The sequence below is a fragment of the Cellulomonas sp. PSBB021 genome, from assembly GCF_002240455.1.
GTDB classification, from domain to species: domain Bacteria; phylum Actinomycetota; class Actinomycetes; order Actinomycetales; family Cellulomonadaceae; genus Cellulomonas; species Cellulomonas uda.
Genome location: NZ_CP021430.1, coordinates 3,265,974 through 3,323,138, shown reverse-complemented (window position 1 = coordinate 3,323,138; position 57,165 = coordinate 3,265,974). Strand labels below are relative to the sequence as shown.

The following is a 57,165-nucleotide window of genomic DNA, read 5'->3' as shown; positions in this document are numbered from 1 at the left end:
GCCACGTCGCATCGTCGGGCCGACGACCGCGCGCTCGCCGTACGTCCACGTCGGGATGAGGAGCGCGCCGTCGGGCACGCCCGCAGCGAGCAGCGCGTACGTCTGACGGGCCGCGGTGTCACCACCGGCGACGAGCACCACGTCGGCGTCGGACAGGTCCGCCCAGGTCACCTCTCCGGTCACGGCACCGAGCTCGACGACCTCCGCACCGTCGCCCGCCTCGGCCTTCGCCGCGAGCGCGACCGGGCCGGGCGTCACCAGGACACGCGCCGCGCCGTTGCGGACCAGGCCCTTCGCGGACGCGACCGCCACGGCGTCGTCGCCGAGCACCGCGACCGTCGTCGCGCGGAACCGGGCGAACCGTGCCGGGGCGTCGTCGACGTAGTGGTCGATGTACGCGATCTGCGCCGCGAAGCGCTCGGCGTCGCCCGCGTCGATCACGTCGGGACCCGCCTCGGGCGTGTCCCGCGCGAAGCCCCGCTCGTACAGCGTGCGGATCAGCTCGCCGATCATCGCCTTCTGCGCGTCCGGCAGCGAGCCGCACAGGTCGGCGACACGGTTCGTGCCGTCGAGGTAGGGGACCAGCAGGGTGGCCAGGCGGTAGCCCGACGCCGTGGTCAGCCGGAACCCGCTCGACGTGTTGTGGAACAGGACCCCGTCGGGGGTCTTCGTGAAGATGACGTCACGGCGGATCCGGGGCCGTGTGGGGGCGATCTGCTCGTACGACGTGCTCATGGCGGTGTCAGCCCTTCGAGGTGGGTGCGGTGTCACGGACGGCTCGAGCGCTGTCCCGCGCGCACAGACGCACGAGGTCGCTCAGGGTGTAGCTGCGGGGTGGGACGGGTTCGACGAGGCACGCGTCGACGAGCTCGTCGAGGTAGCGCTCCGCGGTGCGCGACGGCACGCCGAGCAGCACGGCGCAGTCGTCGAGGGACAGGACGGCGGGCCCGGCGTCCGCGAGCCGCGACAGCCCGGCCGCGAGCGGCTCCGTGAGGTGGGCCACGGCGTCGCCGAAGCGCCGCAGCACCGACATGGTCGGGTCGCCGGGCAGGGAGAGCCGCCCGAGCGGGTCCTCGGCGAGCCGGTCGTACGCGTCGGCGAGGGTCTGCGTCGGCTGGGTGAGGATGCGGGCCGCGGCGATCCGCAGCGCCAGCGGGACACGCCCGCAGAGCTCGGCGATCCGGCCCAGGTGGTGGCGGTCCGGCGACGCCGCCCGGTCCGGGCCGAGCGCCGTGGACAGCAGCGTCGACGTCTCGTCCTCCGGGAGCGGGCCGAGCCGGTGCAGCCACCCGCCCTCCCGGGCGAGGAACCCGGCGAGGCTCGTGCGGCTCGTCAGGACCACACCGTCGTCGCCCGACACCATCGAGACCGCCTCGTGCGCCTGGTCGACGTCCGCGACGTCGTCCAGCACGACGAGCCGGCGCCCGGCCGCGGACGGCCCGACCAGCAGGTCCTGCAACGCGTCGCCGCGCCGCACCGCACCGGACCGGTCCCGCATCTCGACGAACGTGGTGCCGCCCGTGTACCGCGCGGCCATCAGCTCGGCGACGTGCCGCGCGAGAGCCGTCTTCCCGATGCCGAACGGCCCGGTGAGGACGATCGGCGAGGCCGGGTACTCGGCGAGCCGCTCGCACATGAAGCGGATCGCGTCCGCCCGGCCGACGAGCGGCCACCTCTCGGCGCGCACGCGGCCGGCCTCGACGCGGTGCCGCTCGGGCCGCACCCCACCCGGCTGGTCGCCGCGCAGGATCGCGAGCTCGAGACGCTGCAGCGCCGCGCCCGGGTCGATCCCGAGCTCGTCGTCGAGGTGCCGACGGATCCGGTGGAACTCCACCAGCGCCTCGGCCTGCCGGCCCGTACGGTGCAGCGCCTCGATCAGCAGCTCCGCGACGTGCTCGTGCGCGGGGTACCGGCGGGCCGCGTCCCACAGCGCGGGGAGCGCGTCCCGCGCCATGCCCTGGGCGAGCTTGAGCTCCCACACGCGCTCCGCGACGCGCAGCCGCTCGTCGAGGAGGCCCGGCAGGAGGTCACGCTGGACCATCACCGACGGGACGTTCGCGAGCGGCGTGCCCTCCCACAGGTCGAGCGCCAGCTCGAGCTGACGCAGCTCGAGCTCCGCGCTCCCCTGGGCCGCAGCCGTCGCGACGGCGCCGCGGAACCGCGCCAGGTCGAGGCACTCCTGCGGGACCGTCATCCGGTACCCGCCGGGCACGGTCTCGACCGTCCGGCCGGGGACGTCGTGCGCCTCGAGCGTGCGGCGCAGCCGCATCATGCTCGTGTGCAGCGCCTGCTTGGCGGCCGACGGCGGCTCGTCGTCCCACAGCGCCCGCTGCAACGTGCTGCGCGAGACGGCCGCGCCGGCGTCGAGCAGCAGCATGGCGAGCAGGACGGCGGGCTTGCCCGGTGCGAGCACGGCTCCTCGTGAGCCGGACCCGACCGCGACCGGGCCGAGCACGCGGAACGCGGCGGACGTCGTCATCGTCGCCTCCTCACGCCCGCGCTGACCGGGGAAGGGTGTCGGCCTCGCGCCGGGACATCGAGAGCCACAGCCCCTTCGCCCAGGCCCGCTCGGTGCGGCCCGGGAGCGCGGGGGGCGCGGGCACGTCGTCGGCAGCGCTCGGGCGGTCGTGCTGCCCCTCGTCGGGCCGCCCCGCGACCTCGCGTGCGTCCTGGGCGTCCGCCCCGTCGTGCTCCGTCATGGCGCTCTCCTCGCTCGGTGCCGTCGCCTGGGTCGGGTCTCTCACCAGTCCCAGTGGCGGCCGGCGGTCGGGACGTTCGGGGCCGGAGGAGCGGTCGGGGTCGCCGTCGGCGTCGTCGTGCCCGCCGGCTCCTGCGTGCCGTCGTCGGCCTGCGCGGCGACGCCGGCGAGACCGACGGCACAGGCGGTCAGGAGCAGGGCGGCGACGGTGCGGCGGATGTTCGACATGACGTCTCCTGGTGAGCTCGTGGTCGGCGGTCGTGGTGCGCCCCGTCCGGGGTGCGACATGACCAGGCTCGACGGCTCTCACAGGGGTCCACAACGCCAGGTTGAGGCCATGGCCGGATGGTGCCGCGGGGTGCGTGGGCACTCCCCTGCCACCCGGGCCCCACGGGCGGAACTTCCGCATGATCACGCGGATCTACGCCCTCGACGGGCCGTTGCCGCACCCCCGACGACCGGTCGGCAGGAGGTGGCCAAGGCACGATCCTGACGCCCCGTCACCACCCGCGGACAACCCCTGCACCGCCCTCTGGACCGTCGACCGCGCACGTCGCGGACCGAGTGCTGACGTCCTGCGTGCGCGGTCGCGCACGAGCGTCAGCAGTCGGCGCTCGGGGGTGGGCCGGGCCGGGTGCGGTGGGGCCGGGGACGACGAAGGCCCCGGCGGTGATCGCCGGGGCCTTCACGATGCGCGCCCGAAGGGACTCGAACCCCCAACCTTCTGATCCGTAGTCAGATGCTCTATCCATTGAGCTACGGGCGCACTGACCCTTGCGGGCCGGGGTAGACGATACAGGCCAGCACCCGTCCCGCCCAAACCGGATCAGGGTGACGCTGCGCACGACGAGCGCGCGAGGGCGCCGTGCGGGCCTCTCGTGCGGGCCTCTCGTGCGGGTATGCGGTGGCCCGCGCGACGACGAGCGCGAGACCATGGCTCCATGAGCACCCCGACCCTCGACCGACTGACCGCCGACCTGACGACCGCCATGAAGGCCCGTGACACCGAGCGCACGAGCGTGCTGCGCCAGGTGATCGGTGCCGTCCGGGCCGAGGAGAAGGCCGGGCCCGCGGTCAAGGAGCTCACCGAGGACGACGTGCTCGCGGTGCTGAACCGCGAGGTGAAGAAGCGCCGCGAGAGCGCGCAGATCTACACCGACGCGGGCGCCGCGGACCGCGCCGCGACCGAGACGGCCGAGGCCGACGCGATCGAGACCTACCTGCCGGCGCGCCTGTCCGACGACGAGCTCGCGGCGCTGGTCGGGGCGGTCGTCGCGGACCTGGGCGCGAGCAGCATGAAGGACATGGGCGCGGTGATGAAGGAGGCCACGGCCCGCGCGGGCCTGGCCGCCGACGGCAAGAAGCTCTCGGCCCTGGTCCGCTCGGCCCTGTCCGCCTGACCCCCGGCTCCTCCCGCCCGCTCCGGGTGGACGTCGTCCGGTGCGACCGGACGGCGTCCACCCGTCGTCGGGGTCAGGAGGTCAGAAGGTCAGGAGGTCAGGAGGGCGCGGACTCGCGGGGCGACCTCGGTGCCGTACAGCTCCACCGCGCGCAGCAGGTGCTCGTGCGGCAGCGGGCCGTGCGCGTACTTCAGGTCGAACCGCTGCACGCCCAGCGTGCGCACCACGTCGGCGATGCGCCGGGCCACCGTCTGCGGCGACCCGACGAACAGCGCGCCCGAGGCGGCCTCGGCCTCGAAGTCGTCGCGGGTCATCGGCGGCCAGCCGCGCTCGGCGCCGATGCGGTCACGGTTCGCCTTGAAGTGCGGGAACAGCAGGTCCCGCGCGGCCTCGTCGGAGTCCGCCACGAACCCGGGCGAGTGCACACCCACGGGCGGCACCACGGCGTCGTCGCCGTGCAGCTGCCGCACGGCACGGCCGTACAGCTCGACGAACGGCGCGAACCGCGCGGGCGCCCCACCGATGATCGCGAGCATGAGCGGCAGCCCGTGCCGCGCCGCGCGCACCACCGACTCCGGCGTCCCGCCGACCCCGACCCACACGGGCAGCGCACCGCGCTCGGTCGTCGGCCAGGCGCGGGCGGCGTCGAGGGGTGCGCGCGTGCGGCCGGTCCACGTGACCGGGCCCTCGGACCGCAGGCGCACCAGCAGGTCGAGCTTCTCCTCGAACAGGTCGTCGTAGTCGGCCAGGTCGTAGCCGAACAGCGGGAAGGACTCGACGAACGAGCCGCGCCCGACCTGGATCTCGGCGCGGCCGCCGCAGATCCCGTCGAGCGTCGCGAACCGCTCGTACACGCGCACCGGGTCGTCCGACGAGAGCACGGTGACCGCCGAGCCGAGCGTGACGCGCTGCGTGCGCGCCGCGATCGCCGCGAGCACCACCTCGGGCGCGGACACCGCGAAGTCGTCGCGGTGGTGCTCCCCGACCGAGAAGTGGTCCACGCCGGCACGGTCGGCCGCGACCCCCTGCTCGACCACGTCACGCAGCACCTGGTGCTGCGGCACCGGCCCGCCGTCGCTCGTCGTCGTCACGTCGCCGAACGTGTCCAGCCCGAATGTCACCCGCTGCTCGTCGCTCACGCCGGTGAGAACGACGCACGACCGCGGACGATTCCGGTGCGGCCGCTGAACGGGCCGGTCAGCACGGGTGCAGCTCGACCAGCCACGACAGGTAGTGCTCGGTCACCACCCCGCCGAGGTCGCGCACCGCGAGCGCGACGGCGTCGACCTCGTCGGGCGTCCAGTCGCTGAACGTCGTGAACAGGCGCCACACCTGGTCGGCGTCGAGGTCGACGCTCCAGCGGAACGTGCGCACCGGGTCGGCGCGGAACAGCCCCGAGCGGGTGAGTGCGGCGACGCTCTGCACGGCGTCCTCCGCGTCAGGACCGGGGCGCGGCGGGCGCGTGCGCCGCGCGACGACCTCCGCGACCCGCGCCCGGAACGGCGTCGGGACGGTGCGGTCCCCGAACACGTTGCGCCACACCAGGAAGGTGCCGCCCGGGGCGAGGGCCCGGTGCACGGCGGGCAGCACCACGTCGAGGTCGAGCCAGTGCACGGACGTCGCCGCCACGGCCAGGTCGTACTGCGCCTCACCCAGGTCCACGTCCTCCGCACGCGCGACGACGACGGACGCGGCCGGGTGCGTGGCGCGCAGCCGCTCCGCGAGCCACGGACCGGGCTCGACGGCCGTGACCGCGAGCCCCGCGGCGAGCAGCGGGCCGGTCGCCTGACCGGTACCGGCCCCGAGCTCGAGCACGCGGTGCCCGGGCGTCAGGTACCCCGCACGGCGCAGCTCCTCCCAGAGCGCCGCGGGGTACGGCGGACGCGCGTCGGCGTACACCGCCGCGTACCGCTCGAAGTGCCCGGGGTCGACCACCCGCCGAGCGTACGACGCGCCTGTGACACACCGGCCGGGACGTCAGAACGCGTACGTGACCGACCAGGTGAGCTCCTCGCCGGGGGCGAGCGCGTGCTCCAGGAACGGCTCGGGCGACACGGTGTGGTGGTTGCCCCACACCGCGAACCGGCCGGGCGCGTAGCTCGTCGTCATGGTCACCGCACCCAGCAGGTCGTGGCGGTGCTCGAGGCGCACGGGACCGCCCGCCGCGTGCTCGAGCTCCGCGTACGGGCCGACGTGCCCGGGCGGCAGCGCACGGCGGCGCACGGTGTGCTCGTCGAGCACCTCGAAGCCGTCGTCCTCGGCCAGACCGAGCGCGACCGAGCTGCGGAACAGCTCGTCGGACGCCGGCTGCGGGAAGAACGGGTGCGGGAACCACACCACCGGGAGCACCGCCTCGTCCGCGGCGTTCAGCAGCGTCGTCGTGGACGTCAGGATGCGTCCGACGAGCGAAACGGTCCGCTCGAGCGCGCACGCGTGCTCCGCGAACGCGTGCGCGGTGCGGAACCCCAGCGTCGGCCCGTCGTGCGTGACGTCCCACGCGCACGGCTCGACCACCCGGCGCGCCTCGAGGTCGCACACCCCCACGCCCAGGACGAGCGCGCGCGGCTCGGGTCCGGGACCGTGCAGCGGCGCGAGCGCGAACGCGTCCGGGATCCCCTGGCCGTCGAACCAGTTGAACGAGTCCGGGTACGTGGGGCCGGACATCAGCGGCCCGCGCACCTCGTCGTGCACCTGGAAGACGTAGCCGCCCGTGCAGTACCGCACGCCCGTGCGGTCGCGGTCCGCGACGGGGTCGAGCACCTGCACCCGCAGCTCGTCCGTGAGCAGCTCGAACATCGCCTCTCCTGCCGGTCGACCCGCACGGTACCGCGGCTCGTCGGGCTCACGCCCGCGCGACCACCGCGAAGACGGGCGAGTCCGGGTCGTGGTCGGCCCCGGCCACGTCGCCGTACACCTCGACCTCGCCGAACCCCGCGGTCGCGAGCTCGCCGCGGACCTCGTCGGGCGTGAGGCACTGCATCCAGTTCCAGAACTGCCGCGTGCTCCCGTCCTTCGTGATCGTGTAGCGGTCGAGCACGAGCCGCAGCTCCGGGTAGGTCCACGTCTCGTGCACGCCGTGGTACGGCGGCTCGGCCCAGAACCCGCCGTCGAGGTCCGGGCCCTGCTCGACCCCGGGCCGCACCTGCGCGAACCGCGGCGCCGCGACGCCTCCGGACGTCCACCCATCCGCTCGACCTCCCACCCCGCTCGACGACCCAGCCGGGACCGCCTCACGACGACCGACGCACTCCCCTCGCGCCGTGGAGCTCCGGCACGCTCGCCCAGGGTCAACCGTCGTAGCGGCCGTCCAGGCGCACCAGCAGTCGCATGTGCATGCCGACGGCCGCGGGGTTCACTCGCTCGACCGTCAGCTCGTAGGGGGCCCGCATGATCTCGTGCACGTACTCGAGGAGCGGCCCCGGCACGTACCCGAGCCGTGCTCCGTCGTCGGTCACCAACAGGGCGCGAGCGTCGACAGGGTTGTCCGGTTCACGACGCAACGAGAGACGAGCACCCGGCGCGAGTCGGTCGATGGCGGCGCGTTCCGAGGGCGTCAGGTGCCGGATTCCGTGCACGAGGAACCGCAGGCTGACATCGCCGGGATGGGGCAGCGGCGTCAGCTCGTAGGTGTCTCCCGTGCGGCCGCCTCCCGATCTTGCGAGCACCTCGAAGGGACCGGCGCCGCTGGGCAGGCCCAGGTTCGCCAGTGTCTCCGTGCGCTCCGGCCGATGCGGATCGATGACGCGCTCGGCGAAGATCGGGAAGAGCGTCGCACTCTGATGGGTGCTTCCGAGCGGTAGGCCCGGAAGCGGTCGCGCGGTCCCAGGTTCGTACGTGAAGGTGTAGAGCGCGCCGTCGAAGCCCAGCGTGCCGACGCGGACGAACCGGCGTGTCGTCGGATCCTGGCGACTGACCAGGAGCTGGTCAGTCCGCAGCAGTGTGGCCATCGCTCAACCTCCTCCGGTTCTCCAGTATGACGCGAGACATGAACGTAGCCGCGACCACTGACATGCGTTCGCCCGGCGCGTCGAGTGCCGGCTCGACGCAGTCCGCGTCCAGTGACACGAGCCGGTCGAGCCAGAGGGTCGCTCCGGTCCGCGACACGGCTTCGAGCGCCAGGTCCACCAGCTTCTGCTTCGGAGGGACGAAGGGGTTCGCCTCTCCTCTGCGGGCGAAGGCCAGAGGGTCGCGCGCGCGACGATTCGCGTCCGTCATGCCGGCGCCCAGCGCGCTGCCGTGATCGAACGTCGGCGCCAGAGAGCGCTCGCCTGCCGCCGATTCGAGGAGCGCCCAGTTGCCGGGGTGTCGATCGCCGTTGCCCACGAGCGCATCGAGGACGAGATAGCCGGCGAACACCGCCGACGCCGTCATTCCCGTGACCCCGGGCGGCGGACCGACACCCTGGAGCACCTGGTCGACCGCGTCGAGCGAGTAGCCCTGATCGCGGCGCATCCTCCCGACGGGCTGGCTTTCCGGCGCATCGTCCAGCCGCGCGTAGCCCGTCACCTCCGGAAGGTACGTCCGACCCGAGAAGAGGCCGTATCCCGCCGGCGCGACGTTTCGTGAGATCAGGCCGAGCTCCCCGTCACACACGGCGAACTGGCACTCGGCGGCAGGGATGCCCAAGACCTGTGCGAGCCGGGAGACCCCGACCTCAGCGCAGTCCGTGAGCGCTCGCTGCGAACCGTCACCCGTGACCTGGCGGGACTTCCAGAGCCACTGCTCGTGGCGCGGCGTGTCCGCGTCCGGCGCGACCCAGCGCTTGTTCGGGTCACGCCCGCCGGGTTCGTCACGGATCACAGCCCATCCGGAGACGTCGACGACCACGGCCGGGCCGAGCGAGCGAGCTGCGGTCATGACCTGCTCAGCCGCGTCGCTCGGCACAGGGTTCGCACGTCACACCTGGCATACGTGCCACACCAGCGTCGAACGGACCGTTCGGGACAGGGTCGTCGATCACCGTCTCTGGCACGTCCCCATCCTGCCGCAGGCGGTGGGGGTCGAGAACAGCAACTCCCGACAGGATCACGTCCTGCCGGGAGCCGTCCGGACTACCGCGCCCTGGTTGCCCAGGACCTCATGGCGGAGACGGTGGGATTTGAACCCACGGAAGGGTTGACCCCTTCACGGCCTTAGCAGGGCCGCGCACTAGACCTGGCTATGCGACGTCTCCAAGTGCGGACAGGGTACCTGTGCTGGTCGTCGTGCGGCAAAAGCCGTCCGACGACGCGTGCGTCACCGGTCGAACGCCCAGGTCCGGTCGGTCAGCATGCGGGCGACGGCCAGACCGATCGAGAGGGACGCGACGACGAGAGCGGCCTGCACGCCGTACGCGAGCGCGGTGAGCGTGTCGCCGTCGGACAGGTGGAAGATCGCACGGTACGCGAGCACGCCCGGGACCATGATGACGACCGCGGGGACCGCGACGGTCACGCGTGGGACGTCCCGCTGCGGGGCGAGGTACGCCGCGAGCAGGCCGACGACGAGCGCCGCGAGCGCGGCCGCGGCCTGGGTCACCACGCCCGCGTCGAGCAGGAGCAGCCGGCCGACGTTCGCGAGCATCCCGACGGTCGCCGCGAGCAGCGCCATGCGCCACGGGCTGTTGAACATCAGCGCGAACCCGATCACGCCCAGGAAGCTCGCGACGAACCGCAGCCCCCACAGCACGGCGGGCGCCAGGTCGGGCGCCGGCGGCACGTCCGGCTCCAGGCCGACGACCGACGAGACCGCCCACACCGCGAGCGCCGCGGACATCAGGACCATGAGCGCGTAGGTCAGGCGTGACAGGCCCGCGGAGAAGTCGAGGCGCGCGAGGTCCAGCGCGCCTGCGACCAGCGGGAACCCCGGGATGAGGAACAGGACCGCGGAGACGTAGCCGGCCTCGTGACGCGTGGTCAGCGCACCGAGCTCGTGCAGGCCGGACACCAGGCCGAGGTACGTGAAGCAGGCCAGCGTCGCGGCGAGCATCGTCACGCCGAACGGGTTGTAGCCGCGGTGCAGCATCGCCCGGCGCAGCAGCTGCCCGAGCCCGGCGGCGATGAACACGCCCCCGACCTCGACGGGGCCACCGTTGTTGAGGAACGCGAACGCGGCACACGCGATCGCGGACCACAGGGCGTTGAGCAGCGCGGGGTAGAGCGCGGGCCGCGACTGGATGCGGCGCACCTCGTCGAGCACCTCGTCGACCGGGATCGGCACGCCCGTCTCGTCGTACCGGCGCTCGAACCGCGACACCATGCGCTCGATGAGCGCGAGCCGGTCCGCGTTGACGCCGACCGAGCGGACCTCCGCGACCTCGGTGCGGAACGAGCGCCCGCGGTGCGAGGTCGCCGTGATCTCGGTGAGCGTCACGTGCGCCTCGTGGCGCTCGACGCCCATCGCGCGGGCGATGCGGGCCATCGACGCCTTGACGCGGTACGAGCCGGTGCCGCCGGACAGGCTGAGCCGGCCGACCTGCAGCGCCGCGCCGGAACGGCGGATCAGGTCGAGCTCGTCGTCGTCCGGGAGAGCCGTGGAAGGTGTCGTCACGGGGTCAATCCTGGCGTGCGTCGCCGTCGAGGTACTGCCAGCCCTCGGGACCGCGCGCGAACCGGCTGAGCTCGCGCATCGAGCCCGGTCCGGCCGGGCCGCGGTGGAACGCCTCGAACTCGACCGAGCCGTCGGTGTCGAACACGCCGCCGCCGCTCGTCGCGAGCACGTCCAGGCGGTACCACCGGACGTCGGGGTCCAGGTCGAGCACGGCGGGCCGGGTCGACGCGTGCCAGGTGCGCAGCAGGTGCGCGGCGTCCCCGACGGCGAACGCGCTGAACCGTGAGCGCATGAGCTGCTCGGCCGTGCCTGCGGTCCGGTCCTGGCGGTGCAGCGGGCCGCAGCACTCGTCGTAGGTCAGCCCGCTGGTGCACGGGCAGCGCGTCTCGGTCACGGCTCCAGTGTGCCCGCCGGGGCGTGGCCCGCCGTCGCCCATGGTCCCAGACCCCGAACCGGAGGATCCGTCCGCTCTGGGCGAATATGCGTTGACCTGCGCGGTCGAGGCGAGGTCTGCTGGCTTCCGTGCGACGACGACGCAGGACACGTCGGGCGTCGCGCGCCCCGGCGCGGACCGCGCGTATCAGGACGTGTCAGTCCCTCTCGTCAGCGTCTGGCCCTCGAGCGGACGTCAGCCGGACGCCCTCCTCGACGGCCCCCGCACCGCTGTCTGGTGCACCTGTCCTGGACCCGTTCCTCGAGCCCGACAGCCCCACCCCACCACCACCGCGACCGTCACCGCCGACGAGGTCACCCCCGGAGCACCGGGAGCACCGCACGCAGCAGGTCCGGCCGCCCCCGACCCGCGACGCTGGCGGATCCTCGCCGTCGTCGCCGTCACGCAGTTCATGCTCGTGCTCGACGCGTCGACCATGAACATCGCGCTGCCCCGACGCGACGCGGCGTAAACCACAGGCGCGAGCGCTCGGCGTCCACCGGGCCGGACGTCGAGTCGACCCAGCCGAAGCACAGCGCCTCCTCGATCGCCTCCTCGTCGGTGACCCGGCATCAGGCCTCCTCGAACGTCACCGACCGGTTCTCGACGTCCGCCTCGACGAGCCGCACCCGCACCCGCGTGCCCGCCTCGAGCCCCGCACCGGCGACGCGTGCGTGCACCACGGGGTCGGCGAGCTGCAGCACGCCCTTGGCGCCGCCACCCGAGACGTCGACGACCATCCCCTCGAACACCTCGCCCTCCCGGCCCGCGAGCAGCGCGGCCTCCACCAGGTCCAGGCACCCGCGCTCGTACGCGGACGCGCGGCGGTCCCCGGCCGACATGAGGTCGGGCAGCCCGGGCAGGGCCTCGCGCACCCACGCGTCGGGCTCGGTGCCGGCCGCGACCGCGAGGCACACCTGCGTGGCGAACCGGTCGACGAGCCGGCGCAGCGGCGCGGTCACGTGCGCGTACGGCGCGGCGATCGCCCCGTGGCCCGGCTCGGCCGGGCGCTCGCCGTCGAACGCCGCGTACGCGGCACCGCGCAGCAGCGTGGTCGCGTCGGTCAGCACCGCGGCCTGCCGCGGGTCGGCGGCGTCGAGGCCCGCGAGGACCTCACCGGCGGGCGCGCCCTGCGGCCAGGCCACACCGAGCGCGAGCGCCGTGCGGCGCAGCCGCGCGACGTCCTCCGGCCGCGACGAGGGCAGCGTGCGCAGCACCCCGATCCCGGCGTCCAGCATGAGCTCCGCCGCACACATCCCCGTGAGCAGGGAGATCTGCGCGTTCCACTCCTCCACGGGGAGCGTGCGGCGGCTCACGAGGCGCCACGTCCCGTGCTCGTCGAGCTCGACCTCCTGCTCGGGCATCGGCAGCGTGATGCCGCCCCGCGCGCGCTCGGCGGCCTGGCGCAGCTCACCGACCTCGCGCAGCAGCGCGAGCGGGCCGTCGTCCGCCGCGAGCCCGGCGCCCGCGTCGATCGCCTCCTGCGCCTCGTCGTAGGTGAGACGGGCCGACGAGCGCACGGTCGCCCGCCGCACGACGACGCCGCGCGGCGCACCCTCGCCGTCGAGCTCGATCTCCCACAGCGCGACCGGGGCCTCCTGGCCGGGCAGCAGGCTCGCGGCGCCCTCGCTGAGCTCCGGCGGGTGCAGGGGCGTGCGACCGTCGGGCGCGTACAGCGTCGTGACGCGGCCCCGGGCCTCGTCGTCGATCGGGCCGTGCGGCTCGAGCCACGCGGCCACGTCGGCGATCGCGTACCGGACCAGGTAGCCGCCGCCCCGCCGCTCGACGTGCAGCGCCTGGTCCAGGTCCATCGACCCGGGCGGGTCGATCGTCAGGAACGGGAGGTCGCGCGCGTCCAGGCGATCGGCCGCCTGCGGGCCGGTGGTCGCGCGCAGCCGGGCCTCCTGCAGCACCGCGGACGGGAACGCGGCGGGGACGTCGAGCTCGGCGCGGAGCGCGGCGAGGCCACGGCGGACCGCGACGTCGACGTCACGGTCCCGGTCGCCCGCGGCAGGCGGGAGCGGGCGAGGGACCAGACGCACGTGACGACGGGGCACGGGCCGAGCCTAGGGCGAGCAGTCGATGGGCGAGAAGATCGCGCACCTCAAGGAGCTCGCCGCGGTGCGCGACTCCGGGGTGCTCACGCCGCAGGAACTCGAGGTCGAGAAGGCCAAGATCCTCGGCTGAGGCGGGCGTCAGGCCTGCTGCTGGTCGGCCGGCGGAGCCGGAGGCACCTCACCCGCGGCCGGTGCCGGCGGGACCGTCGCCGCGTCGACGCCGTCCCGGCGCGCGGCGCGTCGGCGCAGCAGCACCACCGTGACCACGACGACGATCGCGACCACCACGAGCCCGACGAGCACCCACACGAGCGTGAGCACCGGGAACCCGTCGCTCGTGCCGTCCGACGCGACCGCGTCGAGCTGCACGACGTCACCGGCCTGCGCCTCCCACGTCACCGTGCTGCCGTCGATCGTCCCGTTGGACGACTCCACCTCGCCGGGGAACGTGAACGCGACCCGGACCTCGCCGCCGCTCAGCCCCGTCTCGCCACCCGCCGACAGGTCGAGCTCCCCGTCGACGACGAACTTGCCGTCCTCGTGCGTGACCTTCATGTCGTCGTCGCCGAACTCCGCCAGCGGGGTGTCGGCGAAGTGGTACGTGCGGCCGACGTACGTGCCGTCCTCGTACGCCTCCGACGACGTCGCCTCACCGTCGAACGGGTCCTCCGAGCCGAACGCCTCGTCGAACGTCATGCCCGTGCTCTCGAGCAGCGAGCTGCTCACCGCGAGCACCACGGTCCCGTCGACCGTGTCGTCGGCGTGGAACGTGAGGTCCATGTCGAGCTTGAGGCAGCCGGACAGGGTCAGCAGGAGTGCCGCCATCGCGGACACGAGGGCGAGCGCGCGCGCAGGGCGTCGGGTCGTGGACATGGCACGATCCTCCCGCACCGCGGGCAGCGGCCGTGACGGACCCGCGCGTCGGTCCGGGACGCCGCCCGTTCAGCCCACCGTCCGGCCGTGCGAGAACACCCGTCCGGGCGCCACCCGCTCCCCCAGCAGCTCCGGGACCGTCACGAACCGGTACCCGTCGGCCACGAGCCCGTCGATCACGGCGGGCACCGCGTCGACCGTCGAGTCCTGCCAGTCGTGCATCAGCACCACCGACCCCGGCCGCACCTCCGCGAGCACCCGCTCGACCGTCCGTCCCGCGGGCGCCCCCGCCTCCCAGTCCGCCGGGTCCACGTCCCACAGCACCACGGCCTCGCCGTGCCGCGCGACCGCCGCGACCACGTCGTCGTCCAGGTCACCGAACGGCGGCCGGAACAGCGTCGTGACGACGCCCGTCGCGTCCCGCACCGCGTCGGCAGCGCGCGCGAGCTCGTCGTCGACCTCCGCCGCCGGCAGCTCCGGCAGGTGCGGGTGGCTCCACGTGTGGTTCGCCAGCGCGTGCCCCGCCGCGTGGACCGCGCGCACCGCGTCCGGGTCCGCCGCGACGTGCTCGCCCTGCAGGAAGAACGTCGCCCGCACACCCCGCGCCGCGAGCACGTCCAGCAGCCGCCGCGTGTTCGCGCTCGGCCCGTCGTCGAAGGTCAGCGCCACCACGCGCTCGTCGTCCCGCACGCGAGCAACCTACCCCCACCACCCCACACGACCCGCGCGCGCGGTACCGGTCGGGCTCTCGTTCAGGTTGCGCCTTGACCGGACCTTTCCGTTCTGGGATCGTCAGCGCCGCCAGGAGCGAACTGGACAGAGCGCCCAACCGCAGGTCCTGGCACACTGTGGCGCACAGCGCACACGAGGGGGCACGCATGAAGACGAGCACTCGGTCGTTGACCGTCGCTGCAGTCATCGTCCTTGGATTCGCGTTCGGGGGTGCAGCGAACGCTGCAACCCAGACGTGGGGGCCGAGAACGAAGACGTGGGACGGGGCCGTGCGGGTCGAAGCCAGTGGAAGCTTCTGGAACAACGCTGGAACCGCCAACAGCAAGGTCACGACCAAGGACCGCAAGGCCGACGGCAACGACGTTCACGGTGCGACGAACTTCTACATCAAGAAGATCGACAAGACGAACGGAACAACCTTCTGGACGTTCTTCGCCGTCAAGAGCGGGGACGACGTGTCCAACACGACGATCACGGACAGGTTCATCAAAACGTACCCCGCGTGGGCCAGCGATTACGACACCGACCAGATGCGTATCGGGGCGTTCTCGTGCGCGCAGATGGGGTGGCCGGTGCCCGACCAGTGCACCAGCGAAGCGATCCTGACCACGTCCTACTGAGCCGAAGCTTCCCTCTTGACTGGTACGCGCGTCGCAGACCTCACCGTTCAGCTCGGTCGGACCATCGCCCTCACGAACGTCACCGTCGCGTTCAGCAGCGGTGTGACCGCCGTCGTGGGCGCGAACGGGTCCGGGAAGTCCACGCTGCTGAGATGCATGGCAGGGCTGGTACGCCCGCACGCAGGGTCGGTCCATGTTGCGGGGCACTCGCTCGCGACCCCTGACGGGCGACGAGCCGCCCGAGCCGCCTTGGGGTACCTGAGTCAACGGACCGACTTCCCCGGGTCGTACACGGTCCGGGAAGCGTTGCGGTACGGCGCATGGTTGCATCGGGTGCCTCGTGCGGAACGTGAGTCGACGGTTCGGGACGCGGTCGAGCGGTTCGCTCTGACGGACCATCAGGTCGCTGAGCTGCGCACCCTGTCAGGCGGGACTCGGCAACGCGTCTACATCGCGTTGGCGTCGATCCACCGGCCCAGTGTTCTGATGCTCGACGAGCCGTCCGTCGGGTTGGACCTTGCTCAGAGGCACGCGCTTCGTGAGGTGATCCACCGGGCGTCGCAGGACAGCACGGTGGTCGTCACAACGCACGACATCGACGACCTCGTGAGCATGGCTGACAGGCTCGTCGTTCTTGCCGAAGGGGTCGTGGTGTTCAACGGCACCGTGACCGAGCTCGACGCGACCGGTGACCGCAGCAACGTGGAACGTCAGGTGCGCACACTGATGACAGGCGCACAGGTCGCATGACGGCGCTGGTCGAGCAGGCTGCTGGCGCCGGTCGTGTGAGCGCGTCGCGCAGGTCCCTGCGAACCGAGCACTGGGCTGCGATCGCCACCGTTGGGCTGCTGGCTGCGCACATCGGGTTGCGGGACGGGCAGTGGACGCACGAGTGGACCCTGAGCATCTGGCAGTACTCGTTCGCGACGATCATGCTGGCGCCCGCGTGTGCGGGATTCGGCGCCTGGAAGGCTGTCGCCGCCGCCAAGGCCTACGCGGACGGTGCGGCGGCGGCTGGACGGCAGACGGCCGTTGTGTGGCGCTCCACGCTCGTGGTGTCCGGGTGGGTTCTGGCGGCGTTCCTCGCCGGGTTCCTCGTGGTGCAGACCGTCATGCTGTTCGCAGGGCCTCCCGGAGCGCCTGCACCGAGCGACTACCTTCCGGTGCTGTCGTGCGTGGCGATGCTCGTCGCGTTCACGAGCTTTGGCTGCTGGGTCGGGTGGCGTGTGCGGTCGTACATCGCGCCGCCGTTGCTTGCGCTCGTGTGCTTCGCCGGGTGCGTGGCGTTGTACACGACGTCGTTGTCGTTCCTGTCTGACACCGGCGGGGCAACTGGAAGTCTCGTGGGTCTGCGACCGAACCCGGCGCGAGTTCTGCTGCAGCTGGTGGTGTTCGGGTTGTTGACCGTGGTGTTCACGGTCTCGGCCGGGAAGGACGCGTATCGGACGGCTCGCGCCCGGTTCGGCATGGGCGCCTTGGCAGTTGTGGCGGTCGGGGCAGTGTTGGTGGGCGCGCTTGCTGGGCCGGAGCGTCTGTTGCCCGACCCGAACGACCCGGTTCGGTGCGCTCAGGCTGACGGTGGCCCTCGGGTGTGTGTCGGCCCGGGGTACGCCGACGAGGCTGGTGAGATCTCGGCGGCGCTCGCTGCGCCCGTCGCGAAGCTGCGCAGCGCGGGTGTGGACGTCGACCTCGGGCGGTTCGACCAGCGGCCCTCAGCCCCAGGCGCACATGTGGTGAACCCGGGGATGCTGACTCGGGGGGCGTTGGCTGCACCCCAGTACGTCGCGAACACGGTGATGAGCTCGACGTGCGCGCTCGAGCCGGATGCTGCGACCGCGTTCGGTGTGCTGGCGTGGTGGCTCGCTCCGGATGGTCGTGAGCGTGACAGCCTCGTGGCGCCCGGAGAGGTGTCGTCCGCGTTGCGGTCGGCGGACCCCGCGGTCTTCGGCCCGGAGGTGCGAAGGCTCGTGAGCGTTCTGCGCGAATGCTGATGCGACTTCGAGACGCCCTGCTCGTGTGGCGCCGGCGTGGAATGGTGTTCGTGCTTGCTCACGCTGCGACGCTTGCGGGTGTTCTGCTGGTCATTCCGCGCGGGCAGCAGGAGGTCCCCGGTCGGCTCGGCATCTACACGTTCGTGTGGCCGCTGGTTCCCGCTGTCGCTGCGGTGTTCCTTCCGTTGGTGTCGATGCGAACGTCGAGCAGTCAAGATCGTGTGGCTCCCGCTTACGCGACGAGGAGAGGGCTCGATCTTGCGGTGTTCTCGACGTTCGCGGTTGCGGCTGTGGTGTGGCGGAACGATCTGGACGTCAGCGTCCTCGTGCGGAACGTCGCGCTGTTCATCGGGCTGACAGCCGTGTGCACCCGTGTGCTCGGGCCCACGGCAGCCTGGGTTGTTCCCGCTGGCGTCGTGATGATCATGTGGCTGCTCGGTACGGGCAACAGTGGGCAGCCGTACGGTTGGGCTGTCGCGCTCCATCCTGCGGGGTCGGCGCCAGCGCTCGTGGTGGCTGCGGTGGCCGCCGCTGTGGGAGTGCTCGGGTATCTGACCGAGCCAGCGCGGGACTAGTTGTACTCAGCCAGGACGTTGGTGACAGTCCGAGGCCGTTGACGTGAGGAGAACCTCCGGCTGGGGTGTGGCTTGTCGAAGGCCCACGTCCCGCCGGAGGTTCTCGTGTCTCACGGTAATGCGCGTCTGACTGTCCACGGCCGGGCCTGCTGGTCCGGCGGGTGATCGAGGACCATCGCCCGGTCGCGCACGTCGTCGGCTCCATGCGCCACTACGTACCCCCGAAGCGCAACAAGCCGGACGCCTGAGGGACCGGCTCGTTGCCGATGTCCTGCATGAGCGGAGGGCAAGGGATTCGAACCCTTGAGGACGAGAGGTCCCGCCCTAACGGTTTTCAAGACCGTCGCTTTCGGCCGCTCAGCCAGCCCTCCTCGCCGGTCGCGACCGGCGGCCACGAGTCTCCCACAGAGGCGGTCGTGACCTGCGGGCTCGGTCGCCATGAACCGCGCACGGGTCCCCTCGCACCCGGGGTTCGTCCGCGGGACGTATCTCCCGCTCCCGTGCGGACCACCTGAGGTGCACGCGGCCTCCTCCAGGGCCGCACGACAAGTCAGGGGATTGCGATGAAGAAGTCCACCTCGGCCGCGGTCGGGATCAGCACGGTCATGCTGCTCGGCCTCGGCGCAGCCGTCCTCGCGCCGTCCTACGGAGCGTCCGGCGACGACGACGCCGCGGCCACCAAGCCGCAGAGCGCCACGATCAACGCGACCACCAGCCCCAAGGTCTGTGACGGCGGCGTCCAGAAGCGCCTGCAGGCCCGCACCCAGGTCGAGCCGTTCAGCTTCGCCGGCACCGCGGGCGCCGACCGCAACGTGCCCGGCGCGGGTGTCGTCGTCTACGGCCCCGCGACGGGCTACGACACGCTGCTCATCACGTTCAGCGCGGAGACCTACTACACCGGCACCGGCTGGCTCGGGCTCGAGGTGCACGACAACAACGTGCCCATCCAGCCCTACGCCAACAACGGCAGCCCGTACGCCTTCACGTCCGAGGCCAAGTACACGGGCAACAGCGTGCAGTTCTGCACGAAGGTCAAGAAGGGCACCCATCGCATCCAGGTGAAGGTGAACACCACCGGCGACGCCACGACCGACAGCGGCTGGATCGACGACTGGACCCTGAGCGTGCTGCGGTTCGAGTGACCGCAGCACCACGCGTCGCCGGTGCATGCGGCAGTGCACCGGCGACGTGCGTGTCCGACGCACGTGTACGCGAGGGTGTCCGACGAACGTGTCCGACGAACGCGCCCGACGAGCGTCGTCCGGCGAGCGACGCGGTGTCAGTCAGCGCACCAGGAAGGGCGTCTCGTCGCGCTCCCACCAGCGGTCCGGCAGACCCGGTGACACCACGTCCAACCGGTACAGCGCGGCGACCCGCGCCAGGCGCGCGTCGTACGTCGCGACCGCCCCGACGTCCGGGTGCGTCAACGCCGCTCCCGCGTGCACCGCGACGAACGGCGGCAGCACCCCCGCGACGTCCGTCGCGCGACCGACCGCCTGGTCGGACAGCCGCACGACCTCGATCTCCAGCAGCGCACGCTGCGCCACGTCACGCGCGTCGTGGTCGAGCATCCGCGCGGTGCCGCGCAGCTCGCTGACCCCCACCTGCGTCGTCAGCAGGCGCGGACCGTTGCGCCGCGCCCACGTCAGCCAGTCGGCGCGGTGCGGCGCACCGGGCAGGTACCGCGACAGCGCCGACCCGTCCGCGTACACGCGCGCACGCTCGTCGTCGGGACTGGGCACGGTCTCATGATCCCCTCCCGGCGCCACCGGTGGCACACGGGACCCGCGCGATCCCACGAATGCCGACGGCCGGCCACCCCCGCGAGGGTGACCGGCCGCCGACGGGTCCACAGCGCTGGTCAGCGCTGGCGCAGCCGCTCCATCGCGAGCTGCACCAGGGCGATCAGGGCCTGCTTCGTGGCCGCACGCGAACGCGCGTCCGTGTACATGACCGGGACGTGCGCCGGGATGGCGAGCGCCTCGCGGACGTCCTCGAGCGCGTGCTTCGCGACACCGTCGAAGCAGTTGACACCCACGACGAACGGGATGCCACGGCTCTCGAAGTAGTCGACCGCGGGGAAGCACTGGTCGAGGCGGTCGGTGTCCACCAGCACGACGGCGCCGATCGCGCCGCGCACCAGGTCGTCCCACATGAACAGGAAGCGGTCCTGACCCGGGGTGCCGAACAGGTACAGCCACAGCTGGCCCGGCAGCGCGATGCGGCCGAAGTCCATGGCGACCGTGGTGGTGGTCTTGCGGTCCGACACGCCGCCGGCGTCGTCGACGCCGATCGAGTGCTCGGTCATCGCGGCCTCGGTGTTGAGGGGCTCGATGTCCGAGATGGAACCGATGAAGGTCGTCTTGCCGACGGCGAACCCGCCCGCGACGACGATCTTGACGGTGGTGGGCGCTACGGCGCCAGCGGTTCCGGCCGGAGCGGCCACCGCGGCGTCAGAGGGCGGAAATGCCATTGAGAACACTCTCCAGCACGCTCAGGGACAGGGCGGGGGACTCACCGGTGTTGACCTCGACCGGCTGAGAGGTGTGCACACGCACGAGCTGGTGATCGGACATGTCCGAGACCAGGATCCTGATGACACCGATGGGCAGGTGCAGCAGCGCCGACAGCTCCGCGACCGAGATGTACGTGCTCGCGGCGTGCTGGAGGATCGCACGCCTCTCGGGGGGCAGACCCTGACTCGACACTGCGTCCGGCAGCGCCTCGACCAATGCCTCGAGCGGCAGGTCGGAGCGCGCCGAGCGCACGCGCCCGCCGGTGACGGCGTAGGGCCGTACCGTCCGGGCGACGTACTCGATGTGCTCACTCATGAAGACATGCTCCTCAGACGGCGGGGGCTCGGGTAGCGCCGTCGACGGGGAGCTGGCCGCGCATCTCGGAGATGAGCTGCGGGGTCAGCGTCGCCTCGGTGCGGGACACGAGCATGGCCATCTCGTATCCGATGAGGCCGACGTCGCAGCTCGAGTCGGCGACCACGGCGAGGACGGAGCCGTTCGAGACGGTCATGAGGAAGAGGAACAGAGAGTCCATCTCGATGATCGCCTGACGCACCTCCCCCGCACGCAGCTGCCGCGACGCGCCGCGGGTCAGGCTCGACATGCCGGAGACGATGGCCGCCAGCTGGTCGCCGCTGGTGCGGTCCAGCTGTTCCGACATCGCCATGAGAAGACCGTCGGCCGACACCACGAGCGTGTGGCGAGTGCCGGGCACGGTCCGGACGAAATTGTCCAGGAGCCAGCCGAAGTTGGCTGCCTCGGTGCTGAGCGCGGTCACACTTCCTCCTTGCTGGTGCAGTCGACGACTGCGGGATCGAACGTCCCCACGACGGGGGCGATGGTAGGAACGACGGCCGGGGTCACGACGTGCTCCTCGGCGACTCGCCGGAGCCGGCGGCCTGGCGGCCGCGCGACGTCCCGGACTGGAAGCTCGACAGCCGGCTGCGCAGCTCGTTCGCGTCGCGCTGGACCGGGGCGGTCGACTCGGAGGTCTCGGGAGCCGTGGCCGGGACGGCCGTCGGCACACGCTTGGTGAGCTGCTCGCCCGAGCGGGCGACGCTCGGACGGTACGCCGAGAGCTGGCTCAGCTCGGACAGCGCCTGCTCCTGGATGTCGGAGCGCAGCGCGAGCATCGCGGCCACGTTGTCGTCGAGCGTCCCGATGCGCGGGGCGACCGACGGCGGCACGACCGGGTGCGGCACGTCCACCGCGGGCGCTGCCGACGCGGCGGGCCGGCTGGTGGCGGCCCACTCCGGCGGAGCCCACGAGCCCGACGACGCGGGCACGGCGGCCGGCACCGCGGCGGCCGGGGCCGGCGGCTCGGGCGCGGACCAGGCCGCGGGCTCGACCCGGGCCGGGACCTCGGGCTGGACCGACGCGGGCGCCGACCAGTCGACGGACGGAGCGGCGACCGGGGACGGCGCGGCGGCCGACGCGACCTCGGTCGGGCCCGTGTCGCCCTTGCGGCGGCCGAACAGGCCCCAGCGCTTGCGCGAGCCCTTCTCCTCCGCGGGCTGGTGCTCGGCCTCGCCGATCCCCTGGACGCCGAACCCGGCGGGGGCACCCCACGCCGGCGCGGCAGGCTGCTCCGCGACGGGCTGCGGGACGGCCGGGGCGACCGGCTCCACGGGCGCGGGCTGCTGCGCGTACGGCTGCTCCGCCGGGGCGGGGGCGTACGCCGGCGCGACCTCGGCCGGGGCGTCCGACTCCGCGAGCGACGGCCAGGCGGGTGCACCCCACGCGGGCGTCGTCTCGGCCCAGACCTGCTCGCCCTCGGGGGCGGCCTGCGTCTCGGCGGGCTCGTCCGCGACCAGCGACGGCACCTCGAACGACGAGGCCTCGACGGCCGGCTCGGGCTCGAGCGCCGGCACGGCCTGCGCCGCGGGCTCCTCGACGACCGGGACGGCGCCGGTGACGGACTCCCACGACGGCGCCTGCCAGGCAGGCTGCCACGCGGGCTCCTCCGCGACCGGCTCGACGGCCTCGGCCTCGGCCTCGGCGTGCGTCTGCTCCGCCTCGTACGACTCGGGCTCGGCCTGCGCGACGACGGGCTCGTACGCCTGCTCGGCGGCGGGCTCGTACGCCTGCTCGGCGACCGGCGCGTACGGCTGCTCCGCCTCGGGCGCGGCCTCGGCGACGACAGGCTGCGCGCCCGTGTGCCAGGCGCGGGCCTCGTCGAGCGTGCGCTCGAAGTCGAACGGCTCGGCAGCGGCCGCACGGCGGCGCGCGCCGGACCAGCCGGCGTAGCCGCTGTACGACGTGAACGACACGCGCGGTGCCGGTGCCGGCTCCTCAGGCGCGGACTGCGCCGCCGGGGTGTCGGACCAGGGCTCGGCCTGCGGCTGCGCGTGCGCGGCGGGAGCGGACTCCTGCTCGCCCCGCGACGCGAGCGTGTGCGACGCGCCGTCGTACGAGGCGGGCTGGTACGCGGCCGGCTCGTACGAGGGCTCCTCGTGCGACGGCTGCTCGTACGAGGGCTGCTCGTAGGACGGCTGCTCGTAGGCCGGCTGCTCGTAGGACGGCTCGAACGACGGCGCGTCGGTGGCGGCCTCGTAGCTCGTCGGCTCGTACGCCGCAGGCTCCGAGACCTGCTCGGCGACCTGCTCGTCGGCCTCGACGGGCTGCTCGTAGGAGAGCGGCTCGTTCGCGGCGGGCTCGAACGACGGGGGCTCGTACGCGGCGGGCTCGAACGACGCGGGCTCGAACGACGCCGGCTCGAAGGACGCCGGGGCGGCGACCTCGGGCTCGTCGGCGGCCTCGGGCTCGTCGGCGGCCTCGGCGGGCGCCGCGTCGAACGACGCGGGCTCGTACGCGGCCGGCTCGTCAGCGGTCGGCTCGAACGACGCGGGCTCGTACGCGGCGGGCTCGTACGCGGCAGGCTCGGGCGAGCTCGGCTCCGCCGGGCTCTCGAAGGACGACTCGTACGGCGCCGACTCGTGCGACGCCGACTCGAACGACGCCGACTCGTACGCGACCGGCTCGAACGACGGCGCAGGCTCGAACGACGGCGCAGGCTCGAACGACGCAGGCTCGAACGACGGTGCCGGCTCGAACGACGCGGGCGCGTACGCCGCGGCCTCGGGCTCGGACGGCCGGTCCTCGTCGGACGCGAACGTCGGGGCCCACGGCTGCTCGACGTCCGCGGGCGCGGCCGCCTCGGCGTGCGCGGGCTCGGGCTCGTCGTCGGGGACCAGGCCGGGCACCTCGGTGACGGGCTGCGCGGCGTCGGGCGTCCACGGCTCGTCGTCGTCCTCGACGAGCGCGGGGACCTCGGGCGCGGCGGGCTGCTGCAGGCCGTGCGCGCCGAGCGACATCCACGGCGCGCGGACCTGGTCGCTCACGCCGCCGTCGCCACCCTCGACGATCGCGTTGCGCGTGCGGAACCCGGAGAACAGGCCGGCACGGGCTGCGGGCGAGGGGATGCTCGGCGTTTCCTCGCGCGGCGCGACGGGCTCGGCGGCCGGCGCGGGTGTCGGGGCCGCGGCGGGGGCGGAGGACCGCGCGGCACGGCTGGGCAGACCCGAGCCGGACGTGGCCTGCTGGACCGCGGGCGCCCAGTCGGGGGCCGCGGCGGACAGGTCGGGCGACAGGGCCGGGACGGCGGTCTCGGGCAGGACGATCGCGTTCTCGTCGAACGTCTTGCGCGGGCGTGCGGGCAGCTCACCGCCGCCGCGGGTCGGGAGGCCGGAGCCGCCGAGCTGCGGGACGGGGATGGGCGCGGAGTCGGCCGTCGGCTCGCTGCCGTCGCCGCGGCGGCGACGCGGCAGGCCGAGCGAGGTCTCGCCGTCGGTGAGCGCGGCGAGGTCGACGGGGGCGACCTCGGGCGCCGCGGCGGCGTCGTGCTGGACCGTCTCCGCGACGGAGCCGGGCGCACCGTAGGAGGACATCTCGGTCGTCGCGAACAGCGATGCGGGCAGCAGCACGGTCGTGTCGGTACCCGTGCCGCCCTCGGCCTTCGACAGGCGGACCGCGGCACCGAGCTTCTGGGCGATGCGGCCCACCACGAACAGGCCCAGGCGCTGGGCGCCGAGCGCGTCACCGGCGCCGGACGAGATGATCTTGGCGTTCGCGGCCTCGATCTCCTCCTCGGTCATGCCGAGGCCGTGGTCGCGGATGCGGACGGCGACGAACTGCCCGGACACGCCGGTGGTGACCGTGACGGGCGTCTCCGGCTCGGAGAACACGGTCGCGTTCTCGAGGAGCTCGGCGAGCATGTGCGCGGCGGGCAGCGCGTTGAAGCCGAGCATGTGCGGGTCGACCTGCAGGTCGAGCTCGATGCGGTCGTACTGCTCGATCTCGGAGGACGCGGTGCGGATCACGTCGGACAGCGGCATGGCGTCGCGCAGGCGACGGCCCGAGTCGATGCCCGCGAGCACGAGGAGGGACTCCGCGTTACGACGCATCCGGGTCGCGAGGTGGTCGAGGCGGAACAGGTTCGCGAGGGTGTTCGGGTCTTCCTCACTGCGCTCCAGCGAGTCGATGAACGACAGCTGGCGGTTGAGGAGGACCTGGTCGCGGCGGGCGACGTTGACGAACATCTCGGCGATGGAGCCACGCAGGGCGGCCTGCTCCTGCGCGACGCGCACGGTGGTCGCGTTCATCGAGTTGAACGCCTGGGCCAGCCGGCCGACCTCGTCGCGCGAGTTCACGGGGATCGGGTCGAGCTGCACGTCCGGCTGCTCGCCGGGGGTGGCCACCTGCTCGACGATCCGTGGGAGGCGCTCACGGACGTCGGACGCGGCCGAGGTCAGTCGCCGCAGCGGGTTGACGATCGACCGGGACACGATGAGGGCGAGCAGGAAGGACAGGACGGCGGCGAGCAGGGTCGCGGCGATGGTGACGTAGAACCGCTGCAGTGCGGCGTCCACGTCGGCGTTCGCGAGCGAGCGCGCGTGGTCGATGGCCGTGCCGGCGAGCTCGACGAGCTGCGTCGTCTGCGTCTCGACCTCGCCCGCGTACGCGGCGGGGTCGACCTGGGCGACGGCGTCCTGGTCACCCGAGGCGAGCAGCGCACGCTGGGCGATGAACGCCGACGAGGGCTGGCCGGTGGGCAGCGTCAGGTCCACGCCGGACATGCGGTTGAGCGCGACGGCGGCCTGGGTACGGCTGGACTCGACCTGGTCGACCTTCTCCTGGTAGACCGCGCCGAGGGCGGGGCTGATGACGCCGCCGAGGAGCGACGACCCCTGGATCAGCTCGCCGACGAGGTCGGTCGACGTCTGCGACAGCTGCCGGTACGCGGTGACCGACGCGGCGACGTCACGGTTGGGGAATACCTCACCGAGCTGGGCGACCAGCTCGAGCTGGCCGTTCTCGATCGTCTGGAAGTTCGCCCGGACCACGGAGGACACACCACCGCGCTCGACCGCGAGCCGCGCGGCGGGCAGCGTGGTCTCGTAGTCCGCCTGGACGGACTGGAACTGCTGGACGAGCGCGTCGGGGAACCGCTCGAGCGGCAGGTCCTTCGTGATCTCCCGCACCTCGGCGAGCGCCTGGTCGGTCGCGGCCTGCGCCGCGGCGATCGCCTCGGCGTCGCCGGACGTCATCGACACGATGTACTCGTTGTCGATGGCCTGGCCGAGGGGCTGGTACGCGCGGAGCGTGTTGGTGACGCTCTGCGTGGCGCGCGCTTCCTCGAGGTCGTCGAACGCGCTCGCGGTGATGTAGACGCCGAGCAGGACGAGCACGAGCATGGGGACGGCAAGTACGGCCAGCACCTTGGCTCTGATGCCAAGTCGTCGCAGCATCTCGTTCCCTTCCTAGCCCGACGCGGGGGACCCGTCGGCGTGGGCACGCCGCCGGATGACCCGTGCCCGATTATCGGCCGTTGGACGATCGACCATTAGCCCGCGGCAGAGTTTGCCATGGACCTCACCCGGAGGGATACGACGAACCCGGACGAGGTGCCACCGGCCGGGGACGCAATGTGGTATCGAACGGACGCCCCGCGTCCGGACCCGACGTGTCGGCGACCCCCGTTAGGGTGCCCGGGTGCGCGCCGTCGTCATCACCGAGCCCGGCGGACCCGAGGTCCTGCGGGTCCGTGACGTGCCCGAGCCGGACCCCGGTCCCGACGAGGTGACGCGGCTGCTCGTCGACGTCGAGGCCGCCGGGGTGAACCGGGCCGACCTCCTGCAGCGCCAGGGCGTGTACCCGCCGCCCGCGGGTGCACCGCCGTGGCCGGGGCTGGAGGCCGCCGGCGTGGTGCGCGCGGTCCTCGCGGCACGCGCGGGCGCGGCCCTGGGTCCCGACGAGCCCACGCCCGCCGTGGGCGACCGCGTCGCGGTGCTGCTCGCCGGCGGGGGGTACGCGGAGCGCGTCGTCGTGCCCGCGGCGCTCGCGCTCCCGGTGCCGCGGGACCTGACGTCGGTGGCCGCGGCGGCGCTGCCGGAGGCGCTCGCGACCGTGTGGTCGAACCTGCGCGAGGCCAACGCGGCTCCGGGCGAGACGCTGCTGGTGCGCGGTGGCTCGGGTGGGGTCGGGTCGGTCGCGGTGCGGCTCGGCCGGCTCCTGGGGCTGCGGGTGCTCGCGACCGCGGGCGGCCCGGCGCGCGTCGCGCGCGTCGCGGAGCTGGGGGCGGACGTCGCGCTCGACCACCGCGCCGACGACCTGGCGGACCAGGTGCTCGCGGCGACCGACGGCCGCGGCGTGGACGTCGTGCTCGACGTCGTCGGCGCCGCGGCGCTCGAGGACAACGTGCGGGTGCTGGCCCACGGCGGCCGGCTCGTCGTGATCGGGTTGCAGAAGGGTCGGCGCGGGACGCTGGACCTGGGTGCGCTCATGGAGCGGCGGGCCCGGGTGATCGGGACGACGCTGCGCTCGCGCGACGCGCGCGACAAGGCGCGGATCATGGCCGAGGTCCGCGAGCACGTGTGGCCGTTCGTCGTCGACGGGCGCCTGCGTCCCGTGGTCCATGCGACGCTCGGTCTGGACGAGGCGGGGCGCGCGCACGAGCTGCTCGCGAGCGGCGAGGTGTTCGGCAAGCTCGTCCTGACCGTCGACGAGCCCGCGCCGACCGGTGGCGCGTGAGGCCGGCCGCGCCTGGCCCGCGGCCGGTCCTTCGGTGAGAATGCTCCGGTGACCGACGAGCCCCGCCCCGCTGCCCGCGACCCGCGCGTCGTCGTCGTCCCGTTGCCCGAAGCGGGCGGGGACGAGACCGTACCCGACCGCCCGGACGAGGCGGCGGACGCGGACGAGGCCGACGACGAGGACGTGCGCGGCATGGTCGCGCAGCCCGCGAAGGTCATGCGGATCGGCACGATGGTCAAGCAGCTGCTCGACGAGGTCCGTAGCGCCCCGCTCGACGATGCGGCGCGGGCGCGCCTCGCGGAGGTGCACGAGCGCTCGTTGCACGAGCTCGAGGAGGGCCTGTCCCCCGAGCTGATCGAGGAGCTGCACCGCATCACGCTGCCGTTCTCGCAGGACGAGACGCCGTCGGACGCGGAGCTGCGCATCGCGCAGGCGCAGCTCGTCGGGTGGCTCGAGGGCCTGTTCCACGGGATCCAGACGGCGCTGGTCGCGCAGCAGATGGCGACGCAGGCGCAGCTGCAGCAGATGCGCCGCGCCCTGCCGCCGGGTGCGGTCCCCGCGCCGGGCGCGCGTGGGGCGATGGGCCCCGACGAGCACGGCACGGGCCAGTACCTGTAGTCGTCGTGCCGCCTACGCGGGCGGCGGCGCCTCCTCGGCGGCGTCGCTCTCGCGCGCGGTGAGGGCGATCGCGCCGGACACGAGCACGAGGCCGAGCAGCTCGAGGCCGTGGGGCACCTGCCCGAGCATGACGGCGCCGACGACGGCCGCGGTCGCGGGGAGCAGCGCGAGCAGCACCGCGAACGTCGCGGCGCTCACGCGCCGCAGGACGACCTGCTCGATGCCGTACGGGACGACCGAGGAGAACACGGCGACGACGAGCACGAGCGCGGCGAGGCGCAGGTCGGTCAGGACGGGTCCTGCCCCGGGTGCGAGCAGGGGTGCGAGCGCCAGCCCGCCGGCGGCCATCGCGACGCCGAGCCCGGTGAGCCCTCCGGTTGGCGCGGCGGCGACCCGCCGCCCGAGCAGGATGTACAGGGCCCAGCAGGTGGCGGCGACGCCGATCGCGACGAGCCCACGCACGGCGTCGTCGCCGAGGTGCAGGCTGACGCCGGCGAGCAGGACGACTCCCGCGGCGGCGACGACCATCGCGGTGCGTTCGCGCCAGCCGCGCCCGGTCACGGCGGCGACGGCGACAGGCCCGGCGAACTCGAGCGCGACCGCGGTCCCGAGCGGCAGGGTGTCGATCGCGACGTAGAACGCGGCGTTCATGACGGCGAGGACGACGCCGAACAGCGCGGCGGTACGCAGCGCGGGCCACGTCCACAGCGGCCGGGTGCGCCACGGTCGCGTCCAGGCGAGCAGCACGAGCGCGGCGACGCCGACGCGCAGCCACGCGACGGACGCGGGCGGCATGCGGCCGAACAGCTCGACCGCGACCGCTGCCCCGACGTACTGCGCGATGGCCGAGGCCACGAACAGCAACGGGGCGGGCACGCCGTCAGGCTAGCCCGCCCCGTCGCCGGGACCGTCGTGCGCGCCGGGTGCCCTCAGCCCTTCACGGACCCGGCCAGCAGGCCGCGCACGAAGTACCGCTGCAGGGACAGGAACACGATCGCGGGGATGATGATCGACACGAACGCCCCGGCCGAGAGCAGGAACCACTGCGACCCGCGCGTCCCGGTGAGGTTGAGCAGGGCGACGGTCATGGGTGCGAGGTCGCGCGACGACCCCGTGAACGTGAGCGCGACGAGCAGGTCGTTCCACACCCACAGGAACTGGTAGATGCCGAGGGCCGCGATCGCGGGCTTGAGCATCGGCAGCATGAGGCGGAAGAAGATCGTCACGTGCCCGGCCCCGTCGACGCGCGCGGCCTCGATGAGCTCGCCCGGGATCTCCTGCATGAAGTTGTGCAGCAGGAAGACCGCGAGCGGCAGCCCGAACATGGTGTGCGACAGCCACACGGCCCAGAACGTGCCGGAGACGCCGATGTCCACGTACAGGCTCAGCAGGGGGATGAGCGTGACCTGGATCGGCACGACCTGCAGCGCGAACACCGCGATGAACAGGACGTTGCGCCCGCGGAAGCTCATCCACGCGAACGCGTACGCCGCGAGCGTCGCGAGGAACACCGGCAGCACGACCGCGGGGATCGTGATGACGATCGAGTTCATGATCGACGGCGCGAGGGACTGCGCGCTGTCGGTGGACAGCACCGTCCGGTAGTTCTCGAGCGTGTAGCTCGGGTCGAAGAACGAGGTCCACCACCCGGACTTGTTGATGTCGGCCGCGGGTCGGAACGACGTGACGAGCAGACCGAACGTCGGGATGGTCCACAGCACGGCGAGCACGACCGCGAACAGCGACGCCCACGGGCGCGACAGGCGCCGGCGCGCGGCCGCCGCGGTGGACTCCCTCGGCCGGCCTCCGGTCGGCGGGCCGACGGTCGCGGTGTCGGTCTGGACGGCGCTCATCGGTGGTCCGCCTTCCGCAGCTGGCGCACGTTGTAGGCGATGATCGGGACGACGAGGACGAACAGCAGGACCGCCAGCGCGGCGCCGAGCCCCTGGTTCCCGGCGCTGAAGCTCTGCGTGTAGAACTCGTTGGCGACCACGCTGGTGCCGAACCGCCCGGCGGTCATGGTCCGGACGATGTCGAAGACCTTGAGACACCCGATGGCGATGGTGGTCAGGACGACGATCAGCGTGGGCCGGATGCTCGGCACGGTCACGAACCGGAACATCTCGAACGAGGAGACGCCGTCGAGCCGCGCGGCCTCGGTGATCTCGGTGGGGATCGCCTTGATCGCGGCGGACAGGATCGTCATGGCGAAGCCCGCCTGGATCCAGATCATCACGACGATGAGGAACAGGTTGTTCCACGGGCTGTTGAGCAGGAAGTTCTGCGGTGAGCCGCCCAACCAGACGATGACCTGGTTGATGAGGCCGATCTGGTTCGGGTTGTTCTCGACCGACGGGTCGTAGAACCGGTACTCGTACATGAACCGCCAGATGATCGACGCGCCGACGAACGAGATCGCCATCGGCAGGAAGATCAGCGCCTTGGCGGCGGCCTCGCCGCGCGCGCCGTCGACGAGGATCGCGTAGATCAGCCCGACGACGGTCGCGACGAACGGGGTGACGAGCACCCAGAGCACGGTGTTGCGCAGCACGACGAGCTGCTCGCCCGACGTGAAGATGTCGGTGTAGTTCCCGAGCCCGATGAAGCTCGTGCCCGCGGCGTCGTAGAACGAGCGCCACAGCGTGCGCAGCGCCGGGTACACGAGCCCGACGGCGATGAGCAGGACGGTCGGCCCGACGAACCACCAGGCGACGTGCCGGGCGCCGCGACGTTCGAGCAGGTGGACGACGAGCAGGATGAGGCCGATGACGGCGGCGAACGCGACGAGCGCGAGCACCATCGTCACCAGCTTGTCGGTGACTTCCATGGCACCTCCCGGGGCAGCGGACGAGGGGGACGCGTGCGCGTGCGCGTCGGTGCCCCGGGGGCGGTCCACCCCCGGGGCACCGACGTCACGTCAGGAGGCCGGCCAGGCCGCCTCGATCTTGTCCAGCGTGTCCTTGGTCGACTGCCCGGTGATCCAGCTGGTCGCCTCCTTCCAGAACGCGTTCGACCCGACGGCGGCGGGCATCATGTCCGAGCCGTCGAAGCGGAACACCGCGTTCTCGTCGAGGAGGATGTCGGCCGAGAGCTTGTCGATCGGGTTGGTGAGGATCGACGGGTCGAGGCCCTTGTTCGCGGTGATCCAGCCACCGTTGGTCAGGTCGACGCTCGCCTGCGCCTTGAGGTTCGCCCAGGTGTCGGAGCTCCAGAACTCCTGGAGCGCCTGGACCTCGGGACGGTCCGAGAACGCGGTGACGAACTCACCGGCGCCGAGCACCGGCTTGTCCTCTGCGGTCTTGCCCGGCAGGTAGAACGCGAAGATCTGGCCGTTCTCCGAGATGTCGGTGCCCTGGGGGAAGTTCGCGGCGTAGAAGCTCGCCATGCGGTGCAACGAGCACTGGCCCTCGAGGATCGGCAGGCCGCCGTCCTGGAACGCGGTCGTCGCGATCGAGGAGACGTCGCCGAAGCCGCCGTTCACGTAGTCGGGGTTCTTGAGGTACTCGCCGACCGCGTCGAGCGCCTTCGTCGGGACCTCGGAGTTGAACGCGATCTCGTGGCTGACCCACTGGTCGTAGACGTCGGCGCCACCCTCGCGCAGGACGAAGTCCTCCATCCAGTCCGTCACGGGCCAGCCGGTCGCGGCGTCGGACGCGATGCCCGCGCACCACGGCTTGTGGCCGGAGTCGGCGGCGATCGTGTCGGAGAGGGTCTTGAGCTCGTCGAGCGTGGTGGGGACCTCCCAGCCGTTGGCCTCGAACTCCTGCGGGGAGTACCAGACGAGCGACTTCACGCTCGCACCCGACGGCGCGGCGTAGAACGTGCCGTCGACGGTGCCGAGGGCCTTCCAGTCCTCGCCCCAGAACTCGTCGACGTTCGCGGCGACGCCCTCGGGCGCCTCGACGACCGTGCCCGTCGCGACGAGCTGGGCGAGCAGACCGGGCTGCGGGATGATCGCGATGTCCGGCGGGTTGCCCGCCTGCGCGCGGACCAGGATCTGCTGCTCGAACTGCTTGTCGGCCTGGTAGTCGACCTTCGCGCCCGTGCAGTCCTCGAACGGCTTGAACGAGTCGACGTAGGGCTGGTCCTCGGGCGTGACGATGCCCGCGTAGATCGTGATCGTCTTGCCGCTCAGGTCGCCGTACTGCTCGAAGTCGGCACAGTCGGCCGTGGGCGCCCCCGTGCCGTCCGTGCCGCCGTCACCTCCGTCGTCCGACGAGCATGCCGTCAGGACGAGGGCGAGGGCCGCGGCTGACGCCGCGATCGTGGTGTACCGACGCTTGCGCATCCCGTTCATGAGACCTCCGTGTCGTCATGGCGCACGACGCGGCCGCTCGCGACCGCGTGTGCCATCCCTCGATGCAAGTCGTTGCTGAAACGACCCGCAACCCAAAAGACGCACAAACCGGTCACGATCGAGTCACGATCCGTTGCGGGCACGAGTCACCGACCGGTCACGCACCCCCGGGCCCGGTTCCGGGCCAGACGCGCAGGTCAGCCGCGCAGACGTCAGACGAGCAGCGAGCGCAGGACCGGCAGCGCACCGTCGTCCTCGATGGCGCCGGTCACCTCGTCGGCCGCCGCCAGCACCGCGGGACGCGCGTGCCCCATCGCGACGCCCCGCGCCGCCCACTGCAGCATCGTGACGTCGTTGCCGCCGTCGCCGATCGCGAGCGTCGCGAACGGCTCGACGCCGAGCCGCCGCCGCACCGACTCGAGCGCGCTCGCCTTCGACACGCCCCCGGGCGTCAGGTCCAGCCACGCGCTCCAGCCGACCGCGTACTCCACCTCGTGCAGGCCCACGCGCTCGACGATCTCGTGGAACTCCTCGGGGCTCGCGCCGACCGCGCGGATCACGACGCGCGTCGCCGGGGTCGCGACGAGCTCGTCGAACGTCACGACCTCCATCTCGCCGCTCAGCTCGCCCTCGGGGAACGGCCCCGAGACCCGGAAGCCGACGCCCAGGTTCTCGACCGCGTACAGCGCGTCCGGCAGCTCCATGGCGATCGCGCGCACCGCCGGGCCGGGGTCGAACGTCACGGTGTCGACGATCGCGAACCCGCCGGGCTCGTCGCCGTCCAGCCGTGCCGTGACCGCGCCGTTGGAGCACACGAGCCAGCCCTCCGAGAGGCCGAGCTCGCGCGCCACGGGGGCGGCCGAGTGCACACCGCGCCCCGTCGCGAGCACCACGTGCAGGCCGGCCCCCGCGAGCTCGCCGACCGCGTCACGCACCTGCGGCGAGATCACGCCGTCGTAGGACATGAGCGTGCCGTCGACGTCGAGGGCGACCAGCCGGGTGCGTGTCATCGTGGCTCCAGGACCTCGAGGCCGCCCAGGTACGGCCGCAGACCGGCCGGCACGTGCACCGAGCCGTCGGCCTGCTGGTGGTTCTCCAGGATTGCGACGATCCAGCGCGTCGTGGCGAGCGTGCCGTTGAGCGTCGCCACGGGCCGGACCTGGCCGTCCGCGGTGCGCTCGCGCACGCCCAGGCGGCGCGCCTGGAACGTGGTGCAGTTCGACGTCGAGGTGAGCTCGAGGTAGCGCTGCTGGCTCGGGAGCCACGCCTCGCAGTCGAACTTGCGGGCCGCGCTCGACCCGAGGTCGCCCGCGGCCGTGTCGATCACGCGGAACGGCAGCTCCGCGAGCTCGAGCATCTCCTTCTCCCAGCCCAGGATGCGGCGGTGCTCGGCCTGCGCGTCCTCGACCGTGGTGTACGAGAACGCCTCGACCTTGTGGAACTGGTGCACGCGGATGATCCCGCGCGTGTCCTTGCCGTACGAGCCGGCCTCGCGCCGGTAGCACGCGCTCCAGCCGGCGTACCGCCGCGGTCCGTCCGACAGGTCCAGGATCTCGCCCGAGTGGTAGCCCGCGAGCGCGACCTCGCTCGTCCCGACGAGGTACAGGTCGTCGGCCTCGAGGCGGTACACCTCGTCGGCGTGCGCACCGAGGAACCCGGTGCCCGCCATGATCTCGGGCTTCACCAGGGTCGGGGTGATGACCGGCGTGAAGCCCAGGCCGACGGCCTTGTCGACCGCGGCGTTGAGCAGCGCGAGCTCGAGGCGCGCGCCGATCCCGGTGAGGTAGTAGAACCGCGCACCCGAGACCTTGGCGCCGCGCTCGGTGTCGATCGCGCGCAGCCCCTCGCCGAGCTCCAGGTGGTCCTTCACGACGAAGTCCGCGCCGTACTCGGCGCCGAAGTCGCGCGGTGTGCCCACGTGCTCGAGCACGACGAAGTCGTCCTCGCCGCCGGCGGGGACGCCCTCCTCGACGACGTTGCCGATCCGCCGCGTGAGCTCGTCGGCGCGCGCCTGCGCCGCGTCCGCCTCGGCCTGCAGTTCCTTGACGCGGTCCGCGACCTTCTTGGCGTGCGCGAGCAGCGCCTGCTTCTGCTCCCCCTGCGCCTGCGCGACCTTCTTGCCGTGCGCCTTCTGCTCGGCGCGCAGCGACTCGAACTCCGTGAGCGCGGACCGGCGGCGCGCGTCCGCGTCCAGGACCTCGTCGACGAGGCCGGGGTCGTCCCCGCGGACGCGCTGGCTGGCACGCACGGTCTCGGGGTCGTCACGCAGGAGCTTGAGATCGATCACCCTCGAAGGCTACCGACCCTCGTCCCTCCCGCTGAACCGCACCCCCCTGTCGCCGACCCCGTCATCGCTCCGGGTATGAGCCGGCCGACCCGGAGCAACCACGGCCTCGGCAGCACGTCTCCCCACCACCCCGCGGTTGCTCCGGGTATGAGACGGCTGAGCCGGAGCGATGACGGGGTCGGCGGCGCTCGGGCGCGCGGCCCCGTCGGGGGGCGGGAGGGTGAGACGCAGCTGGCCGCGGGTATTCCGCGCGCCCGGGGGGCCGCGGCTCGGTAGTTTGCGGGGGTGAGATGGGAGGCGTGGACCGCGCTCGCCGCCGGAGTGCTCGCGGTCGCCGCCCTCGTCGTCGCCGCGGTCGTCGCGCTGCGGCAGCGGGACCTGCTGCGCCGCCTCGACGCGGAGGAGACGGCGACGAGCCCGCGGGCCCGGGCGCTCACCCGGCAGGTCCGCGCCCGCGGACAGCAGCTCGCGTTCGTCGCCAACCCCACGAAGCCCGACGTGCCCGCGCTGCGCGAGGCCATCGAGAGCGCCGCGGCGGAGCAGGGCCTGCCCACACCGCTGTGGCTGGAGACCACCGTCGAGGACCCCGGGACGGGGCAGGCCCGCGAGGCGCTCGAGCGCGGCGCGGACGTCGTGGTCGCGGTCGGCGGGGACGGGACGGTGCGCGGGGTCGCGGCCGCGCTCGTCGGGACGGGGATGCCCATGGGGCTCCTGCCGCTCGGCACCGGGAACCTGCTGGCCCGCAACCTCGACATCCCGATCGGCAGCCCGCTGTCCGCGCTCGAGGCCGTGGTCACCGGGCGCGACCGCACCATCGACGTCGGCTGGCTGCGCGTGGAGGCCACCGCGCGGGACACCGACGACGACCCGGTGCGGGCGGCGGACGGCGACGAGCACCTGTTCCTCGTGATCGCCGGGCTCGGGTTCGACGCGGCGATGGTCGCGGACGCCGACGACGACCTCAAGGCGCGCGTCGGGTGGATCGCGTACTTCCTCGCGGGCATCAAGCACCTGCACGGGCGCCGCACGCGCGTGCACGTGCGCATCGACGACCGGCCCGCGACGACCGCGCGGCTGCGCAGCCTCCTGGTCGGCAACTGCGGCCGCCTCCCGGGTGGCATCACGCTGCTGCCCGAGGCCGTGCTCGACGACGGGTGGCTCGACATCGCGGCGATCGACACGCGCGGCGGCGTGGCGGGCTGGGCGCAGCTGTTCGGCGAGGTGGTGCTGCAGGGCGTGGGGGTCCGGGGCATGCCGCGCGGCATCGGACGCATCGACCACACGCGGGCGCGCGTGGTGCGCGTGGCCGTGTCCGGCGCGGAGTACGCGCAGGTCGACGGCGAGGTCGTCGGGCGCGTGTCGGAGGTGTCGGCGCGCGTCGACCCCGGGGCGCTCGTCGTGCGCGTGGTCGCGCACTGACGTACGCCCCCCGGCCGGGACGAGGGTCCTGCCCGACGCGCGTGGACGTGCATACGGTGGACATGCCCACACCCTCGCGACGAGCGGAGCCACCGTGCCCATCCCCACGCAGACCGCGGCCGTCGAGTCCGGCCGGCTGCTGCTCGCCGACATCGTGTACGAGCGGCTCATGGGGGTCGTCGTGAGCGGTGAGCTCGCGCCCGGTGAGGTGGTGCGCGAGGAGGAGATCGGTGCGTGGCTGTCCGTGTCCCGCACACCCGTGCGCGACGCGATGCGCCGGCTCGGCGACCAGGACCTGCTGACCTACCAGCCGAACCGCGGCTCGCGCGTCGCGCCCCTCGACCCGGACCACCTGCGGGACGTCCTCGACGTGGTCGCGACCCTGTCCGCGCAGGCGGCGGGCCGGGCAGCGGACCGGCTGGCGGCCGCGGACCTGGCGCTCGTCGAGGCGCACGTCGAGCAGGTGCTGGTCGCGCACGAGCAGGGCGAGGGCATCGAGCGGGCGGTCGAGCTGGACGCCGCGCTCGACGTGCTGCTCGACCGCGCGGGCAACCGCGTGCTGTCCCGCACGGTCCACTCGATGCGCCCGCACCTCGACCGGCTGCTCGGCCTGCTGCCCGGCTACCCGGGCACGGACGTGCTGCGCGAGCGGACCGACGCGTTCGTCGCCGCCCTGCGCACGCGCGAGCCGCAGGTCGTGCGGGAGTCCGTGCGCGGGCTCGTCACCGACCTCGGGCAGGGGCTGACGAGCGAGGCCGTGCGCCGCGGGCTGGCGGTCTGAGCGTCAGGTCGTCGCGCCGCCGCGCACCCGCGCGAGCCACTCGCGCGCCGAGCGGAAGTCCGCGTCGCTCGTCCCGATGTGCACCGTGGGCCGCACGGCGTCCGCGCGCGGGTACGAACCGAGGAACCGCACGTACGGGCAGCGCCGGTGCAGACCCATGAGCGCCTCACCCACACGCTCGTCGGTGACGTGCCCCTCGGCGTCGATCGAGAACGAGTAGCGACCGAGCGAGTCGCCGATCGGCCGCGACTCGATGCGCGAGAGGTTCACGCCGCGCGTCGCGAACTGCTCGAGCATGGCCAGCAGCGCACCCGCCTCGTTGTCGGGCAGGTGGACGACGAGCGTCGTCTTGTCCGCGCCCGAGGGCGGCGGCACGTCACCGGGCGGCCCGATGAGCACGAACCGCGTGGCGGCGTCGGCGTTGTCGGCGATGTCCTGCGCGAGCGGCTGCAGCCCGTACGTGGCGACCGCGCGCGGCGGCACGAGAGCCGCGTCGAACCCGAGGTCCGGCGCGTCGGGCGTGCGCAGCGCGTCCGAGATGAGCGCGGCGGGCGCGGTGTTCGACGTCGCGGGCACGTGCACCACGTGGGGCAGGAAGCGGGCGAGCCAGCGGCGGCACTGCACCCACGCGTGCGGGTGGGCGGAGATCCGGCGCACGTCGGACAGCTCGACACCGGGCGCCGCGACGAGCGTGAACTGCACCGGCACGAGCATCTCGCGCAGGATCACCAGCGGGTCGCCGGCCGCGAGCCGGTCGAGCGTCGCGGTGACGCCGCCCTCGACGGTCGACTCGATCGCGACGACCGCACGGTCGGCCCGGCCCTCGCGCACCGCGTCGATCGCGGACGCCACGTCGTGCTGCGGCAGGTAGACGCCCTCGTCGGGCGGGACGACCTGGCGCAGCGCGTCCTCGGTGAACGTCCCGTCGGGGCCGAGGTAGGCGTAGCGCAGGAGCTCAGGCTGGGACATCGTCGCCGTCCGGTCGTCGGGTCGGGTCGTCGCTCGCAGGGTAGTCGTCGCGTACCGCACGCAGGCCGAGCGTCCCGAGCAACGGCACCGCGGCGACGAGCATGACCGTCACGATGCGCACCCCGTAGTCGTTGACGAGCCCGCCCGCGACGCCCGCGACGAGCAGGCCGACGACGACCGGCCGCACGGGCGGCCACCGGCGCTCGAGCAGGTCCCACGCGGGGACGCGCACGCGGCTGCGCGGCCACAGGACGACGACCGCGAGCACGACCACCAGGAGCGTGAGCACCGTCAGCCACCCGCTCGTGACGGTCGCGGCCGCGTACCCGAGCTTGCGCGCGACCGTCTCCCACGCGGAGCCGTCCACGACGCGCTGCACGAACACCCCCAGGTGCGTGCGCTCGGCCTCGGGACGCAGCCAGTCGAGCACCGCGATGCCGCCGACGACGAGCACGCCCGCGGCCCCCGCGAGGAGCAGCCGCACCCACGTGACCCGCACACCCGCGACGCCGAGCACGACGACGAGCCCCGCGGGGACGAGCACGAGCCCGCCGCCGACGTCCGCGCCCAGCGCGGGCCACAGGTCGACGACGAGCGCGACGCCGCACACGGCCGCCGCCACGAGAGTGCCGAGCAGGCGCCGCCCGCGCCGCACGAGCGCGTACCCGCAGACGGCCGCCGTGACGAGCGCGGCGACCACGTAGAACGAGTACGTGGGGTTGCCGAACCCGTAGAACCGGCCGCCGAGCGTCACGGCCGGCCCCTGCGGGCTGCCGCGGTGCAGCGGCGTGCCGAGCACGGCGTCCAGGGTGAGCACGGCGAACGTGACGCCCGCGACGACGCCCGGGCCCGCGGTCAGCGGCCGGCGCGGGACGAGCGCCGCGACGCCGGCGACCACCGCGGTCGCCGCCCCGCACGCGAGCCACATCGTGCGGTCGGGGTCGGCGTAGCGCCACCACGAGGTCGTCGTCATGAGGAACAGCCCGACGGGCAGGGCCGCGAGCACGAGCAGGAGCGCGTCGGCGGCGCGGCGCAGCCGCTCCGCGAGCGCGGGCCGGCGCCGCGCGAGGCGGGGGCCCAGCACCGCCGCGGCGGCCACGACGAGCAGCGCGACGACCAGGGGCGGCGAGGTCACGGGGGTCGAGGTGCCGCGCAGCGCCTGGTCGCGCGTCGTGAGGTCGGCGAGCTGGCGCACGGTCGTCGCGACCGCCGCGGGGCGGTCCTCGCCCACGCGCACGGGCGACCCCGCGAAGTCGTCGGACACCCGCGCGCCCGCGTGGGACAGCAGCGCGACGGGCACGTCCAGCAGCCGGAACACACCCACCCAGCGCGTCGACGCCGACCCGAGGTACCCCGAGCCCGTGCCCGGGTCCCCGATGCCGACGCCCAGCGCGGGCAGGGCACGCTGCCCCGGCCCGGTGCTCAGGACGAGCACGGTCGCGTCGTCGGGCACCGCGCGCAGCACGCGTGCGACGTCACGGTCGACCTGCCGCAGCGCGTCGGTCGCCGCGTCCTCGCCCAGCACGTCGAGGAGCACCGGGTCGACGGCCGAGGAGCCCGCGTCGACGAGCGTCGTCGGGCACGCGAACGCGTCGGCGGGGTCCGCGAGCGCCTCGTCGACCGTGCGGTAGCGCGCGACGGACCCGTCCGGCTCGGCGAGCGCGAGGGCCGCGCCCGGCCCGACGGCGGTCGCGCACGTGCCGACCGTCGCGAGCCCGGCGCCGAGCGCCCCGAGCCGCGGCCGGAACTCCGAGCGGGACTGCAGCGCGACGAGCTCGTCCCAGTGCTGCACGGTCGCGGATCCGTCCGCGGGCGTCACGCCCCACGACGCGCACGACCACGTGCCGTGCTGCGTCGTCCCGGCGGCGGGTGCACGGCCGGACGACAGCGCGAGCCACCCGCCGGACTCGCACCACGCGTTGCGCCCCGACGCCCCCGAGGTCACGCCGCCCGCGGGCGCGCCGTCGCGCAGCAGCCCCCACAGCGTGGGCGTGGTGGACCGGTCGACGTCGGACCAGTCGACCCCGGTGGTCCCGACGACGACGACGGGCGCGTCGTCGGGCGTCGCGGACGGCCCCGCCCCCGCGGCCACGTCGCCCGCGACCGCCGCGGGCAGCGGCACGACGACGGTGGCGAGCAGCAGCGCCGCGAGCAGGCCGCCGCCGGTCGCGACGAGCACCGCGGGCATCCGGTGCAGCGGCGCTCGCACGGGCGCGGGCTCGGCGGGCAGGTGCGCCCACCGGTGCTGCACGAGCGACGCGAGCAGCAGGCCGCCCGACAGCGCGAGCACGGTGGACGCGACCACGACGCCCGAGTCGTTGAGGAGGCTGCCGAGGACCGCGACGACGACGACCGCGAGCAGCGGCCGGCTCAGCCCGGGCCACGTGGCGTACAGGCGGCGCAGCGCCGCGGGCCGCCGGCGCTCCGGTCCGACGAGCACCACGCACACCGCGACGCACGCGAGCGCGGCGACGAACCCGACCGGTGAGGTCACGGTCGCCCACGCGCCGGCGGCCTTGCCCGCGACCACGCCGACCGCGTCGCCGTCGAGGACCCGCTGCACGAACTGCCCCAGGTGCGACGCGCGGCCGGGCCGAGCCCAGTCCACGACCGACACGAGCACGACGACGCCGATCGCCGCGGCCACGTACGCGAACGCGCGCCGCGCGCCGAACGTCCCGCCGCCGACCGCGACGACGAGCACCGCGAACGCCGGCACGAGCGCGAGCACCCCGCCGAAGTCCGCACCGAACGCGGGCCACCCGTCGACGACCACCGACACCGCGCCGACCGCCGCGGCGGCGAGCACCCCGACGTTGCGCCGCCCGCGCTCCACCGCGTACGCGGCGACGCCCGCCGCGAGTACCAGGGACGCCGCGGCGTACACGCCGAACGTCGTGTTGCCGAAGCCGTAGTACCGCGCCCCGAGCGTCGAGATGCCGAGCACCGAGCCCTGCTGCAGGACGGTCCCGGTCAGCCCGTCGACGGTCACGACGACCCACGTCACCCCGGCCGCCGCGGTCGCGAGCCGCCACCGGCTCGGCGGCAGCACCCGCGCCACGGCCCACACGACGAGCGCCGCACCGACGGTCGCGACGCCCCACCACCCGGCGGCGGCGAACAGCGGCGCGGGCGAGTCCCACCACCGCGACAGCGCCGCGAGCTGCGCGCCCACGGGCGTGCACACCCCGAGCAGCAGGACCGCGAGCGTCACGCGCCGCAGCGCGGGCGTCGGGCGGCGACCCCGGCGGCGCAGGAGCGCGACGGCGCCCACCGCGAGCGCCGCGGCCACGCCCACGACCGTGAGCAGCAGCGGCATGAGGTGCGGGCCGATGGTCGTCATCTCGGTCAGGTAGCGGCGGTTCTCGACGGTCCGGTCCGCGTTGGGGCGCCGCTCGGTGACCTGCAGGGGCGCGCCGTCGAGCTCGGCCGGGTCGGCGCCGGCCGCCTGCACGAGCGTGGCCGACAGGTCGGTGAGGGTCACGATGCCGGTGCGCCGGGTCGACTCCGACGTCAGCCACCCGGGCGACGACGAGCCCGCGCGCCACTGCAGCACGGCCTGCAGGCCCGTCTCGCCCGTGGGGCCGTCGGACGTCCCCGCGACGACGACGCGCGTGCCCGGGTCGACGACCGCCAGGACGCGGCGCAGGTCGTCGTCGAGCAGCGCGAGCGCGTCGCGCCGCGCGGTGCGGTCGGCGGGCAGCTCACCCGCGTCCAGCACCGTGACCGCGCACGACGAGAGCGCCTCGTCGGGCACGTCGCCGAGGCGCAGCGCGTACCGGTCGAGCCGGCCCGTGGCGTCCGCGAGCGCGAGCGCCGCGCCCGGCCCGACCGCGGTGGTGCACTCGCCGGTGGGGGCGACGAGCGTCGCGACGGCCCCGGGCGTGCCGTAGCTGCCCGCGGGCACCTCGTCGGACGGCGGGTCGACCAGGTCGGTCCAGCCGGTGACGACCGCGGGGCCGGGCGCCGCGTCGCTCGCGCTGACGCCGGGCATGGGCGGGCAGTCGTCGATCGCCTCGTCCGCGCCGTCCTCGCCCTGCTCGGCGGGGGTGGCGTCGGCGCCGGGCACCGGGGGGACCCGGCGGCCGGCGGAGATGGTCAACCAGCCACCGAGCCGGCACATCTGTGCCGAGGAGGTGTGCACCGAGATCGAGCCGACCGCACCCTCGTCGACCATCCGCCACAGCGTGGGCGTGCCCGACCGCTCGACGTCGTCCCAGTGCAGCCCGCCGACGCCGACGAGCACGACCGGCTCGACGGGTGCGACCGGCTCGACAGGTGCGGCGGGGTCGTCCGCGCGCGCCGGCGCGGCGCCGCCGACGAGGCCCGCACCACCGACGAGCAGTCCGAGCAGCAGCGCGGTGACCAGCGCGAACCCGCGCACGGGCAGCGCCCGACGACGCGCGGGTGCACGGTCAGGGGTCAGCGCGGGCACCGGACCAGGGTAGGGGCCCGCGCCGGGAGCGGTCCGCCGGTGCCCGGTCAGCGGTGCGTCGGCGGCTGCTTGGCCGACACCGAGCGACGCACGGCACCCGCCGCGGCCCGCACGCGCCGCGCGTTCACCGCGAGCTGCACGTCGCGGTACTGCGCCGCGCGGTGCAGCTGGCCGCGCAGGTCGCCGCCCGACGGGCGGTGCCGCAGGTCGCACGGCACCTCGACCACGCGGAACCCCTGGCGCAGCAGGTCGATCGTCATTCCGGTCTCCACGCCCCAGCCGTGCGCGAGCGGCGTCGCGGCCTCGAACGCCTCCCGCGTGAGGCAGCGCATGCCTGACAACGGCTGGTTCGGGGTCCAGCCCGTGAGGGACGCGATCGCGCGGCGTGCGGCGCCGACGACGATCCCGCGCCCGCCCGCTCCGGGCTGCGGCGGCAGGTTCGCGATCGCCAGGTCCGTGTGCCCCTCGAGGACGGGCGGCACGAGCGGCGCGGTGTTCACCGCGGTCTCCGCGAGGTCGCCGTCGATGAACAGCAGGACGCGTGCGGGGCGGTCCGGCGCGTCCCGCATCGCGACGACCGCGGCACCGGTCTCCATCGCGGCGGCCTTGCCGCGGTTGTGCGAGTGCCGCACGACGACCGCACCGGCCTCCCGCGCGACGTGCTGCGTGTTGTCCTCCGAGCCGTCGTCGACGACGAGCACGAGGTCGACGTGCGGGATCGCCTTGGCCGAGCGGACGGTCGCCGCGATCCGGCGCGACTCGTCCTTGGCGGGGATGATCACCGCGACCCGCTGACGGACCCGGCTGCCCCGCGCACGGGGCTTGGCGGTCTCCGCCTCGAGGCGCTCGGGGGTGTCGGTCGGGCCGGTCGCGGGCTTGTCGCCAGCGCGGTCGGCCGGGGCGGGGGGCGTCACGGCGCCCAGCCTACTGACGCGCGCGCCGCACGTCAGACCGGTGCGGCCACGCCTCAGAACAACGTGGCCGTGACCGCGGCCGACTCCAGGTCCAGCAGCGCGCGCTTGCGGTCCACGCCCGCCGCGAAGCCGGTGAGCGTGCCGTCCGCGCCGACCACCCGGTGGCACGGCACGACGATCGCGAGGCGGTTGGCCCCGTTCGCGGCGCCGACCGCGCGCGACGACGTGCGCGGGTCGAGCCCGACCGCGGCCGCGAGCGCGCCGTACGTCGTCGTGGTGCCGTACGGGATGCGCCGCAGCCCGTCCCACACCCGCAGCTGGAACGCCGAGCCCTGCGGGCGCAGCGGGAGGTCGAAGTCGCGCAGCCCGCCCGCGAGGTACGCCTCGAGCTGGCGGACCGCCTCGCGCAGGAGCGGGTGGTCGTCGGGCACGACGCGCGTGCTCGTGAGGTCCGCGAACGGGTCGGACGCGCGGTCGTCGGACCGGGTCATGCGCACGTGCGTGACCGCCGCGCCCTCGTCGTCGTCCACCACCCCCACGGACAGCGGTCCGATCGGGCTCGGCACGACCGTGTGCCGTCTCGTCCCCATCCCGCTCCCCATCCCGCTCCCCATCCCGCTCATCCCCCGGCCCAGCATGGCCCGTGCCTCCGACACGCCGCGGCCCGGCGGTCTCCTGCGAGGAAGACGGCCGGGCCGGGGCGGACGTGAGGTGTGGTCAGCGCAGCGTGACCTGGCGCGCGACGAGGCCCGCGCGGGCGCGGCGCTCGTTCGCGTCGAGCGGCTCGGTGCTCGCGAGGGCCGCCTCGAAGGCGGGGGCGAACGCGGCGACGGGCTCCTCGAGCTCCTCCGCCTCGGTCCCGCGCGCGAGCTCCCACACCGGCACGACGAGCCCGCTCGAGCGGAAGTAGCCGATGAACTTGCCGCCGGCGAAGCCGGACTCACGCTTGGCGTGCAGGCGGGCGAGGCCGTCCAGGACTGTCTGCTCGTCGTGCGGCTGCGCCCAGCGCAGGAACTCCTTGGCGCCCATCCGGCACCAGTAGGCCGACTCGACCGCGGCGACCTTGGCGGTGTCGATGATGCCCGCGTCGGCGTCCTCGATCGCGGCCTCGAGGTCCGCGGTGCGCTCGACGTCCGGCGCGAGCCAGTAGGAGAACGAGTCGTGGACCGTGACCTCGAACGGGACGGACAGGTCCAGCACGTCCTGCAGGCGCGGGCCGGCGTCGGGCAGGCCGGTCGTCTCGATCGCGGTGCCGGGCTCGACGTCGAGCGCCTCGAGCAGCGCGGCGGCGAGGTCGCGGCTCGCGTCGCCCGAGCTCGACGTGGTCTGCAGCGCCAGCAGGACGACGCCGTCGGAGCGGTGCAGCGCGGGCCAGGCCTGCGGCAGGATCGTCGTGACCAGGACGTCCTTGGCGCCGTGCTCCGCGGTGGTGCGGGCCGTGGCCGTCGCCGCGGGGACGACCTCCTTGAGCGCCACCCAGTCGGGCTCACCGGGGAGCCCCTCGAACGGACGCAGCACGAACTCCACAGATCCCTTGGCCATGCCCGCGAGCCTACCGGCCCACCCCCACCCCACCGCCCCTCACCCCGACCCCGCACCTGCTCCGGGTATGCACCCCCAGAGCCGGAGCAACCACGGGCTCGCGCAAGCGCACCCCGCCGAGCCCGCAGACGTGAACTCCGACGAGACCGCGGCTGCTCCGGGTATACGCAGCCGCACCCGGAGCAACCACGGGGTCGCGGCCATGGCGTCCGACGAGACCGCGCTTGTTCCGGGTATGCGCAGCCGGAGCCGGAGCAACCACGGGGTCGCGGACGTGGACTCCAACGAGGCCGCGGACGTGGACTCCGACGAGGCCGCGGACGTGGAGATCGACGAGACCGCGGTTCCTCCGGGTATGCGCGGGCGTAGCCGGAGGAACGACGGGGTCGCGGAGGTGGAGTCGGACGAGGCCGCGGACGTGGAGTCCGACGAGGTCGTGGTTGCTCCGGGTATGCGGGGGCGGAGCCGGAGGAATCACGGGGTCGCGGAAGTGGAGTACGACGAGGGCGCGGAGGTGGAGTGCGACGAGGGCGCGGACGTGGAGTCCGACGGGGCGGGGGTGGTGGCGTGTGACGTAGGGCGGGGGGTTCAGGGGGTGCGGACCCGGGCGCCGGCGAGGTTGGATGGGGGCATGCATCCCCGCGCCGGAACCCCCGCTCTGCCCGAGGACCTCATCGACGTCGACGCGCTCGTCGGCGCGTACTACGACCGCGTGCCGGACCCCACCGACCCGGACCAGCAGGTCGTGTTCGGCACCAGCGGGCACCGCGGCTCGTCGCTGCGGACCGCGTTCAACGAGGCGCACATCGTCGCGATCACGCAGGCGATCGTGGAGTACCGGCGCAGCCAGGGCACGGACGGGCCGTTGTTCATCGGCCGGGACACGCACGGCCTGTCGGAGCCGGCGCAGCGCACCGCGATCGAGGTGCTGGTCGCGAACGACGTCGAGGTGCACGTCGACGCGCGCGACTCGTTCACGCCGACGCCCGCGGTCTCGCTCGCGATCCTGCGGCACAACGGCGCGGGCACGGCCGCCGGGGTGCGCACGCAGGGCCCGGGGCTGGCCGACGGCATCGTCGTGACCCCCTCGCACAACCCGCCCGCGGACGGCGGCTTCAAGTACAACCCGCCGCACGGTGGCCCGGCGGGCGGTGAGGCGACCGGCCCGATCGCGGAGCGCGCCAACCAGCTGCTCGCGGACGGCTGGCGCAACGTCCCCCGCGTCCCCTACGAGCGCGCGGTCACCTCCCCGCTCGTGAAGCGGCACGACTACCTCACGGCGTACGTGGACGACCTGGCGAACGTGGTCGACCTGGACGCGATCCGGACGGCGGGCGTGCGGATCGGCGCCGACCCGCTGGGCGGCGCGATGGCGGAGTACTGGGGCGTCATCGGGGAGCGGTACGGGCTGGACCTGACCGTCGTGAACCCCACCGTGGACCCGCGCTGGCCGTTCATGACGCTCGACTGGGACGGCAAGATCCGCATGGACTGCTCGTCGCCGTACGCGATGGCCTCGCTCGTGAGCCGCATGACCGCGGGCGACGGGCCGGCTCCGTACGACATCGCGACGGGCAACGACGCGGACTCCGACCGGCACGGCATCGTCACGCCCGACGGCGGCCTGATGAACCCGAACCACTACCTCGCGGTGATGATCGACTACCTGTACGGCGGCGCGCGCCCCGGCTGGTCGCCGGACGCGGCGATCGGCAAGACGCTCGTCTCGTCGTCGCTGGTCGACCGGGTGGGCGCCCGGCTGGGGCGCCGCGTGGTCGAGGTGCCCGTGGGGTTCAAGTGGTTCGTGCCCGGGCTGATCGACGGGTCGGTCGGGTTCGGCGGCGAGGAGTCCGCCGGGGCGTCGTTCCTGCGCACCGACGGCACCGTGTGGACCACCGACAAGGACGGCCCGGTCGCGTGCCTGCTGGCCTCCGAGATCCTCGCGACGACCGGGCGGTCGCCGTCGGAGCACCACCGCGCGCTCGTCGACGAGCTCGGCGAGTCCTGGTACGCGCGCATCGACGCGGTCGCGACGCGCGACGAGAAGGCCAGGCTCGCGGCTCTGTCGCCCGAGCAGGTGACCGCGACGACGCTCGCGGGCGGCGCGATCACCGCACGGCTGACGCAGGCACCGGGCAACGGGGCGTCGATCGGCGGGCTCAAGGTCGTCACCGACGACGCGTGGTTCGCCGCGCGCCCCTCGGGCACGGAGGACGTCTACAAGATCTACGCCGAGTCGTTCGTGTCCGCCGAGCACCTCGCGCAGGTGCAGGCCGAGGCGAAGGACGTGGTCTCGGCGGCGCTCGCGGACTGAGCGCGGCGGGTCAGGTGGACTCGCGCACGACGAGCGACGCGGGCAGCGTCACCGCGGCGGGCGTCTTGCCGTCGACGACCTCGAGCAGCAGCCGCACCATCTCGGCGCTGATCCGCTCGAACGGCTGACGCATCGTGGTCAGCGGCGGGTTCGTCGCGGCGGCGATGCCCGCGTCGTCGAACCCGGCGACGGCGACGTCGCCCGGCACGGACCGGCCCGCGTCCGCGAGCGCGAGCAGCGCGCCCGCGGCCATGGCGTCGTTCGCGGCGAACACGGCGTCGAGGTCGGGCCGGCGCTCGAGCAGCTCCTGCATCGCGCTCACCCCGGACGGGCGCAGGTAGTCACCGTGCGCGACCAGGGTCTCGTCGTACCGGTCCCCGAGCTCGAGGCGGAAGCCGTCGAGGCGCAGGCGACCGCCCGGGGTGTCCATGGGGCCGGTGATCATCGCGATGCGCTCGCGTCCGGACTCGATCAGGTGTCGGGTGATGACCCGTGCACCGCCCAGGTCGTCGGCCGCGACGTACCCGACGTCCTGCTCGAAGCCGAGCGGGATGCCGCACGCGATCGTGGGGATCTGGAGGGCGACGAGCTCGCGCAGCACGGGCGAGCCGGCGTGCGACGAGATGAGCAGCACGCCGTCGACGTGGCCGGCGCCGACATACCCGAGCATCTGCTCCTGCTCGTCGGGCGTGCCCGCAACCATGAGCAGCAGGGGCATGCCGCGTGCGGCCAGCTCGGTCGCGGCGCCGCGCAGCAGGATCGAGAAGTTGGGGTCCTCGAACAGCAGGTGGCGCGGCTCGGTCAGCAGGAACGCGACCGAGTTGGACCGGCCGGTCACGAGGCTGCGCGCGTGCTGGTTGGTGGTGTAGCCGGTGGTGCGGATCGCCTCCTGCACCGCCTCGAGCGCCTCCTGGGAGACCCAGTGCCCGCCGTTGAGGACGCGCGAGACCGTCCCGCGCGACACCCCGGCCGCAGCCGCGACGTCGCGGATGGTGGGCCGTCGGCGCGGGTTCCCGGTGGTGTCCATCGGGTAGGCACTCTAGGGCCATGGCCGGGAACGGTCCCAGCCCCGGGGCCGGGTGTCGCAGATCGCGTGCACGGGAGGTGGGCGGCGGGTGCGACGATCGTGGGGTGTTCCGGCCGTACCTCGACCTCCTCTCCCGACCCGGAGCCCTCGCCTTCTCGGCCGCGGGCGTCCTCGCGCGCCTGCCGATCTCGATGGTGGGGATCGGCATCGTCCTCGCCGTCTCCGCGATCTACGACTCGTACGCGCTGGCCGGCCGGGTCTCGGCCGTCCTCGTCGTCACGTCCGCGCTGACGGCGCCGCTGATCGCGCGCCTCGTCGACCGGCACGGGCAGGCGCGCGTGATGTTCCCCGCGCTGCTGGTCAGCGGGGTGGGGCTCAGCGCGCTCGTCGCGGCCCTGTCGCTCGAGGCGCCCGAGCCGGTCCTGTACGCGACGGCGGTCGTCGCGGGCGTGACCGGCCAGTTCGGGTCGCTCGTGCGCGCCCGCTGGACGTACCTCCTGAAGCGCGACGCGGACGCGATCCACACCGCGTACTCCCTGGAGTCCGCGCTCGACGAGGTGGTGTTCATCGTCGGCCCCGCCGCCGCGACGCTGCTCGCGACGAGCGTCGACCCGACCGCGGGCATCGTCGTGCCCCTGGTCTCCGCGGTGCTCGGCGGGACGTGGTTCCTGCTGCAGCGGCGTACCGAACCGCCGCCCACCCCGCACCACCACTCGACGGGCGGGTCGCTGATCCGCCTGCCCGGGATGTTCGTCGTCGTCCTCGTGTTCCTCGCGCTCGGCGCGATCTTCGGGGCCACGGACGTCTCGACCGTCGCGTTCGCCGAGGAGGCCGGGCGCACGTCCGCCGCGGGGTTCATCCTCGCGGTGTTCGCGGCCGGCTCGCTCGTGTCCGGGCTGCTGTACGGGGCGCGGCGCTGGGCCCAGCCGCTGTGGGCGCGGTTCGGCGCCGGGATGGTGGCGCTCGCCGTCGGGGTGTCGCTGTTCGTGCTGGTGAACTCGCTGTGGGCGCTCGCGGCGGTCATGTTCGTCACCGGGTTCGCGATCGCGCCGACGCTCATCAACGGCAACGGGCTCGTGCAGGAGATCGTGCCGCGCACGCGCCTGACCGAGGGGTTGACGTGGGTCGGGACGTCGCTCGGGGTGGGTGTGTCGATCGGGTCGTCGATCGCCGGGACCCGGATCGACGCGGACGGCTCGCACGGTGGGTTCCTCGTCGTGGTCGTCGCGGGCGTCGCCGCGCTCGTCGCCACGCTGTCCTCGCTGCGGCCCCTGCGCGCCGGGCACCGCGCCCGGCTGGCCGACGAGCTCGCGAGCGGCCGTCGCGACGACGCACCCGTCCGGGACACACTGGAACCGTGACGCCGCCCGCCGACCCGCGCCTGCGCGAGCTCGCGCAGCTGCGCCGCGTGCGTGACCGCATCGACCGGGAGTACGCGCAGCCGCTCGACGTCGAGGCGCTCGCGCGCGGCATCAACGTCTCGTCGGGGCACCTCAGCCGCACGTTCCGCGCCGCGTACGGGGAGTCGCCGTACAGCTACCTGATGACGCGGCGCATCGAGCGCGCGATGCACCTGCTGCGGCTCGGCGACCTGAACGTGACGGACGTGTGCTTCGCGGTCGGCTGCCAGTCGTCGGGGACGTTCTCGACGAGGTTCTCCGAGCTGGTGGGGATGTCACCCAGCGAGTACCGCCGGCGCGCGGCGGCCGACCCGCACGCCGTGCCCGCGGGCATCCCGAGCTGCCAGGCGCGCCAGGTGCTGCGACCCGTGCGGCGCTCGACCCGCGAACCGGTCAGGAATCGAGAAGCACCCACCGCCCCGCTCTCCTAGCGTGGCTCGCATGACGCTCTTCGTGCACTCCACGTTCCTGCCCGCCGACGACCCGGAGGCCTCGCTCGCGTTCTACCGCGACGTGCTGGGCTTCGAGGTCCGGGGCGACGTCGGCCAGGGGTCGATGCGGTGGATCACCATCGGCTCGCCCGAGCAGCCCGACGTGTCGATCGTGCTGCACCCGCCGGCCGTGGACCCCGGCCTGACCGACGACGAGCGGCGCACGATCGTCGAGCTCATGGCCAAGGGCTCGTACGCGAGCCTGATCCTCGCGACGCACGACCTCGCGGGCACGTTCGAGAAGCTCGCGGCCGCCGGCGCGGAGGTCACGCAGGAGCCCACGGACCAGCCGTGGGGGCTGCGCGACGCCGCCGTGCGGGACCCCGCGGGCAACCACCTGCGCATCAACCAGCTCTGACGCACGCCGGGCGTCACCATCCCGACGACGAGTCGGGCAGGAGCTGCGGGCAGCGGTCCGCACCGTCCGGCATCGCCTCGAAGTGCCAGATCTCGTTGGCGTACACGCGGCACAACCCGTACTCCTGCCCGTGCTCACCGAGCCAGAGCGCACCCTCCGTCCGCCCGACGTCGATCGCCGTCCCCGCGACGTGCGCGGACCGGTCGGCCGGCAGGACCCACCGGCGCGCCTCGCGCTCGGAGCCGTACCGCTCGACGGCCTCGTCGAACAGCCGCCGCTGCTCGGCCGCGCTGCGCCGCCCCGAGGTGACGACGAGCTCGACGCCCTCGGCCGCCGCGGCGGCGTCGGCGCGCGCGTACCGCCGGGACAGCTCACGGTCGATCCCCGCGGCGGTCAGCTCGTCGACCACCCGGGTGAGCCGCGCCTCGAGGTCGTCGTCGGCCGGTGCGTGCCCGTCACGGCCCCCGTCACGGCCCCCGTCGTCCTGCTGACCGCCTTCGGGCGAGCCGTCCGCGGCGGTGTCGCCCGACGAGCGCCCGGGCACGGTCGCTGCCGACGGATCCCCCTGCGACCCGGCGAACGCGTCCTCGGCCCACCGCACGCCGTACCAGGTGGCGACCGCGAGGACGACGACGAGCACCGCGCCGCGGCGACGCCTGCGCCGCGCACCCTCCTGCGCGACGGACGCCGCGAGCGGCCCCGGCACGGCCTGCGGCCGCCCGGACCGCCCCGAGCTCGCGGTCCTCGCAGCGCGCGCAGCGCCCGGTCCGGGAGGCGGGGTCGCGGGCCACTGCGGCCCGGTGCTCGTCGTCATGCCGCCAGCCTGACGGGCGCACCGGGGTGCGGACGTCGGGCCGTGGTCGGGTCGCGTGCCTGGTCAGAGCCCCTCCGAGGGTCGAGACGCCGCCCACCCTGCGGTCGGCGCGGCCGAGCGGCCTCCACCCCAGGGTGGAGGCCGGGTCCGCCGCGAGTCTCGTGATCACGGCGCCGCACGGCGCGTACGTTGACGGCATGTCCGCCGAGCTCCGTGCCGTCGCGTCCGGGCACGACGCCGCGGGCGCGACGGGGTCGCAGGTGGCGCGCGCGCAGCGCCGCGAGGTGCGGCGCCAGGACCTGCAGGTGGCCGCCGCGGCGGGCGCGCTGTGGACCGCGGGGCTCGTCGTCGCCAGCCGGTGGGACTACTGGATCCCGGCGTCGTCGGAGGCGTGGTGGTGCGCGGGCGCCGGTCTGGTCGCCGCGCTGGCCGTACGCCGCTGGGCCGCACGCGCCGGGTTCTGGGCCGTGTCCGGCGGGTACCTGGTGGCGTACTCGCTGGTGCTCGACGGCGGTCGCATGCCGTCGTTCGTCCACGTGATCCCGCTGCTCGTCACGACGTACGCGGTCACGCGCGCGGGCGCGGAGCCGCCCGTGCTCGCGGCGCTCGTGGCCGGCGCGCTCGGTGTGACGCTCCAGGCGGGCGTCGCCAACGCCGCGTGGGGCCTGTCCACGTGGGACTGGCACCCCGCGGTCGACCTGTCGTCGGCCGTGCAGCTCGTCGCGCTCGTCGTCGCGGCGGCGCTGCTCGGTGCGATGGTGCACCGGCTCGCCCGCACGTCCGCGTCCCTCGCGGAACGCAACGCGCAGCTCGTCGCGCTGCAGGAGGTCCGCGCGCGCGAGGCGGTCGCGGCGGAGCGCACACGCATCGCACGCGAGCTGCACGACGTCGTGGCGCACCACGTCTCCGCGATCGTGGTGCGCGCCCAGGCCGCGGACCGCGTCGCGGACGCGCAGCCCGACGCGCCACGCGAGGCCGTGCGGTGGATCGCCCCGGCGGGCAAGGAGGCGCTCGACGCGATGCGCTCCGTGGTGCGGGTGCTGCGGGCCGCCGACGAGGAGGCCGCCCCGTACGCCCCGACCGCGGGGCTCGACGCGCTGCCCGGGGTGCTCGCGCGTGTGCGTGAGGCGGGCCTCGACGTGCGCGCCACGCTGCCCGACCCGCTGCCGGCGTGCGCGCCGCAGGTCGGGCTCGCGGTGGTGCGTGTCGCGCAGGAGGCGCTGACGAACGTGCTCGTGCACTCCGCCGCCCCGCACGCGACGGTGACCCTCACGCGGTCCGCGACGGACGTCGTCCTGGAGGTCACCGACCCCGGTCCCCCGCGCCCTCCGACCGCCGGGACCGGGCTCGGCGGCAACGGGCTGCTGCACATGCGCGAGCGCGCCGCGGCGGCGGGTGCCTCCGTGGTCGCGGGCGCCCTGCCGGGCGGCGGGTGGCGCGTGCGGCTCGTCGTCCCCCTGGACCGCCTGCCCGAGGACCCGGCGCGGCGAGCGCCCCGACGAGAGGCCGCCGATGCCTGACGTGACCCGCGTGGTCGTCGTGGACGACCAACCCACGATCCGCCTGGGCCTGCGGATGATCCTCGACCACGAGCCGGACCTCGAGGTGGTCGGCGAGGCCGCCGACGGCGCCGCCGCGCTCGACGTGGTGCGCGCCGTGCGGCCCGACGTGGCGCTGCTCGACATCCGCATGCCCGGCACCGACGGCGTCGAGGCGACCCGCCTCATCCGCGCGGACCCCGCGCTCGCGGACGTGCGCGTCGTCGTGCTGACGACGTTCGACGACGAGGAGTACGTCACCGGTGCGCTGCGCGCCGGGGCGCACGCGTTCCTGCTCAAGGACGCCGAGCCCGCCGCGCTGGTCGACGCCGTGCACCGCGTGCGCGCGGGCGGCCAGGTGCTCGACCCGAAGGTGACCGGCGTGGTCGTCGAGCAGTGGCGCGCGGCCGCGGCCGCGGCGACCGCACCCCAGGGCACCGGTGCGGCGGCGACGCTCGTCGGGACCCTCACGCAGCGCGAGCGGGACGTGCTGCTCGCCGTCGCGCGCGGCGGGACCAACCAGGACGTCGCCGACGCGCTCGGCGTGGGCGAGGCGACCGTGAAGGCGCACGTGCACGCGCTGCTGCGCAAGCTGGCGTGCACCACCCGCACGCAGCTCGTCGTCGTCGCGTACGAGTCCGGGCTGGTGACGGTCGGCGGCTGAGCCGCGCCCTCAGGCCGGGACCGACATCACGCGACGCGCGTCGTACCGCCAGAACGTGCGCTGCGTGCGGACCAGCACCCACAGCGCCGCCACGCACGCCAGCCCGCCGATCACGACCGCCCACCCCTCGCCCACCGCGGACGACATCGACCCGATCACGACGTCCCCGAGCCGCGGGCCACCCGCGACCACGACGATGAACACGCCCTGCAGCCGGCCGCGCATGTCGTCGGGCGTCGCGGTCTGCAGGATGGTCTGCCGGAAGATCGCGCTCACCTCGTCGGACGCGCCCGCCGCGACGAGCGTCAGGCACGCGATCGCGAGCGCACCCCACAGCACGTGCCCGGGACGGTCCCGCCCCACGACGACGAGCACCAGACCGAACGCGACGACGGACGCACCCCACCCGGTGATCGCCCACGTGATCACGCGGCCCTGCCACCGCACGCGCGCCAACCCGCCCGACAGCAGCCCCGACGTCACCGCCCCCACCGCGAGCGCCGCGGTGAGGATGCCGGTCGTCGTCTCGCCGCCGCCCAGGTACCAGATGCCGACCGCGGGGAACACGACGCGCGGCATCGCCAGGACCATCGCGCACAGGTCCACCAGGAACGTCATCCGCACGTCCGGCTGCGTGCCCAGGTAGCGCAGCCCGTCGACCACCGAGCCGATCCCCACCCGCTGCCGCCGGTTCTCCGACGGCTCCGGCAGCACCGGCGGCAGCCGGAGCACCGCCCCGAGCGCGAACGTGAACAGCACCGCGTCCACCGTGTACGCCAGCCCGTAGTCGACCGCCGCGAGCACCGCACCCAGCAACGGCCCCACCGTCAGAGCCACCTGGAAGCCGATGGTCTGCAACGCGTTCGCCGCCGGCATCAGCCGCGGCTCCAGCAGCCGCGGGATGATCGCCGACCGCGCCGGCGAGTTCACCGCGTTCGCACCCGACTGCACCGCCGTCAGCCCGTACAGCAGTCCCACGTGCTCGTTGCCCGCCCAGCCCTGCACCGCGAGCACCATGATCGCCACCCACGACACCACCGAGGCGACCAGCGCGACCTTGCGCCGGTCGTAGTGGTCGACGATCGCACCGCCGTACAGCCCGAACACGACCAGCGGCACCAGCGCGAACATCCCCAGCACGCCGACCGAGAGCGTCGAGCCCGTGATCCCGTACACCTGCAGCCCGACCGCGACGACCGTCAGCTGCGTCCCCAGGTTCGCCACCGACAGCCCCAGCCACAGACGCCGGAAGTCGGGACTGATCTTCAGGGGCGTCGTGTCGACGACGAGAGACCTCACCAACTCACTCTAGGCACCGACCCACCACCCACGCGGACACCGCCATCGCGCGTGCCCGGCCTCGCGGGCGGGCCGGCTCGTGCGGCGGTCGGTGTCGCCGCGCGCGGGACCGGTGCGGTGGTTAGGGTCGGATGGTTCGCGCGGCGCTCGGTCGCGGCGGCGGTCTTCAGGAGGTGGTCGTGTGAGCGGGAGGATCGGCACGTTCGTCGTCGGCGTCGGCTTCGGGTACCTGCTGGCAACACGCAAGGGCCGCGACCTGCTGGGCAAGGCGGGCGAGAAGGCCGGTGAGGCCTGGCGCCACCCGAAGGTGCAGGGCGTCGTCAAGGACGTCGAGGAGCAGGCGCTCGACTTCGCGAAGCAGCAGGGCGTCGCGCTGAAGGACAAGGCGGTCGACGCGGCACGGTCCGCGACGGGCCGCTCGGCCGACGAGCCGTCGGTGGTCGTCGAGCCGGAGACGCCGTACAGCATCTAGCCGTCCAGCACCCGGCCGTCCAGCATCCGGCCGTCCAGCGGCCGGCCGCCGAGCGTCCGACGGGCGCTCAGCTGGTGACGCGCGCGAGCCCGTAGACGTCGGACGCGGTCCCGGCGCGGACGTCGTGCAGGTCGTCGTGGCCCAGCGCGGCCTGCAGGGCCGCGTCGACCGCGACGCACGCGACCGCGGGCCCGCCGTGCAGGAGCGAGACGGGCCAGGCCGAGCCGAGCATGAGCCGGCGTGGGCCGAACAGCTCGAGCGCGACGTCGACGACCTCGCGCACCTGGTCGGCGTACTCGCGGCCGGGCACACCACGGGGGAAGATCCCGGACAGCTTCGCGACGACGCCGGGGTGCTGCGCGACGGGTGCGAGCAGCGCGCGCCAGTGCGCGAGGGCGTCCGGGTCGCCGAGCGGCGGGCGGCCGAGGTGGTCGACGACGAAGCGCAGGCCCGGGTGCCGCTCGACCACCGCGGGCAGCTGCGCCAGGCCGTCGGGCGTCGTCACGAGGCACTCGTAGGCGAGCCCCAGGGCGTCGACCACCGCGAGGCCGGCGTCGGTCTCGGGGCGTGCGAGCCAGGCCGCGCCCTCGTCGCGGTGCTGCATGGTGCGCACCCCGACGACGCGCGTGCCGGCGTCCGCCGCGATCACACCGGCTCGCTCGACCTCACCCTCGACGAGCTCGGGCCGGTCGACCGGCGCCCACACGACGAGCCCGGCGACGCGCGGCTCGTCGGCGGCGACGTCCGCCATGACCTCGACGTCGCGCGGGTCGTCGGCCGCCTGGACGAGCACCGCACGGACGTGCTCGCCGCGGTCGCACGCCTCGAGCTCGTGCTCGTCGTCCAGGTGTGCCGCGAGGTCCGCGTAGCCGAACGCGCCGTGCAGCGGGCCCATGCCCGGGCGCAGCCACGGGTAGCGGACCCGGGCGGGGTCCCACACGTGTGCGTGCGTGTCGACGATCACGTGATCACCTGGTCCTGTCCGTGCCGGTCGGCGTGCTGGCCACCACCGGCGACGCGGGCGCGCACGAGGCCCCATCGCCTCGTCACCGGCCCGGACCGGTGAACGACTGGCGTGATCCTGACATACCGGACGGCCGGTCGGATAGGGGCCTCGCCGCGCGCCGTCGAAGCGCTTACGCGCCGGCCGCCCCGCGCGTCACTCCCGCAGCGTCGCGCGACCCACCAGGACCGAGCACGGGGCGTGGTGCACCACGGCCTCCGCGGTCGACCCGAGCACCACCCGCCGCAGCCCACCGAGGCCCCGCGTCCCGACGACCACGAGGTCCGGCTCGATCTTGTCGACCATGCCGAGGACCGTCGGCCGCACGTCGAACGTGACAGTCATCGGCACCGCGCCGACGAGCAGCGTGCGTACGTCGCCCGCCCCCGCGTCGCGCAGCACGTGCGCCGCCGCGGTCACCGCGTCGGTCTCGTGGCCCTCCAACGTGTCGACGCCCAGCACCGTGACGTGCGCGCCCTGCAGCAACGGCAGCGTCGTCAGCGCACGCACCGCGTCGACCGAGTCGGGCGAGCCGTCCGCGCACACCAGCACCGTGCGCACGGGCTCGGTGCCGCGTGCGACGAGCACGGGCGTGAGCGGCCGGTGCGACGACACGAGCCACTCGGCGGTGCTGCCCAGCCCCAGCCGCTTGAGCAGCCCACGCCCGCGCGGTCCCACGACCACGAGGTCGGCGTCGTCGTACCCGTCGAGGACCACGCGCGGGTCCGCCTCCGCGACCAGGTGCTCGACGTGGTTGCCCGGCAGCTCGCGCGGCGGCTCCGGGCTCCACGCGTGCGGCAGCGCGCGCTCACCCGGCGCCTCGTCGGAACGCGGCCGCGCCGTCACGGCGGTCACCCGCCACCCCGGCCACGGCTGCGCCGCGACCCAGCCCCACAACGTCGCCGACGCCTCACCCCGGTCGTCACCGACGACGAGCCATCCGGGTCCGGGAGCGGCACCCGCCCGTGTCGAGTCGGCCTGGGTCTGCGTCACCCTCTGCTCGGTGGTCATGGCCCCCACGTCCTCGTCGAACAGCCGCGCACCGGCAGTCGTCGGGCTGACGGCTCGGGG

At 74.1% G+C, this 57,165-nt stretch carries 53 protein-coding genes and 3 tRNA genes (1 of these 56 cut by a window edge); 17 read left to right on the top strand and 39 right to left on the bottom strand.

Annotated features, from left to right (window positions below; genetic code table 11):
- From CBP52_RS15280 to CBP52_RS15260, 5 genes are all read right to left on the bottom strand, one after another.
- On the bottom strand, positions 1–735 hold the start of the coding sequence (locus tag CBP52_RS15280) for a TOMM precursor leader peptide-binding protein (protein ID WP_094181679.1). 1,371 nt of this gene lie to the left of the window's left edge; only the first 735 of its 2,106 coding nucleotides appear in the window; its start codon is at positions 733–735; the stop codon falls past the left edge of the window.
- Positions 736–742: 7 nt separating this feature from the next.
- On the bottom strand, positions 743–2,479 hold the full coding sequence (locus tag CBP52_RS15275) for a BTAD domain-containing putative transcriptional regulator (RefSeq protein WP_094181678.1): 1,737 nt from the start codon (positions 2,477–2,479) through the stop codon (positions 743–745).
- Positions 2,480–2,489: 10 nt separating this feature from the next.
- Positions 2,490–2,699 carry a hypothetical protein gene (locus CBP52_RS15270; RefSeq protein WP_157732670.1) on the bottom strand — a complete coding sequence of 70 codons (210 nt, stop codon included), beginning with the start codon at positions 2,697–2,699 and terminating at the stop codon, positions 2,490–2,492.
- A 41-nt stretch (positions 2,700–2,740) separates the two neighbouring features.
- The gene (locus tag CBP52_RS15265) at positions 2,741–2,926 is read right to left on the bottom strand and encodes a hypothetical protein (protein WP_094181676.1); all 186 of its coding nucleotides are present in this window, start codon (positions 2,924–2,926) and stop codon (positions 2,741–2,743) included.
- A gap of 465 nt (positions 2,927–3,391) precedes the next feature.
- Positions 3,392–3,464: transfer RNA gene (locus tag CBP52_RS15260), tRNA-Arg, on the bottom strand.
- 175 nt (positions 3,465–3,639) lie between these two features.
- On the opposite strand from CBP52_RS15260, the gene CBP52_RS15255 reads away from it, so the two are divergent.
- Entirely contained in the window at positions 3,640–4,098 is a 459-nt protein-coding gene (locus tag CBP52_RS15255) for a GatB/YqeY domain-containing protein (protein ID WP_094181675.1), read from the top strand.
- 89 nt (positions 4,099–4,187) lie between these two features.
- Here the strand turns inward: CBP52_RS15255 and CBP52_RS15250 are convergent, their stop codons facing one another.
- From CBP52_RS15250 to CBP52_RS15190, 12 genes are all read right to left on the bottom strand, one after another.
- The gene (locus tag CBP52_RS15250; RefSeq protein WP_232514532.1) at positions 4,188–5,219 is read right to left on the bottom strand and encodes an LLM class flavin-dependent oxidoreductase; all 1,032 of its coding nucleotides are present in this window, start codon (positions 5,217–5,219) and stop codon (positions 4,188–4,190) included.
- Between the two features lie 76 nt (positions 5,220–5,295).
- Complete coding sequence (locus CBP52_RS15245) at positions 5,296–6,033, bottom strand: bifunctional 2-polyprenyl-6-hydroxyphenol methylase/3-demethylubiquinol 3-O-methyltransferase UbiG (RefSeq protein ID WP_094181673.1); 738 nt, start codon at positions 6,031–6,033, stop codon at positions 5,296–5,298.
- Positions 6,034–6,075: 42 nt separating this feature from the next.
- Positions 6,076–6,894 carry a hypothetical protein gene (locus CBP52_RS15240; RefSeq protein ID WP_094181672.1) on the bottom strand — a complete coding sequence of 273 codons (819 nt, stop codon included), beginning with the start codon at positions 6,892–6,894 and terminating at the stop codon, positions 6,076–6,078.
- Between the two features lie 46 nt (positions 6,895–6,940).
- Positions 6,941–7,300: a hypothetical protein gene (locus tag CBP52_RS15235; protein ID WP_157732669.1), complete on the bottom strand. Its 360-nt coding sequence runs from the start codon at positions 7,298–7,300 to the stop codon at positions 6,941–6,943.
- 85 nt (positions 7,301–7,385) lie between these two features.
- A complete protein-coding gene (locus CBP52_RS15230) occupies positions 7,386–8,045 on the bottom strand; it encodes an HIRAN domain-containing protein (RefSeq protein WP_094181670.1) in 660 nt (219 codons plus the stop codon).
- Complete coding sequence (locus CBP52_RS15225) at positions 8,023–8,955, bottom strand: hypothetical protein (RefSeq protein ID WP_157732668.1); 933 nt, start codon at positions 8,953–8,955, stop codon at positions 8,023–8,025. Before CBP52_RS15225 ends, CBP52_RS15230 begins: the two co-directional genes overlap by 23 nt.
- A 223-nt stretch (positions 8,956–9,178) precedes the next feature.
- Positions 9,179–9,271, bottom strand: a tRNA-Ser gene (locus CBP52_RS15220).
- Between the two features lie 62 nt (positions 9,272–9,333).
- On the bottom strand, positions 9,334–10,626 hold the full coding sequence (locus CBP52_RS15215; RefSeq protein ID WP_094181668.1) for a threonine/serine exporter ThrE family protein: 1,293 nt from the start codon (positions 10,624–10,626) through the stop codon (positions 9,334–9,336).
- A gap of 4 nt (positions 10,627–10,630) precedes the next feature.
- On the bottom strand, positions 10,631–11,062 hold the full coding sequence (locus CBP52_RS15210; RefSeq protein ID WP_094181667.1) for a YchJ family protein: 432 nt from the start codon (positions 11,060–11,062) through the stop codon (positions 10,631–10,633).
- Positions 11,063–11,631: 569 nt separating this feature from the next.
- Positions 11,632–13,116, bottom strand: coding sequence for an RNB domain-containing ribonuclease (locus CBP52_RS15200; protein ID WP_232514531.1), 1,485 nt, complete (start codon positions 13,114–13,116; stop codon positions 11,632–11,634).
- Positions 13,117–13,254: 138 nt separating this feature from the next.
- Positions 13,255–13,989, bottom strand: coding sequence for a hypothetical protein (locus CBP52_RS15195; RefSeq protein WP_094181665.1), 735 nt, complete (start codon positions 13,987–13,989; stop codon positions 13,255–13,257).
- Between the two features lie 69 nt (positions 13,990–14,058).
- Positions 14,059–14,679: a polysaccharide deacetylase family protein gene (locus tag CBP52_RS15190; RefSeq protein WP_094181664.1), complete on the bottom strand. Its 621-nt coding sequence runs from the start codon at positions 14,677–14,679 to the stop codon at positions 14,059–14,061.
- A 188-nt stretch (positions 14,680–14,867) separates the two neighbouring features.
- Between CBP52_RS15190 and CBP52_RS15185 the strand changes: the two genes are divergently transcribed.
- The 4 genes from CBP52_RS15185 (at position 14,868) to CBP52_RS15170 (ending at position 17,907) form a co-directional block, all read left to right on the top strand.
- Positions 14,868–15,341: a hypothetical protein gene (locus CBP52_RS15185; RefSeq protein ID WP_094181663.1), complete on the top strand. Its 474-nt coding sequence runs from the start codon at positions 14,868–14,870 to the stop codon at positions 15,339–15,341.
- Between the two features lie 102 nt (positions 15,342–15,443).
- Entirely contained in the window at positions 15,444–16,091 is a 648-nt protein-coding gene (locus CBP52_RS15180; RefSeq protein ID WP_369826359.1) for an ABC transporter ATP-binding protein, read from the top strand.
- A complete protein-coding gene (locus CBP52_RS15175) occupies positions 16,088–17,332 on the top strand; it encodes a hypothetical protein (protein ID WP_094181661.1) in 1,245 nt (414 codons plus the stop codon). Before CBP52_RS15180 ends, CBP52_RS15175 begins: the two co-directional genes overlap by 4 nt.
- Positions 17,326–17,907 carry a hypothetical protein gene (locus tag CBP52_RS15170; protein WP_141322431.1) on the top strand — a complete coding sequence of 194 codons (582 nt, stop codon included), beginning with the start codon at positions 17,326–17,328 and terminating at the stop codon, positions 17,905–17,907. The genes CBP52_RS15175 and CBP52_RS15170 overlap by 7 nt, the downstream gene beginning before the upstream one ends.
- Positions 17,908–18,187: 280 nt before the next feature.
- Here the strand turns inward: CBP52_RS15170 and CBP52_RS15165 are convergent.
- A tRNA-Ser gene (locus CBP52_RS15165) sits at positions 18,188–18,278 on the bottom strand.
- Positions 18,279–18,470: 192 nt separating this feature from the next.
- Between CBP52_RS15165 and CBP52_RS15160 the strand changes: the two genes are divergently transcribed.
- The gene (locus CBP52_RS15160; protein WP_094181659.1) at positions 18,471–19,049 is read left to right on the top strand and encodes a hypothetical protein; all 579 of its coding nucleotides are present in this window, start codon (positions 18,471–18,473) and stop codon (positions 19,047–19,049) included.
- 141 nt (positions 19,050–19,190) lie between these two features.
- On the opposite strand, the gene CBP52_RS15155 is transcribed toward CBP52_RS15160, so the two are convergent.
- The 5 genes from CBP52_RS15155 to CBP52_RS15135 all read right to left on the bottom strand — a co-directional run bounded on the left by CBP52_RS15155 (position 19,191) and on the right by CBP52_RS15135 (position 26,170).
- Positions 19,191–19,649, bottom strand: a complete 459-nt coding sequence (locus CBP52_RS15155; RefSeq protein WP_094181658.1) for a PIN domain-containing protein — start codon at positions 19,647–19,649, stop codon at positions 19,191–19,193.
- A 119-nt stretch (positions 19,650–19,768) separates the two neighbouring features.
- A complete protein-coding gene (locus CBP52_RS15150) occupies positions 19,769–20,380 on the bottom strand; it encodes an ATP/GTP-binding protein (protein ID WP_094181657.1) in 612 nt (203 codons plus the stop codon).
- Positions 20,361–20,738: a DUF742 domain-containing protein gene (locus tag CBP52_RS15145; protein ID WP_094181656.1), complete on the bottom strand. Its 378-nt coding sequence runs from the start codon at positions 20,736–20,738 to the stop codon at positions 20,361–20,363. The genes CBP52_RS15150 and CBP52_RS15145 overlap by 20 nt, the downstream gene beginning before the upstream one ends.
- Positions 20,739–20,751: 13 nt before the next feature.
- Positions 20,752–21,201, bottom strand: a complete 450-nt coding sequence (locus tag CBP52_RS15140) for a roadblock/LC7 domain-containing protein (protein WP_094181655.1) — start codon at positions 21,199–21,201, stop codon at positions 20,752–20,754.
- A gap of 82 nt (positions 21,202–21,283) precedes the next feature.
- Positions 21,284–26,170: an ATP-binding protein gene (locus CBP52_RS15135; protein ID WP_157732667.1), complete on the bottom strand. Its 4,887-nt coding sequence runs from the start codon at positions 26,168–26,170 to the stop codon at positions 21,284–21,286.
- A 244-nt stretch (positions 26,171–26,414) separates the two neighbouring features.
- On the opposite strand from CBP52_RS15135, the gene CBP52_RS15130 reads away from it, so the two are divergent.
- Both CBP52_RS15130 and CBP52_RS15125 read left to right on the top strand, forming a co-directional pair.
- On the top strand, positions 26,415–27,452 hold the full coding sequence (locus CBP52_RS15130) for a zinc-binding dehydrogenase (protein ID WP_094181653.1): 1,038 nt from the start codon (positions 26,415–26,417) through the stop codon (positions 27,450–27,452).
- Between the two features lie 48 nt (positions 27,453–27,500).
- A complete protein-coding gene (locus CBP52_RS15125) occupies positions 27,501–28,070 on the top strand; it encodes a bacterial proteasome activator family protein (RefSeq protein WP_280525818.1) in 570 nt (189 codons plus the stop codon).
- Between the two features lie 12 nt (positions 28,071–28,082).
- Here CBP52_RS15125 and CBP52_RS15120 read toward each other — a convergent pair whose 3' ends face one another.
- From CBP52_RS15120 to serS, 6 genes are all read right to left on the bottom strand, one after another.
- Entirely contained in the window at positions 28,083–28,946 is an 864-nt protein-coding gene (locus CBP52_RS15120) for a DMT family transporter (RefSeq protein WP_094181651.1), read from the bottom strand.
- A 53-nt stretch (positions 28,947–28,999) separates the two neighbouring features.
- Positions 29,000–29,923: a carbohydrate ABC transporter permease gene (locus CBP52_RS15115; RefSeq protein ID WP_094181650.1), complete on the bottom strand. Its 924-nt coding sequence runs from the start codon at positions 29,921–29,923 to the stop codon at positions 29,000–29,002.
- Positions 29,920–30,897, bottom strand: a complete 978-nt coding sequence (locus tag CBP52_RS15110; RefSeq protein ID WP_094181649.1) for a carbohydrate ABC transporter permease — start codon at positions 30,895–30,897, stop codon at positions 29,920–29,922. Before CBP52_RS15110 ends, CBP52_RS15115 begins: the two co-directional genes overlap by 4 nt.
- A gap of 90 nt (positions 30,898–30,987) precedes the next feature.
- Positions 30,988–32,367, bottom strand: coding sequence for an ABC transporter substrate-binding protein (locus CBP52_RS15105; RefSeq protein WP_094181648.1), 1,380 nt, complete (start codon positions 32,365–32,367; stop codon positions 30,988–30,990).
- A 212-nt stretch (positions 32,368–32,579) separates the two neighbouring features.
- Positions 32,580–33,377 carry an HAD family hydrolase gene (locus CBP52_RS15100; RefSeq protein ID WP_094181647.1) on the bottom strand — a complete coding sequence of 266 codons (798 nt, stop codon included), beginning with the start codon at positions 33,375–33,377 and terminating at the stop codon, positions 32,580–32,582.
- Positions 33,374–34,654, bottom strand: coding sequence for a serine--tRNA ligase (gene serS, locus CBP52_RS15095; RefSeq protein ID WP_094181646.1), 1,281 nt, complete (start codon positions 34,652–34,654; stop codon positions 33,374–33,376). Before serS ends, CBP52_RS15100 begins: the two co-directional genes overlap by 4 nt.
- 285 nt (positions 34,655–34,939) lie before the next feature.
- On the opposite strand from serS, the gene CBP52_RS15090 reads away from it, so the two are divergent.
- The gene (locus CBP52_RS15090) at positions 34,940–36,073 is read left to right on the top strand and encodes a diacylglycerol kinase family protein (RefSeq protein ID WP_094181645.1); all 1,134 of its coding nucleotides are present in this window, start codon (positions 34,940–34,942) and stop codon (positions 36,071–36,073) included.
- 94 nt (positions 36,074–36,167) lie between these two features.
- Complete coding sequence (locus CBP52_RS15085; protein WP_094181644.1) at positions 36,168–36,854, top strand: GntR family transcriptional regulator; 687 nt, start codon at positions 36,168–36,170, stop codon at positions 36,852–36,854.
- A gap of 3 nt (positions 36,855–36,857) precedes the next feature.
- Here CBP52_RS15085 and pheA read toward each other — a convergent pair whose 3' ends face one another.
- From pheA to CBP52_RS15060, 5 genes are all read right to left on the bottom strand, one after another.
- The gene (gene pheA, locus CBP52_RS15080) at positions 36,858–37,823 is read right to left on the bottom strand and encodes a prephenate dehydratase (RefSeq protein WP_094182431.1); all 966 of its coding nucleotides are present in this window, start codon (positions 37,821–37,823) and stop codon (positions 36,858–36,860) included.
- Positions 37,810–42,258 (bottom strand): hypothetical protein, encoded by a 4,449-nt coding sequence (locus CBP52_RS15075; protein WP_232514529.1) that lies wholly within the window; start codon positions 42,256–42,258, stop codon positions 37,810–37,812. Before CBP52_RS15075 ends, pheA begins: the two co-directional genes overlap by 14 nt.
- A 47-nt stretch (positions 42,259–42,305) precedes the next feature.
- Positions 42,306–43,172 (bottom strand): glycosyltransferase family 2 protein, encoded by an 867-nt coding sequence (locus CBP52_RS15070; RefSeq protein WP_369826236.1) that lies wholly within the window; start codon positions 43,170–43,172, stop codon positions 42,306–42,308.
- A 53-nt stretch (positions 43,173–43,225) separates the two neighbouring features.
- Positions 43,226–43,762, bottom strand: coding sequence for a methylated-DNA--[protein]-cysteine S-methyltransferase (locus tag CBP52_RS15065; RefSeq protein WP_232514528.1), 537 nt, complete (start codon positions 43,760–43,762; stop codon positions 43,226–43,228).
- Between the two features lie 127 nt (positions 43,763–43,889).
- Positions 43,890–44,714: a DUF5926 family protein gene (locus tag CBP52_RS15060; protein ID WP_094181643.1), complete on the bottom strand. Its 825-nt coding sequence runs from the start codon at positions 44,712–44,714 to the stop codon at positions 43,890–43,892.
- 631 nt (positions 44,715–45,345) lie between these two features.
- Between CBP52_RS15060 and pgm the strand changes: the two genes are divergently transcribed.
- Complete coding sequence (pgm, locus tag CBP52_RS15055) at positions 45,346–47,028, top strand: phosphoglucomutase (alpha-D-glucose-1,6-bisphosphate-dependent) (RefSeq protein WP_094182428.1); 1,683 nt, start codon at positions 45,346–45,348, stop codon at positions 47,026–47,028.
- Between the two features lie 10 nt (positions 47,029–47,038).
- Here the strand turns inward: pgm and CBP52_RS15050 are convergent, their stop codons facing one another.
- Complete coding sequence (locus CBP52_RS15050; RefSeq protein ID WP_094181642.1) at positions 47,039–48,055, bottom strand: LacI family DNA-binding transcriptional regulator; 1,017 nt, start codon at positions 48,053–48,055, stop codon at positions 47,039–47,041.
- 104 nt (positions 48,056–48,159) lie between these two features.
- Here CBP52_RS15050 and CBP52_RS15045 point away from each other — a divergent pair, with 104 nt between their 5' ends.
- Genes CBP52_RS15045 through CBP52_RS15035 form a run of 3 tightly spaced genes read left to right on the top strand, consistent with a single transcriptional unit; the run spans position 48,160 to position 50,304 of the window.
- Positions 48,160–49,416, top strand: a complete 1,257-nt coding sequence (locus CBP52_RS15045) for an MFS transporter (protein ID WP_094181641.1) — start codon at positions 48,160–48,162, stop codon at positions 49,414–49,416.
- Complete coding sequence (locus tag CBP52_RS15040) at positions 49,413–49,886, top strand: helix-turn-helix transcriptional regulator (protein ID WP_094181640.1); 474 nt, start codon at positions 49,413–49,415, stop codon at positions 49,884–49,886. Before CBP52_RS15045 ends, CBP52_RS15040 begins: the two co-directional genes overlap by 4 nt.
- 10 nt (positions 49,887–49,896) lie before the next feature.
- Entirely contained in the window at positions 49,897–50,304 is a 408-nt protein-coding gene (locus tag CBP52_RS15035; RefSeq protein ID WP_094182427.1) for a VOC family protein, read from the top strand.
- Positions 50,305–50,317: 13 nt separating this feature from the next.
- Here the strand turns inward: CBP52_RS15035 and CBP52_RS15030 are convergent, their stop codons facing one another.
- Positions 50,318–51,118, bottom strand: a complete 801-nt coding sequence (locus CBP52_RS15030; protein ID WP_094181639.1) for a D-alanyl-D-alanine carboxypeptidase family protein — start codon at positions 51,116–51,118, stop codon at positions 50,318–50,320.
- A 197-nt stretch (positions 51,119–51,315) separates the two neighbouring features.
- On the opposite strand from CBP52_RS15030, the gene CBP52_RS15025 reads away from it, so the two are divergent.
- Complete coding sequence (locus CBP52_RS15025; protein WP_157732666.1) at positions 51,316–52,638, top strand: sensor histidine kinase; 1,323 nt, start codon at positions 51,316–51,318, stop codon at positions 52,636–52,638.
- Positions 52,631–53,320: a response regulator transcription factor gene (locus CBP52_RS15020; protein WP_094181637.1), complete on the top strand. Its 690-nt coding sequence runs from the start codon at positions 52,631–52,633 to the stop codon at positions 53,318–53,320. The genes CBP52_RS15025 and CBP52_RS15020 overlap by 8 nt, the downstream gene beginning before the upstream one ends.
- Positions 53,321–53,329: 9 nt before the next feature.
- Here the strand turns inward: CBP52_RS15020 and CBP52_RS15015 are convergent, their stop codons facing one another.
- On the bottom strand, positions 53,330–54,619 hold the full coding sequence (locus CBP52_RS15015; protein ID WP_094181636.1) for an MFS transporter: 1,290 nt from the start codon (positions 54,617–54,619) through the stop codon (positions 53,330–53,332).
- 181 nt (positions 54,620–54,800) lie between these two features.
- Between CBP52_RS15015 and CBP52_RS15010 the strand changes: the two genes are divergently transcribed.
- Positions 54,801–55,091, top strand: coding sequence for a YtxH domain-containing protein (locus CBP52_RS15010; RefSeq protein WP_094181635.1), 291 nt, complete (start codon positions 54,801–54,803; stop codon positions 55,089–55,091).
- A gap of 67 nt (positions 55,092–55,158) precedes the next feature.
- Here CBP52_RS15010 and CBP52_RS15005 read toward each other — a convergent pair whose 3' ends face one another.
- Together CBP52_RS15005 and CBP52_RS15000 are read right to left on the bottom strand one after the other, a co-directional pair.
- Positions 55,159–56,055, bottom strand: a complete 897-nt coding sequence (locus CBP52_RS15005) for an amidohydrolase (RefSeq protein ID WP_157732665.1) — start codon at positions 56,053–56,055, stop codon at positions 55,159–55,161.
- 195 nt (positions 56,056–56,250) lie between these two features.
- Entirely contained in the window at positions 56,251–57,105 is an 855-nt protein-coding gene (locus CBP52_RS15000) for a universal stress protein (protein ID WP_157732664.1), read from the bottom strand.
- Positions 57,106–57,165 lie beyond the last annotated feature (60 nt).

Coding starts and splice junctions, on each gene's coding strand:
- CBP52_RS15275 (WP_094181678.1), bottom strand. CDS start 2,479: ATGACGACGTCCGCCGCGTTCCGCGTGCTCGGCCCGGTCGCGGTCGGG.
- CBP52_RS15270 (WP_157732670.1), bottom strand. CDS start 2,699: ATGACGGAGCACGACGGGGCGGACGCCCAGGACGCACGCGAGGTCGCG.
- CBP52_RS15265 (WP_094181676.1), bottom strand. CDS start 2,926: ATGTCGAACATCCGCCGCACCGTCGCCGCCCTGCTCCTGACCGCCTGT.
- CBP52_RS15255 (WP_094181675.1), top strand. CDS start 3,640: ATGAGCACCCCGACCCTCGACCGACTGACCGCCGACCTGACGACCGCC.
- CBP52_RS15240 (WP_094181672.1), bottom strand. CDS start 6,894: ATGTTCGAGCTGCTCACGGACGAGCTGCGGGTGCAGGTGCTCGACCCC.
- CBP52_RS15230 (WP_094181670.1), bottom strand. CDS start 8,045: ATGGCCACACTGCTGCGGACTGACCAGCTCCTGGTCAGTCGCCAGGAT.
- CBP52_RS15225 (WP_157732668.1), bottom strand. CDS start 8,955: ATGACCGCAGCTCGCTCGCTCGGCCCGGCCGTGGTCGTCGACGTCTCC.
- CBP52_RS15210 (WP_094181667.1), bottom strand. CDS start 11,062: ATGGGCGACGGCGGGCCACGCCCCGGCGGGCACACTGGAGCCGTGACC.
- CBP52_RS15195 (WP_094181665.1), bottom strand. CDS start 13,989: ATGTCCACGACCCGACGCCCTGCGCGCGCGCTCGCCCTCGTGTCCGCG.
- CBP52_RS15185 (WP_094181663.1), top strand. CDS start 14,868: ATGAAGACGAGCACTCGGTCGTTGACCGTCGCTGCAGTCATCGTCCTT.
- CBP52_RS15175 (WP_094181661.1), top strand. CDS start 16,088: ATGACGGCGCTGGTCGAGCAGGCTGCTGGCGCCGGTCGTGTGAGCGCG.
- CBP52_RS15170 (WP_141322431.1), top strand. CDS start 17,326: ATGCTGATGCGACTTCGAGACGCCCTGCTCGTGTGGCGCCGGCGTGGA.
- CBP52_RS15160 (WP_094181659.1), top strand. CDS start 18,471: ATGAAGAAGTCCACCTCGGCCGCGGTCGGGATCAGCACGGTCATGCTG.
- CBP52_RS15150 (WP_094181657.1), bottom strand. CDS start 20,380: ATGGCATTTCCGCCCTCTGACGCCGCGGTGGCCGCTCCGGCCGGAACC.
- CBP52_RS15145 (WP_094181656.1), bottom strand. CDS start 20,738: ATGAGTGAGCACATCGAGTACGTCGCCCGGACGGTACGGCCCTACGCC.
- CBP52_RS15135 (WP_157732667.1), bottom strand. CDS start 26,170: ATGCTGCGACGACTTGGCATCAGAGCCAAGGTGCTGGCCGTACTTGCC.
- CBP52_RS15115 (WP_094181650.1), bottom strand. CDS start 29,923: ATGAGCGCCGTCCAGACCGACACCGCGACCGTCGGCCCGCCGACCGGA.
- CBP52_RS15110 (WP_094181649.1), bottom strand. CDS start 30,897: ATGGAAGTCACCGACAAGCTGGTGACGATGGTGCTCGCGCTCGTCGCG.
- CBP52_RS15105 (WP_094181648.1), bottom strand. CDS start 32,367: ATGAACGGGATGCGCAAGCGTCGGTACACCACGATCGCGGCGTCAGCC.
- CBP52_RS15100 (WP_094181647.1), bottom strand. CDS start 33,377: ATGACACGCACCCGGCTGGTCGCCCTCGACGTCGACGGCACGCTCATG.
- pheA (WP_094182431.1), bottom strand. CDS start 37,823: ATGTCCCAGCCTGAGCTCCTGCGCTACGCCTACCTCGGCCCCGACGGG.
- CBP52_RS15065 (WP_232514528.1), bottom strand. CDS start 43,762: ATGGGGACGAGACGGCACACGGTCGTGCCGAGCCCGATCGGACCGCTG.
- CBP52_RS15060 (WP_094181643.1), bottom strand. CDS start 44,714: ATGGCCAAGGGATCTGTGGAGTTCGTGCTGCGTCCGTTCGAGGGGCTC.
- pgm (WP_094182428.1), top strand. CDS start 45,346: ATGCATCCCCGCGCCGGAACCCCCGCTCTGCCCGAGGACCTCATCGAC.
- CBP52_RS15050 (WP_094181642.1), bottom strand. CDS start 48,055: ATGGACACCACCGGGAACCCGCGCCGACGGCCCACCATCCGCGACGTC.
- CBP52_RS15035 (WP_094182427.1), top strand. CDS start 49,897: ATGACGCTCTTCGTGCACTCCACGTTCCTGCCCGCCGACGACCCGGAG.
- CBP52_RS15030 (WP_094181639.1), bottom strand. CDS start 51,118: ATGACGACGAGCACCGGGCCGCAGTGGCCCGCGACCCCGCCTCCCGGA.
- CBP52_RS15025 (WP_157732666.1), top strand. CDS start 51,316: ATGTCCGCCGAGCTCCGTGCCGTCGCGTCCGGGCACGACGCCGCGGGC.
- CBP52_RS15020 (WP_094181637.1), top strand. CDS start 52,631: ATGCCTGACGTGACCCGCGTGGTCGTCGTGGACGACCAACCCACGATC.
- CBP52_RS15000 (WP_157732664.1), bottom strand. CDS start 57,105: ATGACCACCGAGCAGAGGGTGACGCAGACCCAGGCCGACTCGACACGG.